At 41.3% G+C, this 54,040-nt stretch carries 52 protein-coding genes and 1 tRNA gene; 17 read left to right on the top strand and 36 right to left on the bottom strand.

Translation table 11 applies throughout. The features are described from left to right. Positions 1-78: 78 nt before the first annotated feature. The 8 genes from fusA to fkpA all read right to left on the bottom strand — a co-directional run bounded on the left by fusA (position 79) and on the right by fkpA (position 6,247). Positions 79-2,205, bottom strand: a complete 2,127-nt coding sequence (fusA, locus tag PSF28_RS13100; protein ID WP_210840273.1) for an elongation factor G — start codon at positions 2,203-2,205, stop codon at positions 79-81. Between the two features lie 86 nt (positions 2,206-2,291). Continuing rightward, entirely contained in the window at positions 2,292-2,762 is a 471-nt protein-coding gene (gene rpsG, locus PSF28_RS13095) for a 30S ribosomal protein S7 (RefSeq protein WP_004262486.1), read from the bottom strand. Positions 2,763-2,859: 97 nt separating this feature from the next. Further along, complete coding sequence (gene rpsL, locus PSF28_RS13090; RefSeq protein ID WP_004265905.1) at positions 2,860-3,234, bottom strand: 30S ribosomal protein S12; 375 nt, start codon at positions 3,232-3,234, stop codon at positions 2,860-2,862. Between the two features lie 136 nt (positions 3,235-3,370). Continuing rightward, entirely contained in the window at positions 3,371-3,658 is a 288-nt protein-coding gene (gene tusB, locus PSF28_RS13085) for a sulfurtransferase complex subunit TusB (protein ID WP_210840272.1), read from the bottom strand. 57 nt (positions 3,659-3,715) lie between these two features. Next, entirely contained in the window at positions 3,716-4,075 is a 360-nt protein-coding gene (gene tusC / locus PSF28_RS13080; protein WP_115166427.1) for a sulfurtransferase complex subunit TusC, read from the bottom strand. Between the two features lie 24 nt (positions 4,076-4,099). After that, positions 4,100-4,504 carry a sulfurtransferase complex subunit TusD gene (gene tusD, locus PSF28_RS13075; RefSeq protein WP_210840271.1) on the bottom strand — a complete coding sequence of 135 codons (405 nt, stop codon included), beginning with the start codon at positions 4,502-4,504 and terminating at the stop codon, positions 4,100-4,102. Then, positions 4,501-5,205: a helix-turn-helix transcriptional regulator gene (locus PSF28_RS13070; RefSeq protein WP_004262503.1), complete on the bottom strand. Its 705-nt coding sequence runs from the start codon at positions 5,203-5,205 to the stop codon at positions 4,501-4,503. Before PSF28_RS13070 ends, tusD begins: the two co-directional genes overlap by 4 nt. A 298-nt stretch (positions 5,206-5,503) precedes the next feature. After that, positions 5,504-6,247: an FKBP-type peptidyl-prolyl cis-trans isomerase gene (gene fkpA, locus PSF28_RS13065; RefSeq protein WP_102138909.1), complete on the bottom strand. Its 744-nt coding sequence runs from the start codon at positions 6,245-6,247 to the stop codon at positions 5,504-5,506. 246 nt (positions 6,248-6,493) lie between these two features. Here fkpA and PSF28_RS13060 point away from each other — a divergent pair, with 246 nt between their 5' ends. Next, positions 6,494-6,715: a SlyX family protein gene (locus PSF28_RS13060; RefSeq protein ID WP_004262507.1), complete on the top strand. Its 222-nt coding sequence runs from the start codon at positions 6,494-6,496 to the stop codon at positions 6,713-6,715. Positions 6,716-6,797: 82 nt separating this feature from the next. Here the strand turns inward: PSF28_RS13060 and slyD are convergent, their stop codons facing one another. From slyD to kefG, 4 genes are all read right to left on the bottom strand, one after another. Then, positions 6,798-7,403: a peptidylprolyl isomerase gene (slyD, locus tag PSF28_RS13055; protein WP_210839342.1), complete on the bottom strand. Its 606-nt coding sequence runs from the start codon at positions 7,401-7,403 to the stop codon at positions 6,798-6,800. Between the two features lie 86 nt (positions 7,404-7,489). Then, positions 7,490-7,693 carry a YheV family putative zinc ribbon protein gene (locus PSF28_RS13050; RefSeq protein WP_115166425.1) on the bottom strand — a complete coding sequence of 68 codons (204 nt, stop codon included), beginning with the start codon at positions 7,691-7,693 and terminating at the stop codon, positions 7,490-7,492. A 9-nt stretch (positions 7,694-7,702) separates the two neighbouring features. Further along, positions 7,703-9,511: a glutathione-regulated potassium-efflux system protein KefB gene (gene kefB / locus PSF28_RS13045; protein ID WP_210839340.1), complete on the bottom strand. Its 1,809-nt coding sequence runs from the start codon at positions 9,509-9,511 to the stop codon at positions 7,703-7,705. Further along, positions 9,511-10,065: a glutathione-regulated potassium-efflux system ancillary protein KefG gene (kefG, locus tag PSF28_RS13040; protein WP_210839337.1), complete on the bottom strand. Its 555-nt coding sequence runs from the start codon at positions 10,063-10,065 to the stop codon at positions 9,511-9,513. Before kefG ends, kefB begins: the two co-directional genes overlap by 1 nt. A 222-nt stretch (positions 10,066-10,287) precedes the next feature. Between kefG and PSF28_RS13035 the strand changes: the two genes are divergently transcribed. Further along, complete coding sequence (locus PSF28_RS13035; RefSeq protein WP_210839336.1) at positions 10,288-12,222, top strand: ABC transporter ATP-binding protein; 1,935 nt, start codon at positions 10,288-10,290, stop codon at positions 12,220-12,222. Between the two features lie 80 nt (positions 12,223-12,302). Here PSF28_RS13035 and adiA read toward each other — a convergent pair whose 3' ends face one another. After that, positions 12,303-14,570, bottom strand: a complete 2,268-nt coding sequence (gene adiA, locus PSF28_RS13030; protein WP_210839334.1) for an arginine decarboxylase — start codon at positions 14,568-14,570, stop codon at positions 12,303-12,305. 104 nt (positions 14,571-14,674) lie between these two features. Further along, positions 14,675-15,535, bottom strand: a complete 861-nt coding sequence (locus tag PSF28_RS13025; RefSeq protein ID WP_004265935.1) for a MurR/RpiR family transcriptional regulator — start codon at positions 15,533-15,535, stop codon at positions 14,675-14,677. 257 nt (positions 15,536-15,792) lie between these two features. Here PSF28_RS13025 and murQ point away from each other — a divergent pair, with 257 nt between their 5' ends. Then, positions 15,793-16,704 (top strand): N-acetylmuramic acid 6-phosphate etherase, encoded by a 912-nt coding sequence (gene murQ, locus PSF28_RS13020; RefSeq protein WP_210839332.1) that lies wholly within the window; start codon positions 15,793-15,795, stop codon positions 16,702-16,704. Between the two features lie 27 nt (positions 16,705-16,731). After that, a complete protein-coding gene (murP, locus tag PSF28_RS13015; RefSeq protein WP_210839330.1) occupies positions 16,732-18,198 on the top strand; it encodes a PTS N-acetylmuramic acid transporter subunit IIBC in 1,467 nt (488 codons plus the stop codon). Between the two features lie 74 nt (positions 18,199-18,272). On the opposite strand, the gene PSF28_RS13010 is transcribed toward murP, so the two are convergent. Beyond that, positions 18,273-18,878, bottom strand: a complete 606-nt coding sequence (locus PSF28_RS13010) for a LysE family translocator (RefSeq protein WP_004265943.1) — start codon at positions 18,876-18,878, stop codon at positions 18,273-18,275. A 101-nt stretch (positions 18,879-18,979) separates the two neighbouring features. On the opposite strand from PSF28_RS13010, the gene PSF28_RS13005 reads away from it, so the two are divergent. The 3 genes from PSF28_RS13005 to PSF28_RS12995 all read left to right on the top strand — a co-directional run bounded on the left by PSF28_RS13005 (position 18,980) and on the right by PSF28_RS12995 (position 21,226). Continuing rightward, the gene (locus PSF28_RS13005) at positions 18,980-19,963 is read left to right on the top strand and encodes a hydrolase (protein ID WP_210839326.1); all 984 of its coding nucleotides are present in this window, start codon (positions 18,980-18,982) and stop codon (positions 19,961-19,963) included. Continuing rightward, on the top strand, positions 19,960-20,178 hold the full coding sequence (locus PSF28_RS13000; RefSeq protein WP_004262551.1) for a YheU family protein: 219 nt from the start codon (positions 19,960-19,962) through the stop codon (positions 20,176-20,178). Before PSF28_RS13005 ends, PSF28_RS13000 begins: the two co-directional genes overlap by 4 nt. Positions 20,179-20,356: 178 nt before the next feature. Beyond that, positions 20,357-21,226, top strand: coding sequence for a phosphoribulokinase (locus PSF28_RS12995; protein WP_004265947.1), 870 nt, complete (start codon positions 20,357-20,359; stop codon positions 21,224-21,226). Positions 21,227-21,316: 90 nt separating this feature from the next. On the opposite strand, the gene PSF28_RS12990 is transcribed toward PSF28_RS12995, so the two are convergent. Then, on the bottom strand, positions 21,317-21,718 hold the full coding sequence (locus tag PSF28_RS12990; RefSeq protein ID WP_004262554.1) for an OsmC family protein: 402 nt from the start codon (positions 21,716-21,718) through the stop codon (positions 21,317-21,319). A 356-nt stretch (positions 21,719-22,074) separates the two neighbouring features. On the opposite strand from PSF28_RS12990, the gene crp reads away from it, so the two are divergent. Further along, complete coding sequence (gene crp, locus PSF28_RS12985; RefSeq protein ID WP_004262556.1) at positions 22,075-22,707, top strand: cAMP-activated global transcriptional regulator CRP; 633 nt, start codon at positions 22,075-22,077, stop codon at positions 22,705-22,707. Between the two features lie 191 nt (positions 22,708-22,898). After that, entirely contained in the window at positions 22,899-24,164 is a 1,266-nt protein-coding gene (locus tag PSF28_RS12980) for a hypothetical protein (RefSeq protein WP_272685172.1), read from the top strand. Positions 24,165-24,213: 49 nt separating this feature from the next. On the opposite strand, the gene PSF28_RS12975 is transcribed toward PSF28_RS12980, so the two are convergent. The 3 genes from PSF28_RS12975 to ppiA all read right to left on the bottom strand — a co-directional run bounded on the left by PSF28_RS12975 (position 24,214) and on the right by ppiA (position 27,137). Continuing rightward, entirely contained in the window at positions 24,214-25,428 is a 1,215-nt protein-coding gene (locus tag PSF28_RS12975) for an aspartate aminotransferase family protein (protein ID WP_272685171.1), read from the bottom strand. A gap of 129 nt (positions 25,429-25,557) precedes the next feature. After that, positions 25,558-26,133 (bottom strand): aminodeoxychorismate synthase component II, encoded by a 576-nt coding sequence (locus PSF28_RS12970; protein WP_004265957.1) that lies wholly within the window; start codon positions 26,131-26,133, stop codon positions 25,558-25,560. 431 nt (positions 26,134-26,564) lie between these two features. Further along, positions 26,565-27,137 (bottom strand): peptidylprolyl isomerase A, encoded by a 573-nt coding sequence (ppiA, locus tag PSF28_RS12965; protein WP_004265959.1) that lies wholly within the window; start codon positions 27,135-27,137, stop codon positions 26,565-26,567. Between the two features lie 322 nt (positions 27,138-27,459). On the opposite strand from ppiA, the gene yihA reads away from it, so the two are divergent. Next, positions 27,460-28,071 carry a ribosome biogenesis GTP-binding protein YihA/YsxC gene (yihA, locus tag PSF28_RS12960; RefSeq protein ID WP_125891687.1) on the top strand — a complete coding sequence of 204 codons (612 nt, stop codon included), beginning with the start codon at positions 27,460-27,462 and terminating at the stop codon, positions 28,069-28,071. A 111-nt stretch (positions 28,072-28,182) separates the two neighbouring features. Here yihA and PSF28_RS23655 read toward each other — a convergent pair whose 3' ends face one another. From PSF28_RS23655 to PSF28_RS12940, 5 genes are all read right to left on the bottom strand, one after another. Beyond that, complete coding sequence (locus tag PSF28_RS23655; RefSeq protein ID WP_438361642.1) at positions 28,183-28,230, bottom strand: hypothetical protein; 48 nt, start codon at positions 28,228-28,230, stop codon at positions 28,183-28,185. Positions 28,231-28,568: 338 nt separating this feature from the next. After that, positions 28,569-31,361, bottom strand: a complete 2,793-nt coding sequence (polA, locus tag PSF28_RS12955) for a DNA polymerase I (RefSeq protein WP_210837235.1) — start codon at positions 31,359-31,361, stop codon at positions 28,569-28,571. Between the two features lie 415 nt (positions 31,362-31,776). Continuing rightward, positions 31,777-32,397, bottom strand: coding sequence for a thiol:disulfide interchange protein DsbA (dsbA, locus tag PSF28_RS12950; protein WP_210837234.1), 621 nt, complete (start codon positions 32,395-32,397; stop codon positions 31,777-31,779). 33 nt (positions 32,398-32,430) lie between these two features. After that, positions 32,431-33,426 carry a serine/threonine protein kinase gene (locus tag PSF28_RS12945; protein ID WP_247605334.1) on the bottom strand — a complete coding sequence of 332 codons (996 nt, stop codon included), beginning with the start codon at positions 33,424-33,426 and terminating at the stop codon, positions 32,431-32,433. A 6-nt stretch (positions 33,427-33,432) separates the two neighbouring features. Then, complete coding sequence (locus PSF28_RS12940) at positions 33,433-33,702, bottom strand: YihD family protein (RefSeq protein WP_004262581.1); 270 nt, start codon at positions 33,700-33,702, stop codon at positions 33,433-33,435. 216 nt (positions 33,703-33,918) lie between these two features. On the opposite strand from PSF28_RS12940, the gene mobA reads away from it, so the two are divergent. The 4 genes from mobA (at position 33,919) to PSF28_RS12920 (ending at position 36,450) form a co-directional block, all read left to right on the top strand. Beyond that, complete coding sequence (gene mobA / locus PSF28_RS12935; RefSeq protein WP_272685170.1) at positions 33,919-34,506, top strand: molybdenum cofactor guanylyltransferase MobA; 588 nt, start codon at positions 33,919-33,921, stop codon at positions 34,504-34,506. A 2-nt stretch (positions 34,507-34,508) separates the two neighbouring features. Continuing rightward, positions 34,509-35,027 (top strand): molybdopterin-guanine dinucleotide biosynthesis protein MobB, encoded by a 519-nt coding sequence (gene mobB, locus PSF28_RS12930; RefSeq protein ID WP_210837232.1) that lies wholly within the window; start codon positions 34,509-34,511, stop codon positions 35,025-35,027. 75 nt (positions 35,028-35,102) lie between these two features. After that, a complete protein-coding gene (locus tag PSF28_RS12925; RefSeq protein WP_210837231.1) occupies positions 35,103-35,801 on the top strand; it encodes a helix-turn-helix transcriptional regulator in 699 nt (232 codons plus the stop codon). Positions 35,802-35,850: 49 nt separating this feature from the next. Then, positions 35,851-36,450, top strand: coding sequence for a glutathione S-transferase family protein (locus tag PSF28_RS12920; RefSeq protein ID WP_210837229.1), 600 nt, complete (start codon positions 35,851-35,853; stop codon positions 36,448-36,450). A gap of 56 nt (positions 36,451-36,506) precedes the next feature. Here PSF28_RS12920 and gorA read toward each other — a convergent pair whose 3' ends face one another. Both gorA and PSF28_RS12910 read right to left on the bottom strand, forming a co-directional pair. After that, positions 36,507-37,859 carry a glutathione-disulfide reductase gene (gene gorA / locus PSF28_RS12915; RefSeq protein ID WP_272685169.1) on the bottom strand — a complete coding sequence of 451 codons (1,353 nt, stop codon included), beginning with the start codon at positions 37,857-37,859 and terminating at the stop codon, positions 36,507-36,509. 138 nt (positions 37,860-37,997) lie between these two features. Continuing rightward, positions 37,998-38,840 (bottom strand): 23S rRNA (adenine(2030)-N(6))-methyltransferase RlmJ, encoded by an 843-nt coding sequence (locus PSF28_RS12910; protein ID WP_272685168.1) that lies wholly within the window; start codon positions 38,838-38,840, stop codon positions 37,998-38,000. A 233-nt stretch (positions 38,841-39,073) separates the two neighbouring features. Between PSF28_RS12910 and PSF28_RS12905 the strand changes: the two genes are divergently transcribed. Next, a complete protein-coding gene (locus PSF28_RS12905) occupies positions 39,074-39,478 on the top strand; it encodes a DUF1090 domain-containing protein (protein ID WP_210837226.1) in 405 nt (134 codons plus the stop codon). 201 nt (positions 39,479-39,679) lie between these two features. Next, the gene (gene yhjD, locus PSF28_RS12900; protein WP_210837224.1) at positions 39,680-40,672 is read left to right on the top strand and encodes an inner membrane protein YhjD; all 993 of its coding nucleotides are present in this window, start codon (positions 39,680-39,682) and stop codon (positions 40,670-40,672) included. Positions 40,673-40,713: 41 nt separating this feature from the next. Here the strand turns inward: yhjD and PSF28_RS12895 are convergent, their stop codons facing one another. Next, positions 40,714-41,781: an NAD(P)H-dependent flavin oxidoreductase gene (locus PSF28_RS12895; protein WP_272685167.1), complete on the bottom strand. Its 1,068-nt coding sequence runs from the start codon at positions 41,779-41,781 to the stop codon at positions 40,714-40,716. Between the two features lie 210 nt (positions 41,782-41,991). Between PSF28_RS12895 and PSF28_RS12890 the strand changes: the two genes are divergently transcribed. Further along, positions 41,992-42,990 carry a serine hydrolase domain-containing protein gene (locus tag PSF28_RS12890; protein ID WP_272685166.1) on the top strand — a complete coding sequence of 333 codons (999 nt, stop codon included), beginning with the start codon at positions 41,992-41,994 and terminating at the stop codon, positions 42,988-42,990. A gap of 66 nt (positions 42,991-43,056) precedes the next feature. On the opposite strand, the gene PSF28_RS12885 is transcribed toward PSF28_RS12890, so the two are convergent. From PSF28_RS12885 to PSF28_RS12845, 9 genes are all read right to left on the bottom strand, one after another. Next, positions 43,057-44,553: a M16 family metallopeptidase gene (locus PSF28_RS12885; protein WP_272685165.1), complete on the bottom strand. Its 1,497-nt coding sequence runs from the start codon at positions 44,551-44,553 to the stop codon at positions 43,057-43,059. A 169-nt stretch (positions 44,554-44,722) separates the two neighbouring features. After that, positions 44,723-45,421: a HAMP domain-containing protein gene (locus PSF28_RS12880; RefSeq protein WP_004266042.1), complete on the bottom strand. Its 699-nt coding sequence runs from the start codon at positions 45,419-45,421 to the stop codon at positions 44,723-44,725. Positions 45,422-45,632: 211 nt separating this feature from the next. Continuing rightward, positions 45,633-46,619 carry a dipeptide ABC transporter ATP-binding subunit DppF gene (gene dppF / locus PSF28_RS12875; RefSeq protein ID WP_272685164.1) on the bottom strand — a complete coding sequence of 329 codons (987 nt, stop codon included), beginning with the start codon at positions 46,617-46,619 and terminating at the stop codon, positions 45,633-45,635. Continuing rightward, entirely contained in the window at positions 46,616-47,596 is a 981-nt protein-coding gene (gene dppD, locus PSF28_RS12870) for a dipeptide ABC transporter ATP-binding protein (RefSeq protein ID WP_004266046.1), read from the bottom strand. The genes dppF and dppD overlap by 4 nt, the downstream gene beginning before the upstream one ends. 12 nt (positions 47,597-47,608) lie before the next feature. Beyond that, the gene (dppC, locus tag PSF28_RS12865) at positions 47,609-48,511 is read right to left on the bottom strand and encodes a dipeptide ABC transporter permease DppC (RefSeq protein WP_109912889.1); all 903 of its coding nucleotides are present in this window, start codon (positions 48,509-48,511) and stop codon (positions 47,609-47,611) included. 10 nt (positions 48,512-48,521) lie between these two features. After that, positions 48,522-49,541: a dipeptide ABC transporter permease DppB gene (dppB, locus tag PSF28_RS12860; RefSeq protein WP_004262635.1), complete on the bottom strand. Its 1,020-nt coding sequence runs from the start codon at positions 49,539-49,541 to the stop codon at positions 48,522-48,524. Between the two features lie 168 nt (positions 49,542-49,709). Further along, complete coding sequence (gene dppA, locus PSF28_RS12855) at positions 49,710-51,317, bottom strand: dipeptide ABC transporter periplasmic-binding protein DppA (RefSeq protein WP_210837217.1); 1,608 nt, start codon at positions 51,315-51,317, stop codon at positions 49,710-49,712. A 620-nt stretch (positions 51,318-51,937) separates the two neighbouring features. Then, on the bottom strand, positions 51,938-53,461 hold the full coding sequence (locus PSF28_RS12850) for a ShlB/FhaC/HecB family hemolysin secretion/activation protein (protein ID WP_210837216.1): 1,524 nt from the start codon (positions 53,459-53,461) through the stop codon (positions 51,938-51,940). Between the two features lie 290 nt (positions 53,462-53,751). Beyond that, a tRNA-Pro gene (locus PSF28_RS12845) sits at positions 53,752-53,828 on the bottom strand. Positions 53,829-54,040 lie beyond the last annotated feature (212 nt).

Raw genomic sequence — 54,040 nt, 5'->3', positions numbered from 1 at the left:
CGACTCTATTCCTTATGGAGTTCCCTCTTCACGATAAAGAAGGAACTTAAATTAAAGTTGTTAACCGATAAAAATCGATTATTTAGCGTTACGAGCTTCGATTACAGCTTGTGCAACGTTGTTTGGTGCTTCATTGTACTTCAGGAACTCCATAGAGTATGAAGCACGACCTTGTGTCTGAGAACGCAGGTCAGTAGCATAACCGAACATTTCTGACAATGGTACTTGTGCACGAACGACTTTACCAGTAGGCAGGTCATCCATACCTTCAATCATACCACGACGACGGTTCAGGTCACCAATAACATCACCCATGTAGTCTTCTGGTGTTTCCACTTCAACTTTCATGATTGGCTCAAGCAGAACTGGTTTAGCTTTTTTGAAGCCATCTTTAAACGCGATTGAAGCCGCAAGTTTAAACGCCAATTCAGAGGAGTCAACATCATGGTAAGAACCGAAATGTAAACGAACACCCATGTTAACAACCGGGTAACCAGCTAATGGACCAGATTTCAGCTGTTCTTGGATACCTTTGTCAACCGCAGGGATGTATTCAGTAGGAATTACACCACCTTTGATATCGTTGGCAAATTCGTAATCCATTTGAACGCCGTCTTTATCGTTTTTGTTCAGTGGGAACATATCGATAACGACATGACCATACTGACCACGACCACCAGACTGTTTCGCGTGTTTACCTTCGATATCAGTCACTTTCATAGTGATTGCTTCACGGTAAGCAACTTGAGGTTTACCAACGTTCGCTTCAACTTTAAACTCACGACGCATACGGTCAACCAGAACGTCCAAGTGCAATTCACCCATACCAGCGATGATAGTCTGATTAGTCTCTTCATCACTTGATACGCGGAATGATGGGTCTTCTTGAGCCAAACGGCCTAATGCGATACCCATTTTTTCTTGGTCAGCTTTAGTTTTTGGTTCGATTGCAACAGAGATTACTGGCTCTGGGAATTCCATACGCTCCAGGATGATTGGTGCATCAACCGCACATAAAGTATCACCTGTAGTTACGTCTTTCAGACCGATTGCAGCCGCGATGTCACCAGCGCGAACTTCTTTAATCTCTTCACGTTTGTTAGCGTGCATCTGTACGATACGGCCAAAACGTTCTTTCTTCGATTTCACTGCGTTCAGAACTGTGTCACCTGAATTAACAACACCAGAGTAAACACGGAAGAACGTTAAGTTACCAACGAATGGGTCGGTTGCAATTTTAAATGCTAATGATGAGAATGGTTCATCATCACTTGCGTGACGCTCAGCAGGAGTGTCTTTACCGTCGTCCAGAATACCATTGATTGCAGGTACATCTGTTGGCGCAGGTAAGTAATCAACAACTGCATCCAGCATCGCCTGAACACCTTTGTTCTTAAACGCAGAACCACAGGTAACCAGGATAATTTCGCTTGCAAGAACACGTTGACGTAATGCAGCTTTAATTTCTGCTTCAGTCAGTTCTTCACCGCCCAGATATTTTTCCATCAGTTCTTCTGATGCTTCTGCTGCGGTTTCGATCAGGTTGTTGTGCCACTCTTCAGCAGCTTCTTGCATGTTCGCAGGGATATCTTCGTATTCGAAGGTAACGCCCTGGTCTTCGTCGCTCCACTTGATTGCTTTCATTTTCAGCAAGTCAACAACACCAGTGAATGACTCTTCTGCGCCGACTGGTAATTGCAGTGGAACTGCGTTAGCAGCTAAACGTGATTTTAATTGCTCAACAACACGTAAGAAGTTCGCACCCATACGGTCCATTTTATTAACGAACGCGATACGTGGAACTTTATATTTGTTAGCCTGACGCCATACAGTTTCAGACTGTGGCTGAACACCACCAACCGCACAGTAAACCATTACTGCGCCATCAAGAACACGCATAGAACGTTCTACTTCGATGGTGAAGTCAACGTGTCCCGGGGTGTCGATGATGTTGATACGGTGTGGCTCATACTGTTTTGCCATACCAGACCAGAATGCAGTAGTCGCTGCAGATGTGATAGTAATACCACGCTCTTGCTCCTGCTCCATCCAGTCCATTGTTGCAGAACCTTCGTGAGTTTCACCAATTTTATGGTTTACACCAGTATAGAACAGAATACGTTCAGAAGTTGTGGTTTTACCGGCGTCGATGTGTGCACTGATACCGATATTACGATAACGTGCTATGGGCGTTTGACGGGCCATTTTTTCCTCTCTCGTGGGCGTTCAATGCTTCATATAAAGGGTAGCAAATGGCTACCCTGAGATACATCACTAATGCGGGTAAGAAATTACCAACGGTAGTGTGCGAACGCCTTGTTAGCTTCTGCCATACGGTGAACGTCTTCACGTTTCTTAACAGCGGAACCTTTGTTCTCAGCAGCGTCTGATAATTCATTTGCCAGGCGAAGCGCCATAGATTTATCACCGCGTTTACGAGCAGCATCAACGATCCAACGCATTGCCAGGGCATTACGACGAACCGGGCGAACTTCAACTGGAACTTGGTAAGTTGAACCACCAACACGGCGGGATTTAACTTCCACAGTCGGACGCACGTTATCTAGTGCTAATTCGAATGCATCAAGTTCAGTTTTACCAGAACGCTGAGCAAGGGTTTCAAGTGCGTTATATACGATTGCTTCAGCAGTAGATTTTTTCCCGTCTACCATCAGGATATTTACAAACTTGGCCAGTAATTCTGATCCGAACTTAGGATCTGGAAGAATTTTACGTTGACCTATTACGCGACGACGTGGCATGGATATGACTCCGTTGTTAATTCAGGTTTGTCCAAAACTCTACGAGAGTATTTTGACATTAAGATTAAAATGTTTGGCCTTACTTAACGGAAATCCATTAAGCCTTAGGTTTTTTCGCGCCGTATTTAGAACGAGCTTGCTTACGGTCTTTAACACCAGAACAGTCCAGTGCGCCGCGAACGGTGTGATAACGCACACCTGGTAAGTCTTTAACACGACCACCACGGATAAGGATAACGGAGTGCTCCTGCAAGTTGTGGCCTTCACCACCGATGTAGGAAGAAACTTCGAAACCATTAGTTAAACGAACACGGCATACTTTACGTAATGCTGAGTTTGGTTTCTTAGGAGTGGTAGTATATACACGAGTACATACGCCACGTTTTTGCGGGCAAGCTTCCAGTGCTGGAACGTTGCTTTTAACAACTTTCGAGCTACGAGATTTGCGTACCAGCTGATTAATAGTTGCCATTATTAAAAAAGCTCCTGGTTTTATTGCTTCGTAAACACGGATTTTGACCTCGTTCGCCAACATGACGATACACGAGGACGCGAAATTTTATTGCTGACTGGCTCAGGTGTCAAGAAATATACAACTTTTAGTGCCTTTATATGGCAAAATGTTGTTTTTGGACTTCTGTTAGCTTCACAAAACCTTGATATGTGATTACAGAAACTGCGGTTGAGAGGGTATTTTGCAACCCGCGAGCATTGATGTCGGCATCCAAAGCGTACAACTGCGCACCTGTTTTTTGTAATGCAATAAGAAAAGGTGACTGTGCGACTGCCGCAACCACGCCATCTTGCATCAGTAAAACTACGTCTTCCGCCGTAATAAAGCCTAGCATCACAGAAAAATCACATTTAAATGGAGATGTTGCTAATGTATACAGCATAGAAAAGATCCTACTATAGATCAAAACTTAACCCAAGCTCAAAATTCGCACAATCGATCAAAAATTAAGCACCACATCACATTCAGCTATTCTCGCTCTGATCTCTTTCTTGTTGAGAATTGTTGGCGTCACGACCCATTTGGTATTTTCCCCTAACCCTCGTTCTTGTAATGAAGAGCCGCAGAGATAAATTTTTTCAATGTCATATAATGGCAATATTTTAAATGTTGCGATGTAATCCCGAGCAAGCACTTCGGCAGGGTGTTGGTTTGCTAGAAGCTGATAGACGCCATCAGAGAGAAAAAACACCTGAATGTCTTCTGTCAGTGCTGAAGTTGCTAATAATGCATCTAGCCCTTCTCGACCACTGGCATTTCCATGGGGCATGGTTGTAAAGACAAACGCTATTTTTTTCACACGATACCTTGTATTGAGCTGTTCTTAGAATTGAATTGTCCGGTCTGTGGTTATCATCGCTTCCGCAAGGCTTCCTAACCCACTCATTATAAAGCCCTCAGCAAGATTAGCCGTTGAAAGTGATAAACTTTGCGCTTGTTCTTGGTCAACAACCCCTCGGCGCAGGGCAGCGGAAACACAGATATGCATTTCACACCCTGATTGTTTTGCCAATTCCTGCCAAGCTGAAACTAAATTGAATTCATCTGTTGCCGGTGAAGTAAGCTGATTCGCATTGAAAACACCTTCACGATAAAAAAATAGTGTTTTCAATATATGCCCTTCTTCAAGAAGGGCTTTTGCAAATTGATACGCACTCGCTGCTTGTTGTGTACCGTAAGCGGGACCTGTCACAACTAAGCAGTAGGTTAGCGAATTTGTATTACTCATTCACCGCTCTTGAATTGACGAATGTATAAGTAAACCGTGTGTTTAGAGATGTTCAGGCGGTCAGCTACTTGGTTGATGGCGTCTTTAATATCAAAAATACCTTTTTCGTATAGGTTAAGGACCACTTGCTTGTTTTTTGCGTTATTCGAGACATTACGGTCACCACCGACTTCTTCAATCGTATATTCCAATGTTTGCGCGACAAGGTCATCAACTGAAGAGGCAAAGTTCACGTCTGAAGTGACTTCTTGTTTAGTTTCTGGAACAAACGATTGAATAATTTCAGAGAACGGCACATCTAAGTTCATATTGATACATAGTAAGCCAATCACACGTTGCTTACGGTTACGAATCGCAATAGTCACGGATTTCATTAAATCACCGCTTTTCGCTTTCGTAAAATAAGCCTTCGAGACATTCGATTCTTCGTCTGCCATATCGTGCAGCATTCTCAACGCTAGGTCTGTAATCGGTGAGCCTATTTTACGCCCAGTGTGCTGACCATTTGCGATTCTGACTGCAGAGCAGTTTAGGTCTTCTAAAGAGTGAAGAACAATTTCACAGTGCCCACCGATTAGCATTGCCAGACCATCCACTGCAGCTTCATACGATTTTAAAATCTCATGGTCTGTCTCAGAAAAGGGCTGGTTATCCAATATGTTAATATCGCTGAGGTCGTGTGATTGTATAGAATCAGACATTTCAACATCATCCTTCTAATGTAAAAAATTCATCCTGTTGACTAAAAAGGCGTTCATTATTCGACTATTTGGCCTTCATTACTTTGTTCGTAGCCAACAATTGTGATGATAAAAAATAAAATAGAGTCTTCTGAAGTTAAAACTCCACGGCGTTGCCGTCAAGCGAATGAATGCAAGACAGTCTGTTTTATCACAAGTTTTAAACAATTTGAGATTTTTTTTGATGAGAAATACGAAAAAGCCCAACGCATGAATGCGTTGGGCTTCAAAATACACTTAGCTAATGCTTAATGAATACTTATTTAGCTGCAGGTTTGATATCTAATAATTCAACATCAAAGACTAATGTTGAATTTGCAGGGATACCTGGCACGCCATTTTCACCATAAGCTAACTCAGCAGGGATCACTAACTGCATTTTGCCGCCTTTTTTCAGGTTAACTAAACCTTCAGTCCAGCCTTTAATTACTGAGTTTAATGGGATAGTCAGTGGCTCGTTACGTGAATATGAGCTATCGAATTCAGTGCCATCAATCAGAGAACCTTTGTAGTGAACGACTACAGTTTCGTCTGCTTTAGGTTTAGCACCTGTACCGTCTTTTTCAATTTTATACAGCAGGCCTGATTTAGTTTTTACAACGCCTTTTTCTTTCGCGTATTTTTCACGGTACTCAGCACCTTTTTTCTCATTCGCTGCTGATTCATCTTTCATTTTTTTGTCTGCAGCTTCTTTGACTTGACCTTCAAACTGACGCAATGTTTCCTCAACTTCTGCATCGGTCATTTTGCTTTTGCCGTTAAATGCATCTTGGACACCAGCAAGTAATTGCGCTTTATCCAAGTTAATACCAATTGTTTTTTGCTCTTCTAAAGAATTCTGCATGTAGCGGCCTAAAGACGCACCCAGTGCATACGCATTACGCTCTTCTGCGTTTTTGAATGCGCTGCTTTGTGCTTTGGCTTCCGCTGCCATCACTTGCGGAGCAGCAAAAGTAAATGCTAGCGTAGTTGCTAAAAGGCTTGCCTTAAACAGTGATTTCATCCTAGTCTCCGATAACTTTTATTCGATTATATTCGAATAGCGAACTATTCGTTTTATGGGTAGGGCTCTTTAAGTTTAGACCCCGTTGCCCCATTGAGTATTAAAAAAATATAATAACTACTGAGACCACATTAACAAAAAGTCGTTTCGTCGCCTATATCTTTAACTAAAACTTATCTATTGATTTGTAATGTTCAGTTATTATGATGGTTTAATTACGACATAAACGCTTAAGGAGAGTCGAATATGGACTCATCTGATACATTTGAACAACGCTTAGAACTTTTAGAAAGTAAAGTTGCCTTTCAAGAACTGGCGATTGAACAACTTAATCAGGTTATTACTGACCAGCAAATGCAAATGAGTCGCCTTCAAGAGCATTTGCGCATTGTTGCTGAAAGACTGAAATCATCCCAAGATTCTCACTTAGCAAGGCCTGAAGAAGAAACACCGCCGCCACACTATTGATTTCAAATATAAAACTCTTGATTTCAAATACAAAAAAGGAAGCTTTCGCTTCCTTTTTTTTTACAAACACTAATACCTTGTATTAGTGGCAGCCGCAGCCGCCTTGTTTGTGGCCGTGTCCGTGACCTTCGCCGCCGCCACAGCAACCGCCTTCTGAACCGTGGCTATGACCGCCACCGCCACAGCAACCACCTTCGTGGTCGTGGTCATGGTCGTGACCGCCTGCGCCATGGACGTGACCATGTGCAATTTCTTCTTCTGTTGCTTCACGGATAGCCATGACTTCAACATTAAATTTCAGGTTTTGGCCTGCTAACATGTGGTTACCGTCAACGATAACTTCATCACCTTCAATACCAGTGATTTCAACAGGAACTGGGCCCATGTCAGTGTCAGCTAAGAAACGCATACCCACTTCTAGCTCATCAACGCCCATAAATACATCTTTAGGAACACGTTGAACTAAGTTGTCATCGTATTGGCCATATGCATCGTCTGAAGCGACTTCAACATCGAAGTTTTCGCCCACAGAACGACCTTCTAATGCTTTTTCTAAACCTGAAATTAAAGACCCACGACCATGCAAATAGTCCATTGGTGCGCTTGCTGGTGATTCATCAACTAAAACACCGTCTTCTGTTCTTACTTGATAAGCCAAGCTGACCACCAAGTCTTTTGCTACTTTCATGACATCTCCTACTACCCGTAAGGGGAAAATTTTTGCCAATTGTACCGAAAAACTATGATGATGTATTGAGAATTGACAAATTTCTATTATTCAGGTGTAAAAATTCCAATAACCTGCTCTTTTTGCCTGACATGGCCAGTTGCTTCATCCCCTGCTTGGCGTTGTTGATCACCGCAATTGACACACTCGACGACATCAATTTTATCTTCACGCCACATCATTAATGTGTCCTGTGACTTACACTTAGGGCAAGTCGCCCCGGCAATAAAGCGTTTACGTATTGAAGCCATTTCTAACCCTTACTGTTCATTATTCCAACTATGGGGCTGGCGATGCTCTCTTTGCATTTCTTTCTCAAAGAGTTCATTAAGTTCACGACGCGCCTCTTTAATGCGTGAAATTTGCCCACTATCACTATTTTCATTTTCAGGGTAGATATCCCTGAGCATTTTCATGTCTAAACGGCGGAAATGCTGCTTGGCACGATAAGCTTTATGAGGGTGCATCCCCGTACTGACTAAAGCCTTGCTACCAAGTTCAAGCGCACTCGAGAATGTTTCACGGCTAAAGTCAGTCACGCCACATTGCAATAGCTCATGAGCCTCAAGACGACCTTTAGCACGTGCAATAATATGCAAGTTAGGGAAGTTTTCTTGGCAAATTTGCACAATTTCCATCACTTCTTCAGGGACATCACTGGTAATGACGATGGATTTGGCTTTATCAGCGCCTGCTGAGCGCAATAATTGCAATTCACGTGCATCGCCGTAATATACTGTATAACCATAGCGGCGCATGGTACTAATCGCCGTAACATCTTGTTCTAATACTGTAATTTTAACTTTATTAGCCATTAATAAGCGGCCAACCACCTGCCCCATGCGGCCAAAACCGACCAAAATAACATGCGGGTCATTATCCTCTACAAACGGTTTTTCACTCGAGGCCGGCTGTTGATTATAACGGTAGTTCAAATAGGCATCTATCAGCTGCATCACAAGTGGAGTGGTCATCATCGAAAGCGTGACAACCACCAGCAATAAATCCATTTGCCGTTCATTAATTACACTTGCACCAAAGGCAGTCGCATAGATTACAAATGCAAATTCGCCACCTTGGCTAAGTACACCAGAAAATTGCGCTCTCGCACCATTTCTAAGCCTAGCTGCTAAACTCAGGCCGTAAAGCACTAACGCTTTGACAGCGACTAATGCGGCAACAGCAATCAATACCTGTGGTAAGTAAGCCCACAATATATCTAAATTTAACGACATACCGACTGAGATAAAAAATAGCCCTAGCAGCAGACCTTTAAATGGTTCGATATTAATTTCCAATTCATGACGGAATTCTGTTTCTGCTAACATGACCCCTGCCATAAAGGTTCCCAGAGCCATAGAAAACCCAAGGCTTTCCATAATGAGTGCAGAACCTAATACCACCAATAAGGCTGCAGCCGTAAAAATTTCATGAACACCAGATTTAGCAGCAAGCCTGAACATCGGGCGCAATAAATAGCGGCCAACGACCCATAAGCCTGCGAACGCGACTATCTTCAAGCCAATCTTTTGCCAATCACTGGTTGCGGAATCCCCGGCTAACAGTGGGATCAGCGCCATAATCGGGATAACGGCCATATCTTGAAATAACAAAACAGAGAAACCGAGTTGCCCGCTTTCTTTGTTGGACATCCCTTTTTCATTCATCAACTGAAGTGCCATTGCCGTTGATGACATTGCCATTCCTAACCCACCGACAATGGCGGCTTGCCAAGAGAATTGGGCTAAAAATAACAGAGATGCCATGATAGCCGCAGTCACAACCACTTGAAGCGTACCCACACCGAAAATCGAGCGCCTAAGTTCCCATAATTTAGAAGGTTTCAGCTCTAACCCAATGAGAAACATTAGGAACACCACCCCCATTTCGGAGAAGTGTAAAATATCATCAACATTACGAATAAAACCGAAAACAAATGGCCCAATCATGATCCCAGCAAGCAAATACCCGAGCACAGCACCTAAGCGGATTTTTTGTGCAATAGGTACCATGACAACCCCGGCGCAGAGGAAGATGATAACGGATTCAAATAGCCCCAATTCTGACATCAGGATAACCCTCCCGCACCTAGCGGTTGCTGCATCCATTGGCGGTAGTCATCAATAAGCTGTTCAAAGCGTTCTTTCGACTGCCGACGTGCTGCATAAATGATGGTTGGTTCTAACCATTGCATATCACACATTAATGCGGTCAATTCAAATGGGCGAAGTATTTCTGTAAGTGGGTAATGATTATACCCATCATGTTGATAAGCGTGGATAGGCTCCCCCGTCGTGATCACTGAGCGCCAATATTTGCCTTTTAATTTTTGGTACCCTGCTTCGGTTGCAAAACGGCGAGTTAACACGCGGTCAAACCACTCTTTCAATAAAGCAGGGCAACTATAAGTATAGAGAGGGTGCTGAAAAACAATGATATCGTGCTGGCACAATAATTTTTGTTCCGCAGTAACATCAATAAAATAATCTGGATAAATTGCGTATAAATCGTGCACAGTCACATGGTCAAAATCACGCACTGCCCCCAATAACGCCTTATTAGCCATCGATTCATCGGGGTCCGGGTGAGCGTAGACCACCAGCACTTTCGGTGTATTTGACATCTTTCCCTCCTCAAAGGCGTGTCAGACGGAACATTTTCCGTTACCATGCAGCCTGCTATACTCGTCATACTTCACGTTGCTGTGTTGTTGACTACGCGCATTCGCACTAGTCACCTACTTAAGTAGGCTCCTAGCGACTCATTTGCTTGTCGCCTAACAGCACCGTGAATTATTTAGAGTATATACGTTGGTAATTTAACATATTTTTAATAGACGGTTGCTATGATTGTTTTCTCTTCACTCCAAATTCGCCGAGGTGTTCGTGTCCTACTGGACAATGCCACTGCGACTATTAACCCCGGCCAAAAAGTTGGTTTAGTGGGTAAAAACGGCTGCGGTAAATCGACACTTCTTGCATTATTAAAAGGCGAATTACAAGCTGAAGCAGGTTCTGCAACCTTTCCAAGCAATTGGTCTATGGCATGGGTCAACCAAGAAACCCCTGCGCTTGATGTCCCCGCTCTTGAATATGTGATTGATGGTGATCGCGAGTTTCGAGCCTTAGAACAAAAACTTCAGCAAGCCAATGAAAAAAATGATGGCCATGCCATCGCTGTAGTACATGGGCAACTTGATGCCATTGATGCATGGACTATTCGTTCTCGCGCCTCCAGTTTGCTACATGGCTTAGGTTTCAGCCAAGCACAGCTAGATTCCCCAGTAAAATCATTTTCGGGTGGATGGCGGATGCGTTTGAACCTCGCGCAGGCACTACTTTGCCGTTCTGACCTGTTGTTACTCGATGAGCCAACCAACCACCTTGATTTAGACGCGGTCATTTGGTTAGAAAAGTGGTTAAAAAGCTACCAAGGCACCCTGATTTTGATTTCCCATGATAGGGATTTCCTCGACCCGATTATTGATAAAGTGCTGCATATCGAACAAGAAACCATGTTCGAATATACGGGTAACTATTCTTCTTTTGAGCGCCAACGTGCGACAAAACTCGCCCAGCAGCAAGCGTTGTATGAGAGCCAACAAGCCAAAGCAGCACATTTACAAAGCTATATTGACCGCTTTAGAGTACAAGCCACCAAAGCCAAACAAGCACAAAGCCGCATTAAGATGCTTGAAAAAATGGAAATGGTCGCACCGGCTCATGTGGATAACCCATTCCATTTTTCATTCCGCAAACCAGAAAGCTTACCGAATCCATTATTAAAAATGGAAAAAGTCAGCGCAGGCTACGGTGAAAAGGTCATATTACAATCCATCAAGCTGAACTTAGTCCCGGGGTCACGCATTGGGCTACTCGGGCGTAACGGTGCAGGTAAATCCACTTTAATCAAAATGTTAGCTGGTGACTTGCCACCATTACAGGGGGAAATCTCCCTCGCAAAAGGGATTAAACTCGGTTATTTCGCCCAGCACCAATTAGAATATTTGCACCCTGAAGAGTCCCCCTTGCAGCATCTTGCTCGCCTTGCCCCTGAACAAACTGAGCAGCAATTACGTGACTATTTAGGTGGTTTCGGGTTTAAAGGTGACCAAGTTACTGACCCAAGCGGCCGTTTTTCTGGTGGGGAAAAAGCGCGCTTGGTTCTCGCTTTAATCGTCTGGCAGCGCCCTAATTTACTGCTGCTCGATGAACCAACTAACCACTTGGACTTAGATATGCGCCAAGCGCTTACTGAAGCCTTAATGGCCTTCGAAGGCGCTTTAGTTGTCGTTTCCCATGATAGGCATTTATTGCGTACCACGACCGATGAACTGTATTTAGTCCACGGCGGTTCTGTAGAGCAGTTTGATGGTGATTTAGAAGATTACCAACAATGGCTAGCTGAGCAAAATAAGCTCGAATTACAGCAAGTGCGTGATCAACAAGAGAAAGATAAGCCAGCAGCCGCTGCAACGGTGACGGCACAAGATAGAAAAGATCAAAAGCGTCGTGAAGCTGAATTTCGTCAGTTAACTCAGCCTATCCGTAAAAAAATTACGGAACTAGAAAAGCAGATGGATAAGCACTCTCATGCCCTGAGTGAGCTTGAAGCAAAACTTTCTGATGCAGCCATCTATGAACAAGATAAAAAAGCCGAATTGACGGAATGTTTGAAAAAACAAACTGAACACAAAGCGGCGCTTGAAGACGTGGAAATGGAGTGGATGGAATTGCAAGAGCAGTTAGAAACCATGACTAGTGAGTTTGAATTAAATTAATTCGTTATAAAACATCACAATCCATTAAAATCACGAAAAGCTATCTTTTGATAGCTTTTCGTTTTTATCATCACTGAATCTTATTCTTTCACACACATCACATAATACTGACCATCAATAATTTCAGTACCTTCGGTTTCGTGTTCAAAACCAGGGAATTCGCTATCCCATGCTTGAAGACTATGTAAATAGCCGATATGTGGGCTATTTTTATCGCCAAAGCTTTCCCCCGATAACAACATTGGGATACCCGGTGGATAGGGAATAATCGAGTTAGCAGCAATACGCCCGGCGAGTTTATCTAAAGGAACCGACTCAACACGGTTAGCAACAATTTCTTGATAGGCATCGCGTGGGCTCATCATCACGGTAGGGAGTTGCTCATAAGCCTGATTTAGTTGACCTCCAGGGTTATTTTTTTGTAGATACACAAACATTTTATTCCCTAAATCACGTAGCCCCATCTCACTATAGATCTCAGGAGCCGCTTCAACAACTTCAGGCAATACCTTTTTCAGTGCCGTATTATTGTCATAGTGGCGCTTAAACGACAGCAGCGCATTGACCAATGTCCCCCATTTTCCTTTCGTAATTCCCATCGAAAACAAGAACATAATTTGGAAATCGGTCGTACGGGTTGGCACAATACCATAATGATTTAACCAAGCTGTGACTAAAGCAGCAGGAACTCCGCTATCCAGTAATTTACCGTCATCTCCCATCCCCGGCGACAAGATACTCACCTTAATTGGGTCAAGCATCGCCCAATTTTCAGGGATATCTTTAAAACCATGCCATTTATCTTCAGGGTTCATTACCCAGCAGCTTTGCTCTTTCATCAACAATTCAACAGGGGCATCTTCAAATGCATAGCGTTTACCTGTTGCTGGGTCTTTCACCATTTCTTGATTCCATGGTTTGAAAAACCACTCATCATCATTGATAAATTCTTTGTATAGGTAACCCAGTGATTGGCGGAAGTCGATGGCTTCACGGATAACTTCATCAGTGAGTGAACGCCCACTGTTGCCGTCCATCATGTCTGCGGCAATATCATTCGAGGCACAAATTGCATATAGCGGCGAAGTGGTCGCATGCATATGATAAGCTTGGTTAAAACGATTAAAATCAATCGCATTACGGCCATTTCGGACGTGGATAAATGAAGCTTGTGAAAGTGCATTCAATAATTTATGCGTAGAGTGAGTCGCGAAAACGGTCGGCTCATCGTCTTTTCTAGGGTCATCACGCATCGCAAAGTGGTCACGATAGATAGGGTTAAAGCGCGCGTAGCCGTACCATGCCTCATCAAAATGAATCCTATCCAATGATTCATCTAGCAAATCTTGAACTTTACGTGCGTGATAGCACACGCCATCGTAAGTACAGTTGGTTACCACACTATATACCGGGCGTTTACCTATTTTATCCGAAGTTAATGGGTTTTTAGCGATTTTTTCAGTAATCGCTTCTGGTGTCATTTCTTGAGGGTAAATCGGGCCAATAATGCCATAACGATTTCGGCTTGGCGTCATATAAACCGGTTTTGCTCCGGTTAAAATCAAACCTTGCTCAATAGATTTGTGGCAGTTACGGTCAATGACAACAACGTCATCATCTGTCATACAAGCTTGCATAATCGTTCGGTTCGAACCTGATGTTCCCACGACCACTGAATAAGATTGGTCAGCACCAAAAATACGGGCGGCATTTCTTTCACATTCACCAAATGCGCCGGTATGGTCTAACAGTGACCCCACGGCAACTCGCTCGATACCAATATCGGTACGAAACAAGTTTTCTCCAAAGAAATCATGATATATGCGACCCGCGGGGGTTTTGGTGAACCCAACACCGCCCTGATGACCCGGTGCTGCCCATGAATATTCATGTACATCACTGTATTTAATCAAGCTTTTCATCAAAGGGGGCAATAAATTAGCGCGGTAGCGGATAATCGCGGCGAGGACACGACCTGCGATAAAATCAGCGGAGTCCTCTAAAATCCAAGCAAATTCATCAACTTGCTCCATCATTTTACGGTCAAATGCCGTCAAAGCTTCTTCACGATCACTTAATAAAAAAACAGGAACATCTTCTTGTCTGCGATGAAGTTGGGTAATTAATTGATGTGCCTGCGTTTGTTCTTGCTTGTCTGACATATCTCGGCCATATAACAAGCAATCAATACTGGTATTTGATCGAATGTATGCCATCCCATCTTCAAAATTACGAATGATCACGGTTTCTACGTGCTCATCTTTAAGTTCACTAGCGAGTCTTGCTACAGCATGGCTAATCACGGAGTCGTCATCGGTTAATTCCGTATAAACTATGAGTGCTCTCATTAATAACTCCCTTTTAACTTTTTAAAATCAAAATACTTATAATATTAGTCTTAACGCAAATAAGGTTTGATTGCAAAGTTATCGATGAGGATTCAAGCCATCAATCATTCATCTAATTTATTAATAACTACTCTTGCATTCATCACTAACGACTTTGCTTTCGCTTCTCGCCGTTGCAATAACGCCATAAAAATCAGGTCAGTAAGCGTATTTTGTGCAGTTCTTGATGAAATCGACGAACTACGCCATTCATCTTCCTCCGCGATACTTTCAAGAACATAATCAGCAATTTGCCCCAGTGGTGAATCACAGTCACGCGTAATCGCGATGACACATGCCCCTTGCTTACGTGCAATATTCGCTGCTGTTAGCATGTCTTTACGCTTCCCTGTAAAAGAAATAACGATTTGTACATCATGGGCATTGAGAGTGAGTGCCGCAGCAATTTGCACATGATGGTCTGACTCCACGAGCGTTGTGATACCAATTTTTTGTAATTTATAACTTAAATCTTTTGCAGTTAAGCCTGACCCACCAATACCGACAATCTGTACTCTCTGTGATTGGTCTATTCGCTCAACAATGCGTTCAAACTGCCTGAAATCAATTAACTTTGTTGTTTCTGTGATTGAATGATTTTTCTCCATTGCCAATTTCTGAGCAACAACCATCAAGTTATCATCAGGTGCAATACGGTTATGTAAAGCGGAATGAGGGGCTCCCTCTTTCAGTTGCTGGCGACCAATAATCTCACTAAGTGCAAGTTTCAAGGCAGGGTACCCCTTTACCCCGACTTTTTGACTAAACTTAACGATGGCAGATTGGCTGACATCTAAAATTTCTGCTAATTGCTGAGACGATAAATTCAGTACATTTTCGGGATTTTCAAGGATAAATTGCGCAATTTTGCGTTGGTTTTCCGCTAATCGCGGTAGTGAGTAGGTAATGATGTCCAATAATGTCATGGTGACCTCTAATAATAGTTGTAATAGCCAGACCTATAAATAAAAAAAATAATAATAAATTATTCCTCAACCAAGTCACTGATACCTGATAAATAATACTTATAATTCAAAGGGTCGTAACTTTAGTCCGTAAAATCGATCACAAAATATTCTTGTATATTCACAAGATAGAATAGATAGCACCGTGATATTAGTCACATATAAGGAATAAATAATTCCTTAATATTAGCCCAATAACTGATCTAGGAGCAATTTTTATGACTATCGACTTAAGCAAAATGGTAACTGAAAGCCGTAATGCAGCCAGTACTAATATCGACCAACTATCAACGGCTGAAATGCTAAAGGTCATTAATGATGAGGACAAGCTCGTTCCGTTAGCGGTTGAAAAAGTGCTCCCTGAAATTACCCAACTGGTTGATAAAGTCGCAGAAGCCTTTTTAAAAGGCGGTCGTCTGATTTACTCAGGCGCAGGAACCTCTGGCCGTTTAGGGATTCTTGATGCGAGTGAGTGCCCGCCGACTTATGGAACGCCCCATGAGCAAGTTGTTGGTTTAATCGCCGGTGGTCATCAGGCTATCTTCCGTGCCGTAGAAAATGCAGAAGATAAGCCTGAACTGGGCGAACAAGACCTCAAAGATATCCAATTTAATGATAATGATGTGTTAGTGGGTATCGCAGCGAGTGGTCGAACACCTTATGTATTAGGGGCTTTAGCATACGCGAATGCTGTTGGTGCAACCACAGCTGCCATTAGCTGTAACCCAAATAGCCCAATTGCCAATGCCGCAGATATTGCTATCACCCCCGTTGTCGGTGCAGAAGTTGTCACAGGTTCTTCACGCATGAAAGCAGGAACTGCACAAAAATTGGTGCTCAATATGATCACCACTGGGGCAATGATCCGCATCGGAAAGGTATTTGGTAATTTAATGGTTGATGTTGAAGCAACAAACGCCAAACTCATTGAAAGACAAACAAAAATTGTGATGGAAGCGACCGACTGTGACCGAACTACTGCAGAAACCGCCCTTCAACAATGTAATCGACACTGCAAAACTGCCATTTTAATGGTGCTATCGGGCTTGAATGCCGATGATGCACGGCAACTGCTCTTAGACAACAACGGTTTTATTCGTACGGCACTCAATATGGCCTCATCCGCCTAACTTGCGGATTTTAATGGGATAAATAGTATGGCTAAAATAACAATAGAAATGATACAGCAGATCCTACAACACGTTGGAGGACGCCGTAATATTAAATTAGCGGGTAACTGTATGACCCGTTTGCGGCTCACACTCAACAATGACCAGCTAGTGGATAAAGCCGCACTCAAACAAATCGCAGGGGTGCTTGGTGTCATTGAGAGTGATGAACAGCTGCAAGTGATCCTTGGTCCGGGTAAGGCACAAACTGCCGCAGACTTGATGAACCAATTGTTGGATAACGATGAAGAGGATAGCCATGAGGCAACAACCCAGCCTCAGGATTTAAACGACATTGCCTCCGCAAATAAGCAGCAACTGAAAAAGAAACAAACCAGTGCCGTTCACCGATTTTTATCCAAATTTGCCACGATATTTACACCGTTAATTCCGGGCTTTATTGCTGCCGGCCTACTATTAGGCTTTGCAACTCTAGCTAAACAAACCTATTTCCCAGCAGGGCTTCCAACAAAGCCTGAAGAGCAGACCCTACTCGTACATACTATTTTATATATGTCAGTATTTAGCAAAGGGCTGTTTAGCTTTCTAAGCATTCTCATTGGTTATAATACTCAAAAAGCCTTTGGCGGTAGCGCGGTAAATGGTGCCATCATTGCTTCACTATTTGTTCTTGGGTATAACCCTGAAATAGCCAAAGGGTTCTATTCTGACATGAATAGCTTCTTCGGGTTGGCTATCGACCCAAGAGGTAACATTATTGGGGTATTGATTGCGTGTATTTTTGGCGCATGGGTTGAAAAACAGGTACGTAAAATTATTCCAGCTAACCTTGATATGATTTTAACCTCAACAATTACCTTATTAATTGTTGGTGCTGCTGTGTTTATCTTTATCATGCCTATTGGTAGCTGGTTATTCTCTGGAATGTCATGGCTGTTTGTTCATTTAAGCAGCAACCCATTCGGAACCGCCATACTTGCTGGGCTATTCTTAATTGCAGTCATGTTTGGCGTACACCAAGGTTTTGTTCCGGTATATATGGCACTCGTTGAAACTCAAGGTTTTAACTCACTCTTCCCTATCCTAGCGATGGCAGGTGGTGGCCAAGTTGGTGCAGCAATGGCGTTGTATGTTAAAGCCGCAAAAGATTCAGTGTTACGCAATCAGATTCGTGGGGCTATCATTCCCGGTTTCTTAGGTGTCGGTGAGCCACTTATTTACGGTGTTACCCTTCCGCGGATGAAGCCATTTGTTACCGCATGTTTAGGCGGTGCTGCAGGCGGTTTCTTTGTTGGATTAGTGGCTTGGATGGGGTTACCTGTTGGTTTAAATACCGTTTTTGGCCCTTCTGGCTTAGTCGCTATCCCAATGATGACGTCAGCTGATGGAGTGTTCCCTGGAATGTTAGTTTATGTGGGCGGGTTATTTACATCCTACTTATTCGGCTTTATTTTTACTTATTTTTTCGGAACTAAGAACGTCGATTTAGACTAATAACTCGATTAAACAAAAAAGCAGCCCATGGGCTGCTTTTTGATGAGTCTATAAACTGCACTTTTATCAGAAAATCATTCCAACCAAATCAGGGGAACGCACAAAGCCGTTAAAATCCCCATTACCCAGTTAAAAATAAACCAAGCACGGCGGCTACGCAAAAATAGGCTGATTAATGAACCAAACCCCATCCAGATTAAACCCGCCACTAAGTTAACCACCACAAATGCGATACTCATCATTAAAATAGATTGGGTAAATAACTCACCGGGTAAGCTAAATCCCCCCACCGCCCCTAAACCCATCATCCATGCTTTCGGGTTTAAAAACTGTAATAAGCCACCTTGATACCAAGTAACGCTTTTCGCAACTTCGCTATTCGTCTTCAGTGGTGCATAATTTGCCGTCGCTGTTTTCCATGCTAGCCATAACAGGTAGATACTTCCGGCGACTTTTAAGGCGATATGAATCGCAGGATAGAGCAATAAAAGTGCAGCAATACCGAATGCAGAAAGATAAAGTATGGATTGCATGCCTAACATAATACCAAGGCATAATGTAATCGTATGGCGAAAACCGTAGTTTGCTGCGCTTGACGTTAGCAACATATTGTTAGGGCCGGGTGTGACTGCTGCAATGAATAAAAACGTAAAAAGAGAAAAAATCAGCCCCAGTGTCATTTATAATTTAGCCTCAAACTCAAATTTGTTTACTTGCATCACAAAAAAATAACAGTATGTTATGTGACTCACAAGAGTCTCCATTAAATAAAAATAAGGCTATGTCAGAAAACTTTCGTCCAATGAGTTGGGCTAAAAATCCACACCTCCAAACATTACTGCCAAGGATTTTCCGTAGAACACCGAAAATCAAACCTATATGGCAGCGCCTTGAATTGCCTGATGGCGATTTTATCGATCTCGCTTGGAGTGAAAAACCCGAGCTAGCAGCGCATAAGCCACGATTAGTGATCTTCCATGGACTAGAAGGCAATTTTAAAAGCCCTTATGCTCACGGGATGCTAGAAACCGCCCAAAAACACGGTTGGTTGGGTGTGATTATGCATTTTCGCGGTTGTAGCGGAGAACCCAATCGCCAGCAACGAATTTATCATTCAGGTGAAACAAATGACGCTCGCTATTTTCTCCGCTGGTTAAAACAAACCTATGGTGATGCGCCAACCGCTGCAGTTGGTTATTCTCTTGGTGGCAATATGTTAGCCTGTTATTTAGCTGAAAGCGGCCAAAATGCCGATGTCGATGCGGGGGTTGTAGTTTCTGCCCCTTTGATGTTAGAAGCCTGCTCTTTACGCATGGAAAAGGGCATTTCTCAGTTTTATCAACGTTACTTACTAAATGGCTTGAAACGCAATGCCACCCGAAAATTAGTCCGTTATCCAGGCTCATTACCCTTAAACCTCTTACAATTGAAGCAGCTTAAGCGGATCCGTGAGTTTGATGATGTGATTACTGCTCGTATTCATGGATTTGATGATGCGACAGATTATTATCAAAAATGCAGTGCACTGCCCAAGTTAGCTTATATCACTAAACCAACGTTAATTATTCACGCCAAAGATGACCCATTTATGGCGCCTGAAGTTGTTCCTGATTTATCATTTTTACCCCACAATGTGGAATACCAAATGACAGAACATGGCGGGCATGTCGGCTTTGTGAGCGGTACATTGAGAAAACCGCAAATGTGGTTAGAAACCCGCATTCCTCAATGGCTAACTCCTTATTTAGATAAGGAAATAATGTGATTATTCCTTGGCAAGAGCTTGAACCTGAAACATTGGAAAACCTGATTGAGAGCTACGTATTGCGTGAGGGAACCGACTACGGCTCCCATGAAAAAAGCCTACAAGATAAGGTTAACGATGTGAAACGGCAGTTAGTTTCTGGCGAAATTGTGCTAGTCTGGTCCGAATTGCATGAATCGGTTAATTTCATGCCTAAGGGAAGTTTTTCTGTATGATGCTTTTATTCCATGGTTCATTTTTACGTCATCTTCTGCCATAAATTAAGTTGTGTGTTTTCCAACATAATCATGTCGTAAAAACATCAAATAAGGCTTACAACCCTAACACCCGTTAATCCGCTTCATGCACTATTGATTAAAATAGTGCTTACAAGCGCAACACAGGGAGTCCACGATGTCCAAAAAGCACCCAATCATTGCTATCACCGGTTCGAGTGGTGCTGGCACAACGTCAACTAGCCAAGCGTTTCGTAAAGTTTTTCACCAATTAAATATCCAGCCTGCAACATTAGAAGGGGATAGTTTTCACCGCTATACACGCCCTGAAATGGATATGGCTATCCGTAAAGCCAGAGAACAAGGCCGGCACATCAGTTACTTTGGCCCCGAAGCGAATGATTTTGCTTTGCTTGAACAAACCTTAGTTGACTACGCAAAAACGGGTTGCGGGCAATCCCGTAAATATCTACATACTTACGATGAAGCGGTACCTTATGGCTTGCAACCTGGGACATTTACCCCTTGGGAACCGCTGCCAGACAAAACGGATATTTTGTTTTATGAGGGGTTACATGGTGGTGTTGTCACACCGGAACATAATGTCGCACAACATGTTGATTTACTTGTAGGCGTTGTCCCTATCGTCAACCTCGAATGGATTCAAAAATTAATCCGTGATACGACAGAACGGGGGCACTCCCGTGAAGCCGTTATGGACTCTGTTGTGCGTTCTATGGGGGACTATATTAATTACATCACACCACAATTTTCTCGCACTCACATCAATTTTCAACGCGTTCCAACGGTAGACACCTCTAACCCATTTTCGGCTAAAGCTATTCCATCACAAGATGAAAGCTTTATTGTGATCCGCTTTCGCGGGCTAGAACAAATTGATTTCCCCTATTTGCTATCAATGATATCTGGCTCTTTTATTTCTGCAATGAATACAATTGTCGTCCCCGGCGGGAAACTCGGTTTAGCCATGGAATTAATTATGGCGCCAATAGTCGAAAAACTAATTAATCAAAAGAACAACAATTAAATTATTTTTTGATTAATAAATAAGATGCTTATCATTAATTAAGGTAAGCATCTTTTAATTCAAATATACCAATAAAAATTAAATTTATTTTTAGTTTTTTATTTCAAAGCTGTGTGTGACTTCAACGGTTTTCTCTAACATCAATGCGACTGAACAATATTTTTCAGCAGAAAGTTGAACGGCTCGTTCGACCGCTTTTTCCGTTAATTCATTCCCTGTTACAATAAAATGTAAATGGATTTTCACAAAATAACGAGGGGCTTCTTCGCGACGCTGTGAGGTTAATTTCACCTCACAATCCGTAATATCATAGCGGCCCTTTTGTAGAATCGAAACAACATCAATCGCGCTGCAACCGCCCGCTGCCATTAACACCATTTCCATTGGGCTTGGGGCTTTATCACCCGCATTACCGTCCATCATCACTTGGTGCCCAGACGCAGACTCCCCCAGAAAAGAAAGTCCTTCAACCCACTTAACTCTTGCTTCCATTATGTTTCCCCTTGAAATGAAATCGGTTTAAAGGCTACATTGTTCCATAGATGTAATGAATGTTATATCAACTTTATTTGGCTGAAGCGATACAGGGAAGACTTTATTTATTGGATATGCTACAAACAATACTTAGTTGATAGGATTAAGATCAAAACTCAACGGTTTAATTGATCATATTATAGTGTTGATATCAATTTGCGTTACCCAAAGCAATCAAAAACGCTGAAGCAATCAGCTGTTGGATTATTTAAAGGTATATAAGGCAAATTAATATGCTAAGCTAGTGACTTTAAAGCCAGCCTTTCTAATACGTTTTTCTGAATGGCTGCAATAACATACAGAGGATAACGCTAATGGTTCTCGGCAAGCCACAAACAGACCCTACTCTTGAATGGTTTTTGTCACACTGCCATATTCATAAATATCCATCCAAGAGCACTCTTATCCATCAGGGTGAGAAAGCAGAAACCCTTTACTATATCGTTAAAGGCTCGGTGGCTGTTTTAATTAAAGATGAAGAAGGCAAAGAAATGATCCTCTCTTACCTGAATCAGGGGGATTTCATTGGTGAGCTTGGGTTATTTGAAGAAGGGCAAGAACGTACTGCGTGGGTTAGAGCCAAAATAGCCTGCGAAGTTGCTGAAATTTCTTACAAAAAATTCCGTCAATTGATTCAGGTAAACCCTGATATTTTAATGCGCCTTTCTGCGCAAATGGCTAGTCGCTTACAAACAACATCTGAGAAAGTCGGTAACCTCGCATTCTTGGACGTGACAGGGCGTATTGCTCAAACGCTATTAAACTTAGCTAAACAACCTGATGCAATGACACACCCAGACGGTATGCAAATCAAAATTACTCGTCAGGAAATTGGCCAAATCGTGGGTTGTTCACGTGAAACTGTCGGCCGTATTCTAAAAATGTTAGAAGACCAAAACCTGATCTCTGCACATGGTAAAACTATCGTTGTCTACGGCACTCGTTAATTAACCTTTCGCCTCACTCCATTGGTGGGGCGCACACCTTCTAATAGCGCTATATCATGGGTATAACGCTATTTCGCAAAAATACGATTTTTTATATATCATTTTTTAATGAGTGTCGTTTCTTTATATTTTCATACCTGACACTGCCCTAATATAGTTTCTAACCATACTATTATTTAGGAACATTTATTATGCTAGACAATATTAAGACAACGAGTAAGGCCGTGCTCAAAATAGAGAACAAAATATTACATGATAATATCAAATCATTTCAAAATGAAATAAAATCCTTAAAAAATGAAATAAATAAAGTATCATTTAGTAAGAATATTTTTTTCAGCTTAAAAGATAATGAATATCTAAGTTCCATGCTGAATAATGCACTAAAAATTGATTCAATAGAAATGCAAAATAATGAGTTTACCAATATTTTAGAAAAACAGGTAACCCAGATTAGATTATTGATCATAAAACTTGACGATGTTAGAAACACCGAAACTAAGAAATTTTTTAATTATTACGCCAATAACTCAACTTACTTGAAGAAAGAACCCCCAAAAGACACAATAAAAAAAACAGATTTTTCAACTCAAACAGATGAAGAATATCTAATGAAATCAAGCAGCTCTACGCAAAGAAAAAAATTACTCAACCGTAGAGAAAATATAAAATATAACGAACAAATCACCAACAGAGAAAATCAAATAAATAAACTCATCACTCATTGCAACAAGATAAATGACGTTAAAGAAAACAATCTATTTAAAAAAATAAATTCAGACATAGATGATGCCTTACTTTATATTAATGATGAAATTAAAATACCTAATGTAGTTACTAATAAAGAAGATCCATTTAATGGTGTGCTTTATTTTTCAAAAAAAGAACATAGAAAAAGCAATGAAAGTTTATCTTCTAGCTCATCTGGCTATCATTCTGATGATATAAGTAATTATAAAGAAAAGCAAAAAAGCCATATTCCTCAGTCAATTAAAACTAATAGACCATCAACGACGAATAAAACAGAAATACCTACTACAATAATGGACAGCTATTTACTAAATACAAGCTTAAAAAAAACGCTTTATCAAACTCCAGAACCAGGAAAAATTAGAAAGGCCGACAAAATTACCTATGGACACAGTGATTCTACCAATCGACTCCACAAAGGAGAGAAAGCAATCGTTAATTTACCTGAATACCTAAAAGTAACTAATGCTAGCTCCTTAGCAATTAAACAAACGCGATCATCTAAACTAAGACAACATCTGCCTATTGATAAAACTTCCCCCAATCATAAAGCAACCTCAATGACCCCAATGAAATTGAGTAAAATGGAAAAAGGAATAGAAAAAACGTCTAATGAATTAAAGCAACTTAGTAGCAAGATGGAGAAAGAAATGCAGCTTCAAAAAAATATTATTTTACAATTAAATTCAACAAAAACAATTAAATAACATTAAAAGATAGATTGCAGAAAATATTTTCTGCAATCTTATCTCATGGTTAACTCAGCAATTTCCCGATCGCCGTTTCTAATTTCGCCAAGCCGCTATTAATTTCCTCTTCGGAAATAATCAATGACGGAGTGAAACGCAATACATTAGTGCCAGCATTGAGCATCATTAATCCTTCAACTGCACTCGCTTGCAGGATATCTTTCGAACGGTTCAATAGTTTGCCGTCTAATTCAGCGCCAATTAATAACCCCATTCCTCTGACCTCAGAGAAAATGTGGTATTTTTCATTCAGTTTATTTAAATGAGCGACAAATAATTCACGACGCTTTTCGACACCATTTAATACTTCCTCAGTATTAATAATATCAAACGCCGCATTACCTACTGCACACGCTAGGGGGTTGCCACCATAGGTGGTACCGTGCGAACCCACTTCCATGGTTTTTGCCACTTCTTCAGTGGTGATCATTGCACTAATAGGGAAACCGCCACCCAATGCTTTTGCCGTGGTTAAAATATCGGGGGTGACATTATAGTGCATATAAGAAAATAATTTACCAGTACGCCCCATACCGCTTTGCACTTCGTCAAAGATGAGTAATGCGTTATTATCATCACACAGCTTACGAACTCCTTGCAGAAATTCCGCTGTTGCTGCGGTTACGCCACCTTCACCTTGTACTGGTTCAAGAACTACTGCGCAGGTATTTTCATCAATGACCGCTTTGACCGCATCAAGGTCATTAAATGGCACATGGATAATATCGGCCGGTTTTGGCCCAAAACCATCTGCGTATTTCGCTTGCCCACCAACCGAAACGGTAAATAATGTGCGTCCGTGGAAAGCTTGTTTGAAAGCGATAATCTTCGTTTTATAGGGGTTATATTTAGTGATAGCGTAGCGACGCGCTAATTTAAACGCAGCTTCGTTAGCTTCTGAGCCGGAATTCACAAAAAACGCGCGGTCAGCAAATGTCGCATTCGTGAGCTTTTGTGCTAACTTTAACGCCTGCTCGTTGGTGAAAATATTACTGACATGCCATAGTTTTTCGCTTTGGTCACGCACAGCAGCCACCAAACTAGGGTGGCAATGCCCCAAAGCAAGAACAGCGATCCCACCAGCAAAATCAATATATTCTTTACCTTGCTGATCCCAAACGCGGCTACCTTCGCCTTTAACTGGAATAAATTCCGCTGGCGAAAAAATAGGTAACATAACTTGATCAAAAGTTTGCCGATTTACTACTGGTTGCTCAGACATACCCCTCACCTGCTCTTATTTAATGCAATTATGAAAATATAAGCATTAAATATGAATAAAAAATCAAAAAAGAGCAATAGCAAAGGGCATAATATGCATAATTAATTTTTTCTGAATACGATTGCTAAATTAATATTTTAGAAAATTATTTAGTAATTCATGGCCTTGTTCACTCAGAATACTTTCAGGATGGAACTGAACACCTTCTATAGGCAAGGTTTTGTGCCGTATTCCCATGATTTCATCAACATCACCATTATTCAGTGACCATGCGGATACATCAAAAGAAACAGGAAGAGTCTCTGCAGCAATCACCAGAGAATGGTAGCGTGTCACCGTCAAAGGGCGGTTTAAGCCCTTGAATACACCTTGATGGTTATGGTGAATGGCAGAAGTTTTACCGTGCATGACTTCTCGCGCTTTAACGACCGATGCACCAAATGCTTGCCCAATCGCTTGATGCCCTAAGCAAATGCCTAAAATGGGAAGTTTACCTGCAAAGTATTTTATCGCCTCAAGGGAGATGCCAGCCTCATCCGGTGTACATGGCCCAGGTGAAATCACAAGGTGTGTAGGCGAAAGCTGTTCAATTTCTTCGATGGTAATTTCATCATTACGTTTTACTACAACTTCAGCCCCTAACTCACAAAAGTATTGGTATAAGTTGTAAGTAAATGAATCGTAATTATCAATAAGTAGAAGCATATTAGCCTATCCGACTGATTTTTATCATTATATATTATTTTCTTATGCATATTTTTATCGTGTTGGCAATCAGAACGATGATTAAAACACCATAAAAATAATAAGGGCGGCTATCATAGCACAGCCAAAGCAGGAAAATAGCCTATTTAAGTCAATGATTGTTTTTTCTCAGAGAAAATTTCCATATAAAAATCATGGAATTATATTTACATCCCTATAACAAAGCTGTATTTTGGTTAAGAATTACTTTAAATACAATGAAATAAAAGACTGTTAAAAAGTAGCAAGCGCTGACACATTTTAACTAACACAGTTAATGAAGAAAAACTCAAAGAGGAAGGAAACGCGTTTTTTAAGAAAAGTGGGCACGTTAAAACAACCTACCCACAGTATTCGACACGACAGCTTTTAATGACTGTCGTTTTTAATCACTACGGCTTTTTAATCACTTCAGCAGAAATAATTGTAACCGGTTCAACTGGGACATTTTGATATGGCCCTACGTTTTCCGTTTTTACTTTAGAGATTTTATCTGCAACATCCATCCCCTTCACCACCTTACCAAATACAGCGTAACCGAAGTCACGTTGGCCGTGGTCTAAGAAAGCGTTATCAGCCACATTAATAAAGAATTGGCTCGTTGCGCTGTCTTTATTTGCAGTACGCGCCATAGAAATAGTACCGCGTAAATTACGTAAACCGTTATCCGCTTCATTTTTGATTGGAGCGCGAGTTTGTTTTTGCTGTAAATCTTTATTAAAGCCACCGCCTTGAATCATAAAACCAGGGATAACACGGTGGAAAGTGGTTCCGTTGTAATAACCTTCATTAACATACTGAACGAAGTTTTCTGTCGTAACAGGGGCTTTTTTGCTATTCAGTTCTAATTCGATATCACCCGCCGACGTGACTAATTTAACATAAGTTTCACCCGCAGATAATGCAAGAGAAGATGCGCTCATTGCGCAGATGGCCAAAAGTGGCACAAAAATTCGTTTTAACATGTAAGGTCCCTTTCGTTATAGCTCATTACAACTGCAATCAAGCAATTCTAGAGTGAAGCCAACAAGAATGCTGAAGATTTACCTATATTTACGCCAAAAAATAAAAACACACCGAATGCGCTAAATTCTAGACTAATTTCAGTAAAAAACGTCATTAATAATGGTTATTTTTCTATTATTACAATTTCGCAGGCTACAACACACACAAAATAATACCTGACACCAAGGAAAAGCGGTTAAGAGGATATTTCGAGTTGTCGGGAAGCGCTAAGCAAAGCTATAATCCTCGAGCCTTTTGAGGCTAACTCAGGGAGAACGACAAATGGCAATTAAAAATCATAACTACCAGATGGCAAAGTTTGTCATCAGTGCACCCGATATCCGTCATCTACCTAAAGATACTGGAATTGAGGTGGCTTTTGCTGGCCGCTCTAATGCGGGGAAATCCAGTGCGTTAAACGCATTAACACAGCAAAAAAGCTTAGCACGTACCAGCAAGACACCAGGAAGAACTCAGCTAATCAACCTATTTGAAGTTGAGGAAGGCGTTCGCCTTGTTGACCTTCCAGGTTATGGTTATGCCGAAGTTCCTGAAGAAATGAAACGTAAGTGGCAACAAGCTCTCGGGGAATATCTCCAAAAAAGAGAATGCATTAAGGGGCTTGTTGTATTAATGGATATCCGTCATCCATTAAAAGACCTCGATATGCAAATGATTGAGTGGTCTGTTGCAATGAATGTGCCAGTTCTGGTTTTACTCACTAAAGCAGACAAACTGGCCTCTGGAGCAAGAAAGAAACAGTTAATGGAAGTGCGTCAAGCACTTGCTCCGCTTGAAGGGGATATTGAAGTCGAATACTTTTCAGCACTGAAAAAAATTGGTGTCGATAAACTCCGCATTAAGCTAGATAGTTGGTATAACACACCGGCTTGATTTCTTTAGTGGTGAGCCAGAAATGGCTCATTACGCCCTCATATCTTCTAATTTACTGAATTTTAGATAAAAAAATGCTCCAGTCAAATACTTGACTGGAGCAGCTAATATTCAGCTAAATCCGATTACGTGAAGTAAAAGGTCTGAAAGATAGAACATCTTACCTCTGTACCCTACGCCTATTAATGTACTTTATTTTTCGCTCGAAAAAAAGCCTTTTTGTAATTTTTTTTCAAAGCTGTCTACGATTCAGCATAATAATACGAATGAAATTCGACAAAAAACGGATTTTAATTACATATTTATGAGATATATGTCGCATAAAAATGTTAATCATATCCTCAAGTTTCATCATGAAATAATTGATTTATTACAGAGTTATATTAAATTTCTAGTTAATAATTTCAAATGCATAATTATCTTTTATGTATTCGCTTAAACATAAAAAAACCCCCAATAACGTATTGGAGGTTTTGTAGATTCAATATTATTAAAAATTAATGGGCTTCATCCCAGTTATCGCCTATCCCCACATCCACTTTTAATGGTACATCCAGCTTCATGCTTTGTTCCATTAACAACTGAACCTGAGCTTGGACACGCTCTAACTCAGACTCTTTGACCTCAAAAACCAATTCATCGTGAACTTGCATTAGCATATCTGCATGTGGTTTTTCGGTTTGCAGCCAATTATCAACAGCAATCATGGCTTTTTTAATGATATCCGCTGCAGTTCCTTGCATTGGTGCGTTGATCGCTTCACGTTCTGCGGCTTTACGGCGCATCCCATTACTGGATTTAATATCTGCCAGATATAAACGGCGACCTTCGAGGGTCTCTACATAACCTTGTTCAGACGCTTGTAAGCGTGTGTTTTCCATATAACGCAATACACCAGGGTAGCGTTCAAAGTAGAGATCCATATAGCGCTGAGCTTCACCACGAGGGATCCCTAATTGACGTGCTAAGCCAAACGCACTCATGCCATAGATAAGCCCGAAGTTAATTGCCTTAGCACTACGGCGTTGGTCACTGGTGACTTGTTCCAGTGGTACACCAAAGACTTCAGCGGCCGTTGCTTTATGGATATCTTTCCCTTCCGCAAACGCAGTTAATAGGCCTTTATCTTGAGATAAATGCGCCATAATACGTAATTCAATTTGCGAGTAGTCCGCCGCCATCACTTTGTAGCCTTCACGAGCAATAAAGGCTTGGCGGATCCGGCGCCCCTCTTCAGTTCTAACAGGGATATTTTGTAAGTTAGGATCCCGAGAAGACAAACGCCCTGTAGCTGTGACAGCTTGGTGGTAAGAAGTATGAACACGCTGAGTACGCGGGTTAATCATCAGAGGCAGTTTATCCGTATACGTGGATTTTAATTTGGCTAAACTACGGTGCTCAAGCAACAATTTTGGCAATGCATGATTCAGCGCCAATTCTTCAAGCACTTCTTCATTCGTCGACGCTGCCCCACTTGGCGTTTTCTTTATCACTGGCAATTGTAATTTTTCGAATAAAATCGTTTGCAATTGTTTTGGTGAAGCGAGGTTAAATTCTTCCCCCGCAAGTTCGAAAGCCTCTTTTTCCAGCTCAGCTAAACGGGCAGTAATCACTTTTGACTGCGCAGCAAGCACATTTGCGTCAATTAAAACACCTTTTCGCTCCATGCGGACTAACACTGGCACAAGTGGCATTTCAATATTTTGGAAAATATGATTAAGCTTTGGCTCCGCTTCTAATTGTGGGTATAACGCTTGGTGCAGTAATAACGTGACATCTGCATCTTCCGCTGCATAATTAGCCGCTTCTTCTAAGGCAATTTGATTAAATGTCAGCTGTTTTTTGCCCTTACCCGCGATTTCTTCAAAGCTCACAGTTTTGTGGTTTAAATGGCGATCGGCCAAACTGTCCATATCATGGCGCCCCATCCCCGCAACACTATTTAACACATACGATTCCAGCATGGTGTCATAACCGATACCTTTTAATTCAATACCGTAGTTTTCAAGAACTTCTGCATCATATTTCAAGTTCTGGCCAACTTTGAGAATTTTTTCACTCTCAAGTAAAGGTTTCATAACGTCCAAAACTTCTTCTAGAGGGAGTTGTACTGGCGCATCAAGGTAATCGTGGCCTAATGGCAAATAAGCAGCATGTCCTGGCTCAATTGCAAATGACATGCCCACTAAACGGGCTTCTTGGGTATCTAAGCTATCGGTTTCAGTATCAAAAGCAAATAATGATGCCTTGCTCAGTTTCTCAACCCAGCGCTCTAAATCTGCTTTTTCTAAAATCGTTTGGTAATTTTCAGCACTCAATGTTGGCGTTGTTGGGGTTGATGGCTTGGCAGCTGACGTTGCTGGCGTTGAGTTCACTTTTGTACTTGTGCCTTTCCCCTCCATCCAAGTCCCATTTTCAACATCCGTTAACCAACGTTTAAATTCATAACGGCTGAATAATTGATGTAGCTTATCCACATCTGGCTGAGCAATTTGTAACTCTTCACAGGTTTTTTCCAGCTCAACATCCGTTTTAATCGTCGCTAATTGATATGATAAAAAAGCAACATCACGGTTTTCAGCCATTTTAGGGGCTAAAGTTTTAGAGCCTCTAAAACCTAATGGAGCGATAGCTTCAAGGTCATTATAAATTGCTTCTAAGCTACCAATACCTTGCAGTAAGGCTAGCGCTGTTTTTTCGCCCACACCAGGCACGCCAGGAATGTTATCTGACGAATCCCCCATTAAGGCTAAAAAGTCGATAATAAGTTCAGGGGGCACACCGTATTTTTCTTTGACTTCATCAGGCCCTAAAATAGTGTTATTCATGGTATTGATGAGCGTAATATTAGGCTCAACTAACTGCGCCATATCTTTATCGCCCGTACTGATTAACACTGGCATACCTTTTCGGCTTGCTTCACAGGCTAATGTTCCGATGACGTCATCGGCTTCTACCCCTGAAACAACAAGCAAAGGCAACCCCATCGCTTCCACCATTTCATGCAATGGGGCGATTTGAGCGCGCAAGTCATCAGGCATCGGTGGGCGATGAGACTTATAGCTTTCGAACAATTCATCACGAAATGTTTTTCCCTTCGCATCAAAGACAACCGCTACATGGCTAGGTTTATACTGCATAATTAAACTGCGTAGCATATTAAGCACGCCATACATTGCCCCTGTAGGCTCACCAGCACTATTGGTCAGTGGAGGGAATGCATGGTAAGCACGGTATAGGTAAGAGGAACCATCAACCAAAATAAGGGGGTTTTCTGCAATCTGAGCCATAATCTGTCATCATCTTTTAGTCAGGAACGGATACTAATAGGATGCCATAATGTCGCCTCAGATACATCCCAAGTTTTATATTCCGCTTAATCGCGTTGTTAAAAGCACATCAAATCATTCACGATTTCAAATACATTATTTATTACGATTAGTTAAAATTATTATTTACAATTAAATTAATCACACCAATGTACTAAATACCTGATTAACATCCTGTGGATAACCTTGTGTGTAAAATTATGTTATTCCGTAAATTCAATAAGTAATACGATAACCGAGAGTAAAGACAGGAAAGTAAAATCAAAGGGTTAGCACAAGATTGAGTGAATTTAATACAGCTTAGAGAATGTCTTAGAATTGTGGATATTGATAGGAGAAAAAAGACGATGGCAAATTTACCACCGTCTATTTGCGATTATTTTTTACTGACTAAGAAGTTCACAACGTTAGAGAACTCTTTGCCATAATCAGCGGCATTATCAACTGAGATACCGTTATTACGAACTTGGTATTTACCATCAACAAATAATGCAGGAACACCGCGCAGTTTTAAGTCTTGCGCTGCATTTTGCTGTTTCGCAACGATAGATTTTACAACGAAGCTATTTAAAGCTGCATCATACTCTTCACCAGAAATACCGGCTTTGATAAAGGCATTACGAATATCTGCTTTGCTGTTGATAGTTTGCGTTTTTTGGATACCTTCAAACAAAATAGGCGTCACTTTGTCTTCTGCTTTCAGGACAATCGCAACAGCCCAAGCTTGGGTTAAATCAGCACCTAAAGGACCGAGAAAATCAACGTGATAACGTTCCATTTTCACGCCTTCTGGCAAGTTTTTTTCTACGGTTTGAGGCACTTTATACACGCTCTCAAATTGATAGCAGTGTGGGCAATAAAATGAGAAGAACTCCAGAACTTGTGGCAAATTCGGTACAGCTTTAACATCAGTATACTCTTTACCTTCCGTGTAGTTTGCCGCTGCAGCACTAAAAGACATGGCAATACCAAGCAAAGCCAACATAATTTTTTTCATAGACTACATTCTCCAAAAACAAAAACTTAAAAGTTAAAACTGAGGGGTTAACTGCAAAGGGGCGTCTTGCAACCGTTCAATCTGTTGATTAAATTCGAGCGATTGTTTTTGCCAAAAATCATCAGCTTGTAGCCAAGAAAATGCTCGAGGAAATGCTGGGTCTTGCCAACGACGGATAATCCACCCGAGATAATGTACCATACGCATTGCCCTAAGAGGTTCAATAAGCTTCAGCTGTTTTACATCAAAATCACAAAACTCATTATACGTTTCTAACAACGTATCCAATTGAATGACTTGTTCTTGGCGAGAGCCATTAAGTAGCATCCAAAGGTCTTGGATTGCAGGCCCGTTTCGGGCGTCATCAAAATCCACCAGCCAAGCTTCATCACGCCATAGAATATTGCCTGGGTGGCAATCACCTTGTAAACGAATAGATGAAATTGAGCTAGGCCACTGCAATTTTACTTGTGCAATCAATGCATCTAATGACTCTATAAATTGGGACTTATAACGTTCTGCAATTAAAGGGCTCGATGCTATCACTTGGCGAGGTTGTGCCAAATATTCATCGAGACCTATTGTCGGACGAAATGCAAAATTTTTACGCTGACCAATTTGGTGTATACGCCCTAATAAGTGGCCGACACTTTCTAATTGAAACAAGTTATCTGTTTCATATTGTCTGCCGCCGACACTCGGAAAAATTGCAAATATAAACCCACCAAATTCCAATACCGTTTGCCCTGCAAATTCAAGAGGTGCAGCTACAGATAACCCTTCATCTTGAAGCTCTAAAGTGAAATCATGTTCTTCTTGAATTTGTGAACGATTCCAACGCTCGGGACGATAAAATTTAACCACATAGCGTTGCCGATTTTCGTCTTGAAACTGATAAACTCGATTTTCGTAGCTATTTAATTCAAGCAGCCCAGATTCGGGGTAAACCCCGACTTCCATTAAGGCGTCTAAAATTAAGTCAGGGGAAATTCCACTAAAATGGAAATTCGAATGTTCTATTTGATCCATCGCGTTTTAATCTTTAATAATGCCACGGGCACGCAAAATAGCGGTTTTAAAGTCATCTTCATAATCTTTTTTTAAACCTGGGATCGCTTCATTGCTGTCCGAGCCACGCATTTTTAAATGATAAATCAGCACATCATCTGTTAACTCAGATAAACTGCCTTTAAAACCTGCTTCGTCAGCCAGTTTTTGCAATAATTCAACCAAGTTTAAATCTGAATTATCTTTCCAGACAGGGTGCAGAAGTTCAATAACTTCATTTAAGCGATGGCATTTCATGTTTATTCCTTTATCACGAATATTCGATACAAGTTACCAATAATCATACAAGAGAAAAAGCTAACTGTTGTCAATCTACGTAAAGTTTAACTGCAATACGCAGGAATATTCATTGATTTTATAGCAAAATAGAATAAATTTTAGTAATTACTATACTCGAAAGTGTTTTCTCGGAATGTTGAAACATTTTCTTGAAGATATTCAAGGATATTGAACATGTCATTTCGTCAGTCAATAACCGGGGTCATACTTGCAGGCGGCCGAGGAAGCAGAATGGGTGGGCAAGATAAAGGCTTAGTCCCTTTACTCAGTAAACCACTCTACCAGTATATTTTAGCGCGTTTAAGCCCCCAAGTGGGCCAAGTCATCATCAATGCAAACCGCAATCAAGCGCGTTATCGAGAGAGCCAGTTGACCGTTATTTCTGATTTAAATCACGATTTTTCCGGTCCACTCGCTGGAATGCAAGCTGCACTACACTATGCTAAGACAGAGTGGTTGCTATTTGTACCTTGTGACGTTCCTGATTTTCCACTTAATTTAGCTAAAAAAATGTTTAGAGAGAAAGGCACTCACCTTGCCTGTTACGCACAAGATAATGAACGAGAACATCCAACATTCGCTTTACTGCACAACTCGCTTAAAACTCGCCTTGATGATTACCTTGCAAGAGGCGATCGCAAACTGATGCTATTTATGCGTGAAATCGACGCAAAAGGTATCATTTTTACGTCAGAATCTGACACGTTTATTAATTTAAATACTCTGGAAGATAGCCGTCTATGGGAGCGGCAACGAAAATAGCCATGAATCACAATACGCTACCTCTACTTGGCATTACCGCTTATAGCGGCACTGGCAAAACAACATTATTAAAAAAAGTGATCCCGTTACTTCGCAAACGTAATGTTCGCGTTGGTTTAATTAAGCACACTCACCATGACATGGAAGTGGATAAACCGGGCAAAGACAGCTTTGAATTACGTAAGGCAGGTGCAGACCAAACACTCGTTGCTAGTGAAAAACGCTGGGCATTAATGACTGAGACCCCCGACGCTAATGAAATGGATCTACGCTATTTAGCCAGCCGTTTCGATCCCTCATCATTAGATCTGATCCTCGTTGAAGGATTTAAACATGAAACGATCGATAAAATCGCGTTGTTTCGCTCTGAGGTGGGTAAACCCCTTAATGGCTTGATAGATAACTATGTGGTTGCTGTTGCAAGTAATGAAATCATTGATACTCACGTGCCGCAATTAGATATCAATAACCCGGAGCAAATCGCTGATTACATTGTGTCTTGGTGGCAAAAAAGTCAATAACTCCCTAATACTGCGTTTATTTTTTGGCGAAAATAAGCGCGGTTTAAATTCATTAAAAATAACCTAAAGACGCTCATGACTCGTACTCAACGTTTACTGACCTTATTGCAGATACTCAAAGAGAATCGCTACCCTATTACCGCTGAAGCACTTTCATCACAACTGCAAGTCAGCGTGCGTTCTATCTATCGAGATATTGAATCTCTACGTGACCAGGGTGCTGAAATTATCGGGGAAGCCGGTATTGGCTACCAATTAAAAACGGGTCTGTTATTACCGCCTTTAGCTTTCGATGAAAATGAACTTGAAGCCTTAACATTAGGTTTACGTTGGGTAAAAAGTAATGCAGACACCGAACTAAAAAACTCCGCAATACGGGCAATAAGTAAAATTAATGCCGTAGTAGCAGGTCATTCACAGAAAATCCTAAATCAAAATACCTTATTTGCACCTACCACACATTTCTATGAAATTAACGACATCATCGTTAAAGACTTACGTTTAAGTTTACGAGAAGAATGCAAAGCCAAAATGACTTATCTTGACGGACAAAACCAGCCTAGTGAACGAATTATTTGGCCAATTGCGATTGGTTATATGAAAGATTCACAAGTACTGGCTGCTTGGTGTGAATTACGGAAAAGCTACCGCCACTTTCGTTTAGACCGCATTCAATCTTATTGTGCTCTTACTGACAAACTCCCTTATCCAAAAAACTACCTGCTAGAACGCTGGCAAAAAGAAGTATTGTGCGTCTCTCCTGACAATTTCTGACACTCAGCTCCCTTATAGTAAGCGTTCAACTTCATATAAGGAAATCACCATGAGCGAACTGGTTCTTTTTACTAATTCAATGTCACGTGGCAACACGGTCGACCTACTATTAAAAATTTTAAATGTTCCTTACAAGCGTATTGAATTAGGTTATGGTGCAGATATGCATACGGCTGAATATCTTGCAATTAATCCGATGGCGAAAGTTCCCGCACTTGTTGATGGTGATGCGATTGTGACGGAAACGGCGGCAATTTGTCTCTATCTAGCCGATAAATTTATTGAAAAAGGCTTAGCGCCTGCATTGAATGACCCTAAACGTGCAGATTATTATCGCTGGTTCCTATTTACTGCTGGGCCCATTGAATCCGCATTCACTATCAATAACTTAGGGATTCAATTAGATGAAGAGCAGCAAAAATCTTCTGGCTTTGGTTCTGTCGAACGCACAATGGCCTGTTTAGAAATCGGTTTAAACAATGCTAAACCGTTTATTTGTGGTGAGCAATTTACTGCTGTCGATGTGTATGTCGGTGCATTTGTGATGTTTTTAGTCAAATACCAAATCATGGAAACCACCCCTGCGATGCAAAAATACCTTGATAGCTTAGCAGTCATTCCTGCGATTGCAGAACTGTTGACAAAATAATGCCAAAAAAAAGCTAAGCTCAAATGAACTTAGCTTTTAATTTAAATAACCAATACTTAACGCATGGTCACAAATTCTTCTGCCGCTGTTGGGTGAATGGCCACCGTATTATCAAAGTCTTTTTTGGTTGCACCCATTTTTAATGCAACCGCAAAGCCTTGTAAGATTTCATCCATACCAAAACCAATACCGTGAATACCCACGATTTTTTCTTCTTCACCCACACAGACCAATTTCATACGGCAAGGCTGACGATGCGAAGTGACGGCGGTATACATGGCTGTGAAAGATGACTTATAGCATTTCACTTTATCAGCACCATATTTTTCAATCGCTTCTGGCTCAGTTAAACCAACTGTACCAATTGGTGGGTGAGAGAACACCACCGTTGGGATATTACTGTAATCTAAGTGTTCATCCGGTTTATTATTAAATAAACGTTCAGATAAACGACGACCCGCAGCAACCGCAACAGGGGTTAACTCAACGGCACCAGTGTTATCACCAACTGCATAGACACCCGGTACATTGGTATTTTGGTATTTATCAACCTTGATATAACCTTTTTCATTCAGTGCGACGCCTGTGGCTTCAATATTCAGGTTATCTGTCATTGGTTCACGACCAATAGCCCAAATTAATGCATCGACGGTTTGTTCTTGGCCATTTTCCAGTTTTAACGTCAGTGAGCCATCTGCATTTTTCACGACTTCTTTTGGAATTGATTCAGTATGCAGTTTAGGGCCTTCCGTATTCATGACTTCCACTAATGTTTCGACAATCAGTGGGTCAAATGAGCGCAGTGGTGCATGTTTACGTACAAATAAATGCGCCTCTGCACTTAAACCATTTAATACACCCGCGAGCTCAACGGCAATATAGCCAGCGCCCACGACTGCAACACGTTTTGGTAATGCTTCAAGTTCAAAGAAACCGTCAGAAGTCATTCCATATTCTGCCCCTGGGATAGCAGGGATCACAGGGCGCCCGCCAGTTGCAATCAAAATATGGTCTGCGGTGTAAGTTTCACCATTTACCTCAACAGTATGGGCGTCAATAAAACGTGCAAAACCATTGATGACATCAACTTTATTATTACCTAAAACACGGTCATAAGACTGGTGAATACGGTCAATATAAGCAGTACGACTATCAATAAGTGTTTTCCAATCAAAACGATTAATTGTCGCATCAAAACCATAATCAGGACCATAATTGCGAATAGCTTCCGAGATTTGTGCTGCATGCCACATCACCTTTTTCGGTACGCAGCCCACGTTAACACAAGTCCCACCTAATGCTTTCGCCTCAATTAAGGCACATTTTTGTCCATACATTGCTGCACGGTTCATCGACGCAATACCACCGCTTCCGCCACCAATTGCGATATAGTCGTAATGTTTGCTCATAATTTGGTTATTCCCATTGATTGAATGATTTATGAATGCATTTTCTCGCATCATGCTATTGATTGTCATGGCATAAATAGCGCTTTACGATAGATAACACCTGTTAATTTAATCGGTATTACCTATCAAAAATACAGTTTACTCTGGAACAATCCACTCAACTAACGTATGTCCAGTACCTTCAGGAACGAGTGTTTTGTGTAACCACGGCAGCACATTCTTCATTTGCTGCTCAAGTTTCCAAGGTGGGTTGATAACAATCATACCGGATGCCGTCATTCCACGTTGATCGCTATCAGGACGTACCGCCAATTCAATTTGTAGTATTTTTCGAATACCTGTTGCTTCTAATTGATTGACCATACGCTTAATTTGTTGACGCAATACAACAGGATACCAAATTGCATATGTTCCTGTTGCAAAGCGTTTATAGCCTTCCACCCCCCCTTTCACGACCGCTTCATAATCCGTCTTCATCTCATAAGGTGGATCCATTAGCGCAAAGCCACGTCGACTCTGTGGGGGTAATTTCGATTTCAGTTGTTGATAACCATCTTCCCTGAAAACCTGCGCGCGGTTATCTCGTGAAAACTCCGTACGTAATAACGGATAATCGCTCGAATGTAATTCCGTTAATACCAGCTTATCGTGTTCACGTAATAAATATTTTGCCAATAATGGTGAGCCTGGGTAATAGCGTAAACGCCCATTATCATTCAGTTGGCGCACAATATTCATGTACGGCAATAATTCCTCAGGTAAATCCGGTTGCTCCCAAATACGCGCAATCCCTTCAAGATATTCACCTGTTTTTTCCGCATGTTCCCCCGTTAATTGATAACGGCCAGCACCTGAGTGCGTATCTATATACAGAAACGGTTTTTCTTTCTCTTTCAGAGATTCAATGATCAAGCTCTGTACCGTGTGTTTTAGCACATCGGCATGGTTGCCTGCGTGAAAGCTGTGACGATAACTTAACATGTAACGTTTATTTCCTGAGGAAATTCAATATTAGCCACTAAGATGACTATTATTAAATAGGTTCTTTAAAGATAGCCTTTTTGAATAAAAAATAGACCGGATTTATTCTTCCGCCTCATTATAGCTAAATTTAGCAATAAATGTCATAACCATAGTCACGCTAAAATTCACATGACCAGAATGAAAGAAAACGCTATCCTAAACACAAATTTAAAAATAAACAGAGGTAAATTATGAATAAGTTACTTATCACCACCAGCGCTTGTGTTTTATTTTTTGCTAGCTCATCAGCAATAGCAGCAAAAACACAAAACGGCTGCGAAATAAAAAAACAACGCATCGAAGAACAAATCAATTACGCTAAGCAACATGGAAATCAGCATCGAGTAAGAGGCTTAGAAGAAGCATTAGATAATGTGAATCGTTATTGCACGCCTGAATCTTTATACCGTGATAGCCAAAAAGAGGTAGCAGAGAAAACAGAAAAAGTGCAAGAACGCGAAGCTGAATTGCAAGAAGAAAAACTAGAGGGTAATGACCGTAGCAAAATTGAAAAGCGTGAGAGAAAATTAGCAGAAGCACAAGCTGAATTAAAAGAGGCCCAAGCTGAGCTGAAAGTTTATAAAGATGCGCTTTAGCCTATCGCCCCTTTTCCTCTGATTAATTAATTAGTTACTTTAATTTTAAACAAACATTCCAATGACTATTTATCTCATAACACAGTCATTGGGATGAATTTATTGGCCAATTTAAGCTATAGTATTGTGCATATCATTCATTTATAGGCATTAAATAGGTCGAAAAGTCAGACAATTTTAGTTGCGGGAAAAGGGGATTAAATGTCGAATACGCAGGAAGAAGAACAAAAAGATACCAATAAACTGAAAGCGACACTGAATAAAAGTATTGATGGCAGTAAAAAAGCATTGACCTTCTCAATGCGAGTTGTGAACTTTATTTGTGCGATTCCATTTATTGCTCATATCATTCGTACTGCACAACGTTTTAACGACCGAATGGGAAACCAGTTTGGGGCTGCAATTACCTATTTTTCCTTTCTCTCTTTAATTCCTGTTTTAATGTTTTCATTCGCCGCTGCCGGTTTTGTATTAGCAAGCAATCCTGAATTACTTGAAAAATTAGTTCGTGGAATTTCTGCAAATATTACTGACCCTACGCTCGCAAATACATTAGAAAGAACAATCGATACAGCGATACGTCAACGTACGACAGTTGGATTAACCGGGCTAGCCTTAGCCGTATACTCAGGCGTTAATTGGGTTAATAACTTACGCTTGGCTATTTTGGCGCAATCACGTTCTGTATGGGAACGTAATGAAGATGAACAGGAAAATATTATTTTCCGCTATATTCGCGACTTCTTTGCTTTAATTGGTCTACTTATTGCCTTAATTGTGACAATTACCCTGACTTCTGTTGCTGGCTCTGCACAGGCGACGATTGTCAGTACGCTTGGGCTAGACGGTATAGAATGGCTTAAACCTGCTTGGACACTGATTGGCTTAACCATATCCATTACAGCCAACTTCCTATTATTTTTATGGATTTTTTGGATCCTACCGCGTATGCAGCATCGCCGCAGATCACTATTTAAAGGAACATTGCTGGCGGCCATTGGGTTTGAAATTATTAAATCCATTATGACTTGGATTTTGCCTAACCTTGCTTCATCGCCTTCTGGAGCCGCATTTGGTTCAGTCCTTGGGCTAATGGCCTTCTTCTACTTCTTTGCGCGTTTAACTTTATTTTGCGCGGCTTGGATAGCCACTGATGAGCCAAAAGGTTCATTGGATAACGAAATGGTTGAATAGCAACTTATTGAGGGCGGTGATGTTAACCCGCCCTGCCACGCTTAAAACTCACGTTTCATTTCTTCTGCTAACGTTCTAACCAATAATGACGCTGGCATCTCGCGAGCTTTCGCGACACTCTGCCCCGCCCAGTATGCTGCAAACTCATCGCTACCGGACTTCATTGCCGCCGCATTAAGTTGCTTACCAATATCATAAACTAATGGGTAATCAGGTAATTTACTTGTCTCGTAGCCGTTACCTACTTGAATAAATTGATTAATAATCCCTCTCGCTGGACGTCCTGAAATTGCAGAAGTTAATTGAGTGTGATCCCCAGTTTGCTGTTTGATCTTAGCTCGGTATCCTGCATTCGCAGCAGATTCAGGACAAAGCAAAAATGCCGTTCCTAATTGTGCGGCAGCAGCACCGAACTCTAAAGCCATATTGATGGCTTGCCCATCCATCATGCCACCCGCTGCAATTACTGGTAAATCAATGTGTTGAGAGATTAATGTCACTAATTCATAAGTGGTGAGTTCTTCATCTAAAGCTTGTAAATCAAACATGCCTCGATGCCCTCCCGCTTCAATACCTTGTGCAACTACGGCGTCAATTCCAGCCAGTTCAACTTGTTGTGCTTCGTGCAAATTCGTAGCCGTCGCCATCGTATAGATACCGTGTTGCTTGAATTGTTGTATCACCTCGGTGGATGGAATATTAAAATGAAAACTCACTACTGCAGGTTTTGTTTCGAGTAGCATCGATAACATTTCTGAGTTATCTAAAAAAGTTTGATAAATTTCATTGAGATAAGTAGGGGGAGCCTCATTAAATTGGGCAAAATAAGGTGCTAAATACTGGATCCATCCCTGTTCATTAGCGGGATAACGTTTAGCCGGTAAATGGCAAAATAAATTGACATTGAATGCTTTACTTGTCAGTGCTTGCGTTTGAGTAATCAATTGGCGAGCTTGTTCCACTGAATTTGCGCCTAAGCCAAGCGAGCCAAGCCCACCCGCCTCTGAGACCGCAGCAGCTAGTGTTGGAGTAGAAACACCCGCCATCGGCGCTTGTATGATGGGATAACGCAAACCTAACCGTTGTAGAAATGTATTCGAGTTGTTCATGTTCTTTCCTTTACTTCAATATCCGGGTACATTTTATGTTCTTATATTGAAGATAAACATAGCACCAAATTTATATAAAAAGAAAAAACACTTGCCATCATATGATCGCCAACTTGTTTCTTTAAGCGCATTTAAAGCGTACATTGAATTGTATAAATATGATTAAGATGGCATGCACCTTCATCTTAATCATTTAACAATGAGATTATTATGACCCTCCCTATTCAACAGCTCGAAAATTTAACTTGTGGTGTCGTCCTTTACTACCATAATCAAACCAAAAATAGCGTGAATACCTTCTGTGCTAGAGGGGCGGATATTGAAGGTATGCCTCTCACTGTTGATACACCGCTGCGAATTGCCAGTAATACAAAGACATTTACCGCCGCTGCCATTTTACGCCTTACTGAAATGGGAAAACTCAGTATTGATGATGCAATACCTAAATATATTGACCCGCAGTATAATGCACTACTCAGTCGCCAATATAACACTCACGCTATCACTATCCGCCATTTACTAGAACACAGCAGTGGCCTACTAGACCATGCAGATGGTGACTACCTCAAAGCCGTTCTTAAACAACCTAATTATGTTTGGAGCCGAACCGAACAAGTCGAAATGTACATGCATAAACAGTTTCCAACATTTTCGCCTGCTGAATCCTTTATCTATTCAGATACTGGATATATTTTGCTCGGTGATATTATTGAACGAATTACGGGCAAATCCCTTGGCCTAGCTGTTAGGGAGCTTTTGCATTTCGACACTATTGGTCTTGAAAGTGCCTATTGGGAATCATTAGAACAACCATCCCAAGACTCAGCCCCAAGAGCACGTCAATATTTAGGTAAATGGGATGGAACTCATATTCACGCCTCCATGGATGCCTATGGTGGCGGTGGCTTAGTTATGTCATCGAAACAAATGGCGATATTTTTAGAAGTACTGTTTGAGGGGAATATTTTTTCATCACCGAATACACTAAAGACGATGCTAAGTGTGGGGTCTCACGAAGGTGCAGAAAACTATCGATTGGGCATTATGGTGAATGTTGTCAATGGCATCACCTTGTATTCCCATTTGGGTTTTTGGGGGTCTGTCGCCTATTACGCACCTGAAGCAAAAACCTGTGCGGCAGGGTTTGTTGATGACAAAGAGTCACGAGAAACGCTAATTTGTGTGATTGAATCGCTATTAAGCCAATAACATTAAATTAAAAGATAGCCACTGAATCATTCAATAGCTATCTTTCATATTTCTATTCTTACTCACTTATTGTGCGGCTGGCTTTTCTGCAACAGGTGTTACTGGAGCCACTTCTGTTGATGCTGGCGCGGCAATTTGCGGCCATAACACCTTGGTAAATTTCTGACGAATTCGTTCTGCATCCATCATTTGTTTATCTTTTGGCTGCGCTAATACAAAAGCGGCTTCTTGAGATAACAACCGACGGGCTTCCATATTTACCTGTTCAAGGCTTTGTGAAGCCAAGAAAGTTTGCCTTAACCGCTGGTACTGTTCAGGGGCGATGTCAACGACCCCATTTTGTTGGGAAATCAGACGTTGACTAATCAAAACATCGGTACTCGTACGCGCGTAAGCAGCAAATAATTGCGATAACTGCACCTGTTTTTCTTTGAGCATGTCGTCAAATAACTCAGCAGCAATACCATTTTGGTTAATCGATGCAAGCTCACTCGCGACGATATCTGTCACCGCTTCCATTTTTTCAGGCGCTGCCGTCACCGTTAATGTGCAACTGGCTTTTTGATATTGCACGCGGCAATCTAGCCCTGGAACAACTTCCCCTTGATTAAATTTCTGATTGAACGCTTTTTGCAGAGAACGATAAACTGCCTCACGCGCTAAGTCACTCGACCAATAACGCAGTAAAACGTTTGAATCTTTAATGGGTAGCCAATCAATGTCCCAAATTAATGAAAGCGTATCCTGCGCAGGTTGTTCCTGCAAAATATCAATAGATTGCGGTTTTACTGCTGATAATACCGCAACAGAAACAGGCTCAGAGCGCTTACCTTCCAATGAAGAGAACGTTTGTGAGATTGAATCAGATAACATTCGAGAATCTACATGGCCCGCAACATACAATGTCATCACATCCGGTGTGTACCATTTTTGATAAAACGAGTTCACACTATCAAGAGCGACAGTACCATTCGGTTTTTGGCCAGGGTCATACCCCATCATCGTTGAACCCTTTAAACGCGCTCGCCAAACAGGGTCATTGGCATTTAAAGGTAGTGTTGCAACTGGGACATTTTGTGCCGTCAAGCCGTTATGCAATGTCGTTTCTGTATACTCAGCACCTGCAACAGAAGTCGCTAGCCAGCTTAGGGCTTGCTTAATTAAGTCAGGGCGATTATTTGGTAAGCTTAAGCTATAAATAGTGTAGTCATAGGAAACAACCGCGGGTGGAATTGGCATATCAGGGTCTGCAGCCTGGCGCCAGAATTCTTGCAATGTTGCGGTTGGAAATGCTTCAGTTTGATGAAACAACGCCATTTTAGGTATAAGGTAACTGTATCCTTTCTCGCTCGCTTTTTCTGTTAATGAGCCTGTTTTAATTGCTAACCTGAGCTGGATACGGTCATTTGGACGTTGTGGTGTTTGTAATAATTGCCAGCTAAAGCCATTTTCTAGCTTCCCTTGCTGCCATGCTGGATCAGGTTGTAAAGGCTCAGCGCCAGCTAAATGCGCGACTGAGAATAATACAACACCAATGATATACCGAACTTTCAAGCCCTGCATGTAAACCCCTATGTGTTTTATATCTTTATATTTAACCGCGAATAACGACAGATAAATTAACGAAAAACGCGAACTTATCGGGTTAAACGATATAGTTTGGCTTTATTCCATTTTTCATTGTCACCACTATAACGATATTAGACCATAAAGCTGAGTTCATGTTCATGGCTTAGTCTGATTTTTGCTGTTTTCTTTGACGATTATACCCTTTTGCCAGCAAACCTAGCTCATCGTCACGATGATATTCAGACACAGCAATTTGATTAACTTCAGAATTTGTCTGTAACTCAATTGCGATTTTACGCAGTGGCCTTATTATCATCCGGCTGACACACCACGTCATTCCAATAGCAATAATGAGCACCAACAATAAATAAGTTGTCGTCATCAAAGCAAGGGTATTGAGTGCAAACCGATAAACACGGTTCGGGTCAACTTGTAATGTCAAATACCCTTGAGGCTTCGCTTGCAACACAACATTCCCGTATGCATACAGTGGTACGGTCATTTCGACAGGGATCCCCACAAAATGAGTCACCCAATTAGGTATCGGCTTAGGCGTTGCAAAGCTTAGATTCATAACCGTTGTACCATCAACAGTAATAATCGCATTTCCCATAATGCCTGATGTCTTTAAACTTATCAGTAGCCGTTTAACTTCGTTGAGGTCAGAGCTTAGCAATGAATCTGTTAATGGTTTTTGAATTTGTACTACAGCATTACTGAGTTGATCTAAATAATCTTGCTTACGTTGCTCAACTAAGTAACTGAATTGAATAGCTAAAAAAAGCGCAAGTGATAGCAACGTAATCATAAAGAATACGACCATACTTTTTAATGTTAGTGAGCGTTGGACTCGGGTATTCATTTGGCCACAACCTTTCTAATCAAGCAGCTTTTTAAAGAAAATGGAAACATCAGCCAGTATACTTGATTTTATCTGCAAAAGAGTAGTTTAAAAAGAAAGATTGGGTATTTAGGACAAACAGCATATTAACGCCATTTAAAGGCATGATGAAATAAAAAACGGCAGAAAGTTAACCTTTCTACCGTTTCACACATTAACTTACCGTTATCGTCTATTTTTCATCTTCATCAACCGCAAAACACGCAACCAACTGTTGGTCATATTCCTTCAATGTTGGCTGGAATTGCGTACATTGGCCAAATGCTCTACGGCACCGCGCTGCAAATGCACATCCCGGTGGTGGGTTTAAAGGGCTTGGTAACTCTCCCGTTAACTTAATACGTTCGCGCCGAGCGTCTGGGTTCAACCTTGGTGTCGCTGATAATAACGCTTGGGTATAAGGGTGAAGAGGGTTATTAAAAATCTGCTCTTTTGTCCCTTTCTCCACACAGCGGCCTAAATACATCACCATGACTTCATCAGCAATATGCTCTACCACCGATAAATCATGTGAAATAAAGACATAAGACAAGCCTAGATCTTGCTGTAAATCCATCATCAGGTTTAATACTTGAGCACGAACAGAAACATCCAGCGCGGAAACCGGTTCATCAGCAACTACGATGTCAGGGTCAAGCATTAAACCCCGTGCTATCGCGATACGCTGACGCTGCCCACCAGAAAACATGTGAGGATACCGGCTATAGTGTTCTGTTTTTAAACCCACTTTTGCCATCATAGATAATACTTTTTCTTTGCGCTGCTCTTTCGACAATGAAGTATTAATCAATAACGGCTCTTCCAAAATTTGCCCCACCTTTTTACGAGGGTTTAAAGAGCCATAAGGGTTTTGAAACACAATTTGGATTTTTTGACGACGCAGTTTCTCCGCAGACTTATCTTTTACTAACAAGTTTTGGTCTTGGTAATACAACTCGCCCTCAGAGGGTTGCTCAATCATGGTTAATAAACGACCTAATGTCGATTTACCACAACCCGATTCTCCAACCACTGCCAATGTTTTGCCTCTTTCTAGCTCAAAAGAAACGCCATCTAATGCTTTCAAGGTTTTTTCCGCAGCAAAAACCCCTCTTTTGACAGAATAATATTTTTTCAAATCCACCGCTTTGAGCAATGGAGCATGTTGTTTGTCACTCATAATGTTGGCCTCCCCATATCATCCAGCGGCATATGGCATTTGACTTGGCGATCACCAACGGTTTGTAACATTGGCTCTTCTTGACGGCATTTCTCCGTTGCATACGGACAACGTGGATTCAATAAACAACCCACAGGCCTATCATATTTTCCGGGCACTACACCCGGGAGTGAGGCTAAACGTGATTTATTCGTCGCAAATTCAGGCAAAGCACGTAGTAGCGCTTGTGTATAAGGATGACGAGGATGCTTAAAAATATCGTTCGCTTTGGCTGACTCAACCACCTGCCCCGCATACATCACAATAATATGATGTGCAGCTTCCGCCACTAAAGCGAGGTCATGAGTGATAAGTACCAACGCCATATTTTCTTGTTGCTGTAATTCCAACAGCAATTCAATAATTTGCGCTTGAATAGTGACATCTAACGCTGTTGTCGGTTCATCCGCAATCAATAACTTAGGACGACATGCAATTGCCATTGCTATCATCACACGCTGGCTCATCCCACCGGACAACTGGTGGGGATACACATCTAAACGTGATTGTGGGTCGGGGATCCCCACCATATCCAAGAGGTCAATAGCTCGCTGTTTACGTGTACTTTTGCTCCCTCCTTGATGCACTTTCAATGCTTCCATGATCTGATACCCTACTGTAAAACAAGGGTTTAAACTGGTCATAGGATCTTGGAAAATCATCGCCACATCGGCACCAACAATCTGCCTGCGTTCTTTTTCAGGGATCGACAGTAAATCACGCCCATCAAATTTTAAAGAATCAGCCATTACTTTCCCGGGGTAATCAATTAACCCCATAATCGCGAGTGAGCTAACGGATTTACCTGAACCCGATTCACCAACGATACCAACTACTTGGCCTTTATCAACGCTATAACTGATGCGGTCAACGGCGCGAAACGGTGCTTTTTCGTCTCCGAAATGTACCGAAAGTTGTTCTACATTTAACAATGCCATTTGGTTACCTCATCACTGCTTGAGTTTTGGATCAAATGCATCACGTAACCCATCACCCATCAGGTTAAACGCAAGCACCGTCAATAAAATTGCCAGTCCAGGGAAAGTCACAACCCACCATGCGCTTTGTGCAAATTGCAGCACATCAGACAGCATCGTTCCCCACTCAGGAGTCGGTGGCTGTGCGCCCATTCCAAGGAAACCCAAAGCAGCCATATCTAAAATGGCATTCGAAAAACCTAAAGAGGCCTGCACAATCAATGGAGCCAAGCAGTTAGGCAAGATGTTCACAAACATTTGGCGTACTGCCCCGGCCCCCGCAACACGAGAAGCCGTCACATAGTCACGGTTTACTTCTACTAAAACCGCTGCTCGTGTTAATCGAATATAGTGAGGTAATGCAACAAACGTTAAAGCAATCGAGGCATTAACAATAGAAGGACCAAAAATGGCGACCAGCACCAAGGCTAATAATAAACTTGGTAATGCCAGCATGATATCGACAACGCGCATAATTAATGCGTCAACGACACCACCAAAATAGCCAGCGATCACACCAATGGTGACACCCATGATTAACGATAGAACAACCACTAAACAGCCAACTAGCAGTGACAGGCGGGCGCCATACATTAAACGAGAGAGTAAATCGCGCCCAACATCATCAGTCCCTAAAATAAACTGCCAACTTCCCCCATCTTCCCAAACGGGTGGAGCAAGTAAGAAATCACGGAATTGTTCATCTGGAGCATGTGGGGCTAATACCCCCGCAAAAATCGCAATCAGTACCATCAGGATGATATAGAACATCCCGACAACTGCCCCTTTGTTACGTTTAAAATAGTGCCAAAATTCTTGTAATGGTGTCATCGGCTGCGGGGCGCTGACAACGGTTGGCTCAGTAGATTGAGACATTTAGCGCTCCTTATTTTTTATGACGAATACGAGGGTTTACAATGCCATACAGCACGTCGACCACTAAGTTTACAAAGATAATCAATGTCGCAACCAGCAGAACTCCCCCCTGTACAACAGGGTAGTCTCGACGCTGTAGCCCTTCGATTAACCAGCGTCCTAATCCGGGCCATGAGAAAATAGTTTCTGTCAAAATAGCCCCTGCTAACATCACCCCAACCTGCAAACCAATTACTGTGACCACAGGCAATAATGCATTACGTAATGCATGAATTAAAATTACGCGCGCGCGGCCAAGACCTTTGGCACGAGCAGTACGAATATAATCCTCTCCCAGCACTTCTAGCATTGATGAGCGAGTCATACGTACAATGACGGCTAATGGGATCGTTCCCAAAACAATGGAAGGCAATATTAAGTGCTCTACGGCATCAATAAAATCGCCATCTTCACCCCAAATTAGGGTATCAATTAACATAAAACCGGTCAGAGGCTGAGAATCATCAAGAAAAACGGTGTCACTGACTCGCCCTGCAACCGGGGTGAGATCTAACTGTACCGACACTAACATGATGAGCATGATCCCCCACCAGAAGATAGGCATTGAGTAACCCGTTAAAGAAAGGCCAATTGCAGTGTGGTCAAAAATAGACCCACGTTTTACTGCGGCTAACACCCCAACTGGGATCCCAACAGAAATCGCAAAAATCATGGCGCAAGTTGCCAATTCAACGGTCGCTAAAAAACGAGGTAAAAACTCTTCCCATACCCCGATACGACTTTTTAGGGAAATCCCTAAATCACCATGAAATATTCCATTGATATAATGGAGATATTGTTTCCAAAGTGGCTGATCAAGCCCTAGTTCAGCCATTAAATACGCATGCCTTTCAGGGGATAATCCCCTTTCACCAGCCATGATCATCACCGGGTCACCCGGGATCATGTGGACAAAAGCAAAAGTCAATAATGTAATACCGATAAACGTGGGGATCACAAGCCCCAATCGTCGGAGGATAAATTGCAACATATCCTGAATCTCTTTAATAATGCCGTTGACGGCTCTTAGTCCGTTTGGCTACTCAGAAAATCGCTTTTCCGGGTGCTCACAAACAACTCAACTTCTCTGCTTCTTCTAGAGAAGAAAACGCCCTCCGCTCTAAACCAGCAACGAAGGGCATAGACAGATTAGATACGATTACTTCTCAATATCGACGTTTTCGAAGTGGTGCTTGCCTAGTGGGTCAACCACATAGCCTTTGACTTCTTTACGTACTGGTTCAAACACTGTGGAGTGCGCGATAATGAGGGCTGGAGCCTGCTCATTCATCACAACTTGCGCTTGTTTGTACAGATCGACTCGCTTGTCGTGATCTGCTGTTTGACGTGCTGGTTGGATCAAGTTTTCGAAACTTTGATTACACCATTTTGAGTAGTTAGAACCTTGTTCTTTTGCTGCACAGCTAAATAAGGTTGCAAAGAAGTTATCAGGGTCCCCATTGTCACCCGTCCAACCCATCATTACCGTTTGTGGCTCGCCATCTTTCGCTCGTTTGAGGTATTCACCCCACTCATAGCTGACAACCTTTGATTTAACGCCAACTTTTGCCCAGTCAGCTTGGATCATTTCCGCCATGCGGCGGGCATTTGGGTTATATGGTCGTTGAACAGGCATCGCCCATAAGTCAATTTCAAAGCCGTTCGGGAAGCCCGCTTCTGCTAATAATGCTTTTGCTTTTTCAGGATTATATTCGTAATCGTTCACCGCATCGTTATAGCCCCACATTGTTGGTGGGATAAGGTTTTTCGCTTTTTGACCTGCACCTTGATAAACCGCTTCGATAATTGCATCTTTGTTCACCGCCATAGACAGTGCTTGGCGAACTTTTTGATTATCCAGCGGTTTTTTCTCAACATTATAAGAGAGATAACCAACGTTCAGCCCTGGTTGCTCCATTAGTGTAATGTCTTTATCTTGCTTCATGCGCTCTAAGTCAGCTGGGTTTGGATATGGCATGACTTGGCATTCATTTTTTTGCAATTTTGCATAACGAACGGAAGCATCTGGTGTGATAGAGAAAACTAAGCGGTCAAGTTTAGGTTTTGTGCCCCAGTATTGGTCGTTGGCTTTATAAAGAATACGAGAGTCTTTTTGATACTGTTGCAGGACAAATGGACCCGTTCCAATTGGGTTTAAATCTACTTTTTCTGGCGTGCCCGCTTTCAGCATCTGGTCTGCATATTCAGCAGAAAGAATTGATGCGAAGTCCATTGCCATATCGGCTAAGAATGGAGATTCAGGGCGAGTTAATGTAATTTTAACTGTATTATCATCAACTTTCTCTACTTTATCGATGATTTTATCCATATCCATTCCCATAAAGTATTCATAGCTGCCGCCTGAAACTTTATGATATGGGTGGTTAGCATCTTTTTGACGCATAAATGTATAGATTACATCGTCTGCGTTCAAATCACGGCTTGGTTTAAATTCTTTATTCGAGTGCCATTTGACACCTTTACGCAGATGGAAAGTGTACTCTTTACCATCATCGCTCACTTCCCAGCTTTCAGCCAAACCAGGTTCAATTTCAGTTGTTCCTAATTTGAACTCAACTAAACGGTTATACAGTGGGATAGAACTTGCATCATAAGTCGTTCCTGATGTGAACAACTGTGGGTTAAAGCCCTCAGGGGAGCCCTCTGAACAATAAACTAATGTTTTTGCCTGTACTGATGCGGATACCGCTAATGCTGCCAATGTAAGCCCTACTGTCAGTAGGCCTGTCTTTTTAATAGAGCGCATCTGTATGCTCCTATGGTGTTCATGTTGTTTTGCTTGATGTCTAAATCCGTCATAAAAGCGACAGATGTAGTATCTGTATTTTTTGTTATTCATTGTGCAATTAATCAACTGTCACTCGCTTCGTCAATAGCCACATTTACGACCCACCTTCAATTCATGTAACATATTAGAAACAATTAACACTGCAATTTAGCTTAAAATTTCATAATAAAGGACTAGATGCAGGCGTTATAACCATATAATTAGTAATGAATAGGGTTTTATATCGAGGTTATTTATTTTTATATTTGTGATTAAGTGCTGAATTACTGAACGAATATAGTGCTTTTATTGGTGTGATACGAAATAAAACACTAAAGAGAATCGATGTGGAAATTATTTTAGTATGTAATTATTTAGTTTGTTTTTTATGCAAATAAAAAACATTCAACTGCCGATGCTAAACATAATTTTAACCATTTGATAACTTAAAGAATAAAATAGTACTCGTCGCATTCTTTCACTCATTTCATGGGTGTACAGAAAATGCTCTAATACAGGCGATAAAAACTACAATTAGCTAATTTGTATAAAAAATACCACTTAGATGACGCAGCAAGCAACACAGTCTACTGATTTTATTAATAATAAAATGAGACATGAAAGCCTGAGCTGACATTCTGCGCAAAAGGTCGGTTTCCTTGCCAAAGCGGAGTTTCTGTAAATAAGTGATATGACAAACGCCCTAATTGGCCTTTCGCACCAATCCTTCCACCTAGTAATACGTTTTCCTTCCAAAATGTTGCTTTATCATTCGCCGTTGCCCCTATCCCCAATGAAGTATATAGAGCCACTTGTTGCCAAGGAGTATTCCATAACAGTTCATTTTCCAACCTTAAGCTATTATCCCCCATATCAGTATATTGCGATCCACCAATAAAACCGCTAATCCCCCCAGCTCCAGCTAATGATTCTTGGTCTAGTACTACATCTAACTTGTCACGGCTCAGCCGTACCTCAAATTGGCCTTGATATTGAAAAGGAAGTACTTCTCTATACGCTGAAAGTGATATTTTCAAAATTTGTGGCTTACGTAATCCCGTTATTTGCTGTGCATTAGCACCAAACCAGTCAGTTCCTTGTTTATACTTTAATTTTAGTGAGGTATTACCTTGTGAAAAACTAGCTTGATGAGAAAATTCACCAATAATGTAATTAGCAAAACGCTGTTGTGTTTGTAAGTATAAATCAGATAAAAAAGTGTCACTTTTTTGGATTTGAGATCCTAGACTTATTGAAGTAACCGAATGTTCAGTTCGCTTTAATAAGTATTCTGCATTTAGTAAGAGAAACCAGTGGTACTGTTGTAGTGGTAAAGCCACATCATAGCTAGTAAGAACGGATTTATTTTCCTGATATCCACCAGACACAGAAAAAAGCCAATAATGATATGGCAGGGAGTAGAACAATGCTGCGGATGTTATTTCAGTGTCTTCCGAACCGCTAAGCTGACGACTGACTTCTGAATATAAAAAGTCACTGCGTAGCAAAGGATTAGCAACCATAAAAGTATGGCTAACTGAATTACTTACTTGCCCGGCAATTGAGTGTGACTCAAAAGAGAGAATACCTTGAAATTCACGTCGGTGTTGGCCAATCACCAATATTTGTGTGCCGTTTTCATTGGTTTTATCTGGAATTAATTTAATTTGAAAGGGAAGCAAAGACGTATTCTGTAAATTGTATAGGCCTTGCTCAAGATGCCAAAGGTTAAGCGCCTCCCCTTGCTTAAAAGGAAATATATGTGGCAGTAAGTTGTCTTCCGCCAGCTCGTTTTGATAAACCACCGAAGAAACGGTTCCTACTATTATTTTTGCTTGTAGGATACCAAGCAAAAAAGTTTGCTCTGGGTAATATAAATAAGAGGTCAGGTAGCCGGCTTTAATAAGTTCAGCCCTAATATAGTCAGCATAGTCGAGCAAACCTTGCTCGCTAATGCACTTACCTTCTAGCTTTTTTCGCCATCCATCAATATGCCTTGATGAAATTTCAGTTAGCTGCTGAGCATCGATTAAATAAACTTGGTTAATTATGATACATGTAGGCAATGTTTGAGTAATGGCAGTAACAGGCGTTATAGCATGGCTATAAGCTTTATTAGCCATGAAACCCCAAAAAAAGAAATAAAGGTATATTGATAAAAGGTAGTTGGCTTTCATTAACGAGTCCTTGTAATGAAAAAGCGTTTTTACTGGAAACAACATAAGAATGAATAACGATATTCATAAATAATGGGCTATCTGGGAACATAAATAACCCATCAGCCCAACTAGGAACTGGCTATATATCAACAGAAATAGGCGATGAAGAGCAAGGCAAGTTAGTCTGAAATTATAGATAGAAGAAGAGAGATAAAAACGAAAAAACCCACCTCAATGAGGTGGGTCTTAGAATTTGGTCGGCGAGAGAGGATTCGAACCTCCGACCCACTGGTCCCAAACCAGTTGCGCTACCAAGCTGCGCTACTCGCCGAAAACGGTGTGAATAATACTGCCAAGAACGGAGATCGTCAACCCATTTTTCGCCAATTCTGTTCGTTTGCTGATAAAACCACCAAAATGGTAAGGTTTATAAGCTAATCACCTTATTTAAAGTAAAAAATAAGCACTAGAGTATTTTAGTGCTTATTTATCAAACAGGTTAGCATTTGTAAAAATAGCGTCAACAATAAGCTAAAAACCTAA

The sequence above is a fragment of the Providencia sp. PROV130 genome (genome assembly GCF_028482225.1).
Lineage (GTDB): Bacteria > Pseudomonadota > Gammaproteobacteria > Enterobacterales > Enterobacteriaceae > Providencia > Providencia rettgeri.
The sequence above is the reverse complement of the archived record's forward strand: the minus strand, read 5'-3'. Positions and strand labels throughout refer to the sequence as shown.

Excerpts from the sequence above, each read along its gene's own strand:
- fusA (WP_210840273.1), bottom strand. The coding sequence starts at position 2,205 with ATGGCCCGTCAAACGCCCATAGCACGTTATCGTAATATCGGTATCAGT.
- rpsG (WP_004262486.1), bottom strand. The coding sequence starts at position 2,762 with ATGCCACGTCGTCGCGTAATAGGTCAACGTAAAATTCTTCCAGATCCT.
- rpsL (WP_004265905.1), bottom strand. The coding sequence starts at position 3,234 with ATGGCAACTATTAATCAGCTGGTACGCAAATCTCGTAGCTCGAAAGTT.
- tusB (WP_210840272.1), bottom strand. The coding sequence starts at position 3,658 with ATGCTGTATACATTAGCAACATCTCCATTTAAATGTGATTTTTCTGTG.
- tusD (WP_210840271.1), bottom strand. The coding sequence starts at position 4,504 with ATGAGTAATACAAATTCGCTAACCTACTGCTTAGTTGTGACAGGTCCC.
- PSF28_RS13070 (WP_004262503.1), bottom strand. The coding sequence starts at position 5,205 with ATGTCTGATTCTATACAATCACACGACCTCAGCGATATTAACATATTG.
- fkpA (WP_102138909.1), bottom strand. The coding sequence starts at position 6,247 with ATGAAATCACTGTTTAAGGCAAGCCTTTTAGCAACTACGCTAGCATTT.
- PSF28_RS13060 (WP_004262507.1), top strand. The coding sequence starts at position 6,494 with ATGGACTCATCTGATACATTTGAACAACGCTTAGAACTTTTAGAAAGT.
- slyD (WP_210839342.1), bottom strand. The coding sequence starts at position 7,403 with ATGAAAGTAGCAAAAGACTTGGTGGTCAGCTTGGCTTATCAAGTAAGA.
- PSF28_RS13050 (WP_115166425.1), bottom strand. The coding sequence starts at position 7,693 with ATGGCTTCAATACGTAAACGCTTTATTGCCGGGGCGACTTGCCCTAAG.
- kefB (WP_210839340.1), bottom strand. The coding sequence starts at position 9,511 with ATGTCAGAATTGGGGCTATTTGAATCCGTTATCATCTTCCTCTGCGCC.
- kefG (WP_210839337.1), bottom strand. The coding sequence starts at position 10,065 with ATGTCAAATACACCGAAAGTGCTGGTGGTCTACGCTCACCCGGACCCC.
- PSF28_RS13035 (WP_210839336.1), top strand. The coding sequence starts at position 10,288 with ATGATTGTTTTCTCTTCACTCCAAATTCGCCGAGGTGTTCGTGTCCTA.
- adiA (WP_210839334.1), bottom strand. The coding sequence starts at position 14,570 with ATGAGAGCACTCATAGTTTATACGGAATTAACCGATGACGACTCCGTG.
- PSF28_RS13025 (WP_004265935.1), bottom strand. The coding sequence starts at position 15,535 with ATGACATTATTGGACATCATTACCTACTCACTACCGCGATTAGCGGAA.
- murQ (WP_210839332.1), top strand. The coding sequence starts at position 15,793 with ATGACTATCGACTTAAGCAAAATGGTAACTGAAAGCCGTAATGCAGCC.
- murP (WP_210839330.1), top strand. The coding sequence starts at position 16,732 with ATGGCTAAAATAACAATAGAAATGATACAGCAGATCCTACAACACGTT.
- PSF28_RS13010 (WP_004265943.1), bottom strand. The coding sequence starts at position 18,878 with ATGACACTGGGGCTGATTTTTTCTCTTTTTACGTTTTTATTCATTGCA.
- PSF28_RS13005 (WP_210839326.1), top strand. The coding sequence starts at position 18,980 with ATGTCAGAAAACTTTCGTCCAATGAGTTGGGCTAAAAATCCACACCTC.
- PSF28_RS12995 (WP_004265947.1), top strand. The coding sequence starts at position 20,357 with ATGTCCAAAAAGCACCCAATCATTGCTATCACCGGTTCGAGTGGTGCT.
- PSF28_RS12990 (WP_004262554.1), bottom strand. The coding sequence starts at position 21,718 with ATGGAAGCAAGAGTTAAGTGGGTTGAAGGACTTTCTTTTCTGGGGGAG.
- crp (WP_004262556.1), top strand. The coding sequence starts at position 22,075 with ATGGTTCTCGGCAAGCCACAAACAGACCCTACTCTTGAATGGTTTTTG.
- PSF28_RS12980 (WP_272685172.1), top strand. The coding sequence starts at position 22,899 with ATGCTAGACAATATTAAGACAACGAGTAAGGCCGTGCTCAAAATAGAG.
- PSF28_RS12975 (WP_272685171.1), bottom strand. The coding sequence starts at position 25,428 with ATGTCTGAGCAACCAGTAGTAAATCGGCAAACTTTTGATCAAGTTATG.
- PSF28_RS12970 (WP_004265957.1), bottom strand. The coding sequence starts at position 26,133 with ATGCTTCTACTTATTGATAATTACGATTCATTTACTTACAACTTATAC.
- ppiA (WP_004265959.1), bottom strand. The coding sequence starts at position 27,137 with ATGTTAAAACGAATTTTTGTGCCACTTTTGGCCATCTGCGCAATGAGC.
- yihA (WP_125891687.1), top strand. The coding sequence starts at position 27,460 with ATGGCAATTAAAAATCATAACTACCAGATGGCAAAGTTTGTCATCAGT.
- polA (WP_210837235.1), bottom strand. The coding sequence starts at position 31,361 with ATGGCTCAGATTGCAGAAAACCCCCTTATTTTGGTTGATGGTTCCTCT.
- dsbA (WP_210837234.1), bottom strand. The coding sequence starts at position 32,397 with ATGAAAAAAATTATGTTGGCTTTGCTTGGTATTGCCATGTCTTTTAGT.
- PSF28_RS12945 (WP_247605334.1), bottom strand. The coding sequence starts at position 33,426 with ATGGATCAAATAGAACATTCGAATTTCCATTTTAGTGGAATTTCCCCT.
- PSF28_RS12940 (WP_004262581.1), bottom strand. The coding sequence starts at position 33,702 with ATGAAATGCCATCGCTTAAATGAAGTTATTGAACTTCTGCACCCTGTC.
- mobA (WP_272685170.1), top strand. The coding sequence starts at position 33,919 with ATGTCATTTCGTCAGTCAATAACCGGGGTCATACTTGCAGGCGGCCGA.
- mobB (WP_210837232.1), top strand. The coding sequence starts at position 34,509 with ATGAATCACAATACGCTACCTCTACTTGGCATTACCGCTTATAGCGGC.
- PSF28_RS12925 (WP_210837231.1), top strand. The coding sequence starts at position 35,103 with ATGACTCGTACTCAACGTTTACTGACCTTATTGCAGATACTCAAAGAG.
- PSF28_RS12920 (WP_210837229.1), top strand. The coding sequence starts at position 35,851 with ATGAGCGAACTGGTTCTTTTTACTAATTCAATGTCACGTGGCAACACG.
- gorA (WP_272685169.1), bottom strand. The coding sequence starts at position 37,859 with ATGAGCAAACATTACGACTATATCGCAATTGGTGGCGGAAGCGGTGGT.
- PSF28_RS12910 (WP_272685168.1), bottom strand. The coding sequence starts at position 38,840 with ATGTTAAGTTATCGTCACAGCTTTCACGCAGGCAACCATGCCGATGTG.
- PSF28_RS12905 (WP_210837226.1), top strand. The coding sequence starts at position 39,074 with ATGAATAAGTTACTTATCACCACCAGCGCTTGTGTTTTATTTTTTGCT.
- yhjD (WP_210837224.1), top strand. The coding sequence starts at position 39,680 with ATGTCGAATACGCAGGAAGAAGAACAAAAAGATACCAATAAACTGAAA.
- PSF28_RS12895 (WP_272685167.1), bottom strand. The coding sequence starts at position 41,781 with ATGAACAACTCGAATACATTTCTACAACGGTTAGGTTTGCGTTATCCC.
- PSF28_RS12890 (WP_272685166.1), top strand. The coding sequence starts at position 41,992 with ATGACCCTCCCTATTCAACAGCTCGAAAATTTAACTTGTGGTGTCGTC.
- PSF28_RS12885 (WP_272685165.1), bottom strand. The coding sequence starts at position 44,553 with ATGCAGGGCTTGAAAGTTCGGTATATCATTGGTGTTGTATTATTCTCA.
- PSF28_RS12880 (WP_004266042.1), bottom strand. The coding sequence starts at position 45,421 with ATGAATACCCGAGTCCAACGCTCACTAACATTAAAAAGTATGGTCGTA.
- dppF (WP_272685164.1), bottom strand. The coding sequence starts at position 46,619 with ATGAGTGACAAACAACATGCTCCATTGCTCAAAGCGGTGGATTTGAAA.
- dppD (WP_004266046.1), bottom strand. The coding sequence starts at position 47,596 with ATGGCATTGTTAAATGTAGAACAACTTTCGGTACATTTCGGAGACGAA.
- dppC (WP_109912889.1), bottom strand. The coding sequence starts at position 48,511 with ATGTCTCAATCTACTGAGCCAACCGTTGTCAGCGCCCCGCAGCCGATG.
- dppB (WP_004262635.1), bottom strand. The coding sequence starts at position 49,541 with ATGTTGCAATTTATCCTCCGACGATTGGGGCTTGTGATCCCCACGTTT.
- dppA (WP_210837217.1), bottom strand. The coding sequence starts at position 51,317 with ATGCGCTCTATTAAAAAGACAGGCCTACTGACAGTAGGGCTTACATTG.
- PSF28_RS12850 (WP_210837216.1), bottom strand. The coding sequence starts at position 53,461 with ATGGCTAATAAAGCTTATAGCCATGCTATAACGCCTGTTACTGCCATT.